This is a genomic window from Roseateles sp. (genome assembly GCF_965262435.1).
Classification (GTDB): domain Bacteria; phylum Pseudomonadota; class Gammaproteobacteria; order Burkholderiales; family Burkholderiaceae_C; genus Paucibacter_A.
The window spans coordinates 5,410,873-5,467,231 of sequence record NZ_OZ253537.1; the positions used below are offsets into that span (position 1 = coordinate 5,410,873).

At 66.1% G+C, this 56,359-nt stretch carries 50 protein-coding genes (1 of these 50 cut by a window edge); 22 read left to right on the top strand and 28 right to left on the bottom strand.

Annotated elements, in window-relative coordinates; all coding sequences use genetic code 11:
* Both ACQY39_RS23235 and ACQY39_RS23240 read left to right on the top strand, forming a co-directional pair.
* Positions 1 to 358, top strand: partial view of a 5'-nucleotidase gene (locus ACQY39_RS23235; protein ID WP_428510331.1) — the 3' end only. 539 nt of this gene lie to the left of the window's left edge; 358 of the gene's 897 nt are visible here — the last part of the coding sequence; the start codon falls outside the window, past its left edge; its stop codon occupies positions 356 to 358.
* Between the two features lie 110 nt (positions 359 to 468).
* Positions 469 to 3,885: a S41 family peptidase gene (locus ACQY39_RS23240; protein ID WP_428510333.1), complete on the top strand. Its 3,417-nt coding sequence runs from the start codon at positions 469 to 471 to the stop codon at positions 3,883 to 3,885.
* A 111-nt stretch (positions 3,886 to 3,996) separates the two neighbouring features.
* Here the strand turns inward: ACQY39_RS23240 and tyrS are convergent, their stop codons facing one another.
* Entirely contained in the window at positions 3,997 to 5,211 is a 1,215-nt protein-coding gene (gene tyrS, locus ACQY39_RS23245; RefSeq protein WP_428510335.1) for a tyrosine--tRNA ligase, read from the bottom strand.
* A gap of 272 nt (positions 5,212 to 5,483) precedes the next feature.
* Between tyrS and ACQY39_RS23250 the strand changes: the two genes are divergently transcribed.
* Entirely contained in the window at positions 5,484 to 6,869 is a 1,386-nt protein-coding gene (locus ACQY39_RS23250) for a peptidoglycan DD-metalloendopeptidase family protein (RefSeq protein WP_428510337.1), read from the top strand.
* A 52-nt stretch (positions 6,870 to 6,921) separates the two neighbouring features.
* Positions 6,922 to 8,037 (top strand): anhydro-N-acetylmuramic acid kinase, encoded by a 1,116-nt coding sequence (locus ACQY39_RS23255; RefSeq protein ID WP_428510339.1) that lies wholly within the window; start codon positions 6,922 to 6,924, stop codon positions 8,035 to 8,037.
* 69 nt (positions 8,038 to 8,106) lie between these two features.
* On the opposite strand, the gene erpA is transcribed toward ACQY39_RS23255, so the two are convergent.
* The 3 genes from erpA to rplM all read right to left on the bottom strand — a co-directional run bounded on the left by erpA (position 8,107) and on the right by rplM (position 9,508).
* Complete coding sequence (erpA, locus tag ACQY39_RS23260) at positions 8,107 to 8,481, bottom strand: iron-sulfur cluster insertion protein ErpA (RefSeq protein WP_263519021.1); 375 nt, start codon at positions 8,479 to 8,481, stop codon at positions 8,107 to 8,109.
* 196 nt (positions 8,482 to 8,677) lie between these two features.
* A complete protein-coding gene (gene rpsI, locus ACQY39_RS23265; RefSeq protein WP_058722358.1) occupies positions 8,678 to 9,070 on the bottom strand; it encodes a 30S ribosomal protein S9 in 393 nt (130 codons plus the stop codon).
* A 9-nt stretch (positions 9,071 to 9,079) separates the two neighbouring features.
* A complete protein-coding gene (rplM, locus tag ACQY39_RS23270; protein ID WP_263519023.1) occupies positions 9,080 to 9,508 on the bottom strand; it encodes a 50S ribosomal protein L13 in 429 nt (142 codons plus the stop codon).
* A gap of 310 nt (positions 9,509 to 9,818) precedes the next feature.
* Between rplM and ACQY39_RS23275 the strand changes: the two genes are divergently transcribed.
* The 3 genes from ACQY39_RS23275 (at position 9,819) to ACQY39_RS23285 (ending at position 12,747) form a co-directional block, all read left to right on the top strand.
* The gene (locus tag ACQY39_RS23275; RefSeq protein ID WP_428510342.1) at positions 9,819 to 10,553 is read left to right on the top strand and encodes an N-acetyltransferase family protein; all 735 of its coding nucleotides are present in this window, start codon (positions 9,819 to 9,821) and stop codon (positions 10,551 to 10,553) included.
* Positions 10,554 to 10,749: 196 nt separating this feature from the next.
* Positions 10,750 to 11,592 (top strand): DUF2726 domain-containing protein, encoded by an 843-nt coding sequence (locus ACQY39_RS23280; protein WP_428510344.1) that lies wholly within the window; start codon positions 10,750 to 10,752, stop codon positions 11,590 to 11,592.
* A gap of 81 nt (positions 11,593 to 11,673) precedes the next feature.
* Positions 11,674 to 12,747, top strand: coding sequence for a serine/threonine protein kinase (locus ACQY39_RS23285; RefSeq protein WP_428510346.1), 1,074 nt, complete (start codon positions 11,674 to 11,676; stop codon positions 12,745 to 12,747).
* An 88-nt stretch (positions 12,748 to 12,835) separates the two neighbouring features.
* Here the strand turns inward: ACQY39_RS23285 and htpG are convergent, their stop codons facing one another.
* On the bottom strand, positions 12,836 to 14,719 hold the full coding sequence (htpG, locus tag ACQY39_RS23290) for a molecular chaperone HtpG (RefSeq protein WP_428510348.1): 1,884 nt from the start codon (positions 14,717 to 14,719) through the stop codon (positions 12,836 to 12,838).
* Positions 14,720 to 14,888: 169 nt separating this feature from the next.
* On the opposite strand from htpG, the gene ACQY39_RS23295 reads away from it, so the two are divergent.
* The gene (locus ACQY39_RS23295; protein ID WP_428510350.1) at positions 14,889 to 15,551 is read left to right on the top strand and encodes a trimeric intracellular cation channel family protein; all 663 of its coding nucleotides are present in this window, start codon (positions 14,889 to 14,891) and stop codon (positions 15,549 to 15,551) included.
* A 10-nt stretch (positions 15,552 to 15,561) separates the two neighbouring features.
* Here ACQY39_RS23295 and ACQY39_RS23300 read toward each other — a convergent pair whose 3' ends face one another.
* From ACQY39_RS23300 to ACQY39_RS23315, 4 genes are all read right to left on the bottom strand, one after another.
* A complete protein-coding gene (locus ACQY39_RS23300; RefSeq protein ID WP_428510352.1) occupies positions 15,562 to 15,873 on the bottom strand; it encodes a hypothetical protein in 312 nt (103 codons plus the stop codon).
* Between the two features lie 44 nt (positions 15,874 to 15,917).
* On the bottom strand, positions 15,918 to 17,045 hold the full coding sequence (locus ACQY39_RS23305; protein WP_428510354.1) for a 3-deoxy-7-phosphoheptulonate synthase: 1,128 nt from the start codon (positions 17,043 to 17,045) through the stop codon (positions 15,918 to 15,920).
* Between the two features lie 277 nt (positions 17,046 to 17,322).
* Positions 17,323 to 18,786: a metalloprotease TldD gene (gene tldD, locus ACQY39_RS23310; RefSeq protein WP_428510356.1), complete on the bottom strand. Its 1,464-nt coding sequence runs from the start codon at positions 18,784 to 18,786 to the stop codon at positions 17,323 to 17,325.
* A gap of 64 nt (positions 18,787 to 18,850) precedes the next feature.
* A complete protein-coding gene (locus tag ACQY39_RS23315; RefSeq protein ID WP_428510358.1) occupies positions 18,851 to 19,726 on the bottom strand; it encodes a LysR family transcriptional regulator in 876 nt (291 codons plus the stop codon).
* 108 nt (positions 19,727 to 19,834) lie between these two features.
* On the opposite strand from ACQY39_RS23315, the gene ACQY39_RS23320 reads away from it, so the two are divergent.
* Both ACQY39_RS23320 and ACQY39_RS23325 read left to right on the top strand, forming a co-directional pair.
* The gene (locus ACQY39_RS23320) at positions 19,835 to 20,305 is read left to right on the top strand and encodes a DUF4188 domain-containing protein (RefSeq protein ID WP_428510360.1); all 471 of its coding nucleotides are present in this window, start codon (positions 19,835 to 19,837) and stop codon (positions 20,303 to 20,305) included.
* 179 nt (positions 20,306 to 20,484) lie between these two features.
* Positions 20,485 to 20,841 carry a hypothetical protein gene (locus tag ACQY39_RS23325; RefSeq protein WP_428510362.1) on the top strand — a complete coding sequence of 119 codons (357 nt, stop codon included), beginning with the start codon at positions 20,485 to 20,487 and terminating at the stop codon, positions 20,839 to 20,841.
* Between the two features lie 35 nt (positions 20,842 to 20,876).
* Here ACQY39_RS23325 and rsmI read toward each other — a convergent pair whose 3' ends face one another.
* A complete protein-coding gene (gene rsmI / locus ACQY39_RS23330) occupies positions 20,877 to 21,794 on the bottom strand; it encodes a 16S rRNA (cytidine(1402)-2'-O)-methyltransferase (RefSeq protein ID WP_428510364.1) in 918 nt (305 codons plus the stop codon).
* Between rsmI and ACQY39_RS23335 the strand changes: the two genes are divergently transcribed.
* The 3 genes from ACQY39_RS23335 to ACQY39_RS23345 all read left to right on the top strand — a co-directional run bounded on the left by ACQY39_RS23335 (position 21,787) and on the right by ACQY39_RS23345 (position 23,594).
* Positions 21,787 to 22,233 carry a YraN family protein gene (locus ACQY39_RS23335; protein WP_428510366.1) on the top strand — a complete coding sequence of 149 codons (447 nt, stop codon included), beginning with the start codon at positions 21,787 to 21,789 and terminating at the stop codon, positions 22,231 to 22,233. The two genes, rsmI and ACQY39_RS23335, sit on opposite strands and share 8 nt — an antisense overlap.
* Positions 22,234 to 22,335: 102 nt before the next feature.
* The gene (locus tag ACQY39_RS23340) at positions 22,336 to 22,908 is read left to right on the top strand and encodes an SIS domain-containing protein (protein ID WP_428510368.1); all 573 of its coding nucleotides are present in this window, start codon (positions 22,336 to 22,338) and stop codon (positions 22,906 to 22,908) included.
* 41 nt (positions 22,909 to 22,949) lie between these two features.
* Entirely contained in the window at positions 22,950 to 23,594 is a 645-nt protein-coding gene (locus tag ACQY39_RS23345; protein ID WP_428510370.1) for a BON domain-containing protein, read from the top strand.
* A 36-nt stretch (positions 23,595 to 23,630) separates the two neighbouring features.
* Here the strand turns inward: ACQY39_RS23345 and ACQY39_RS23350 are convergent, their stop codons facing one another.
* From ACQY39_RS23350 to ACQY39_RS23360, 3 genes are all read right to left on the bottom strand, one after another.
* Positions 23,631 to 24,533 carry an NAD(P)-dependent oxidoreductase gene (locus ACQY39_RS23350; protein WP_428510372.1) on the bottom strand — a complete coding sequence of 301 codons (903 nt, stop codon included), beginning with the start codon at positions 24,531 to 24,533 and terminating at the stop codon, positions 23,631 to 23,633.
* A gap of 44 nt (positions 24,534 to 24,577) precedes the next feature.
* The gene (locus ACQY39_RS23355; protein ID WP_428510374.1) at positions 24,578 to 25,714 is read right to left on the bottom strand and encodes a PilT/PilU family type 4a pilus ATPase; all 1,137 of its coding nucleotides are present in this window, start codon (positions 25,712 to 25,714) and stop codon (positions 24,578 to 24,580) included.
* 144 nt (positions 25,715 to 25,858) lie between these two features.
* Positions 25,859 to 26,902 (bottom strand): type IV pilus twitching motility protein PilT, encoded by a 1,044-nt coding sequence (locus ACQY39_RS23360; RefSeq protein WP_263519049.1) that lies wholly within the window; start codon positions 26,900 to 26,902, stop codon positions 25,859 to 25,861.
* Positions 26,903 to 26,928: 26 nt separating this feature from the next.
* Here ACQY39_RS23360 and ACQY39_RS23365 point away from each other — a divergent pair, with 26 nt between their 5' ends.
* The 7 genes from ACQY39_RS23365 to ACQY39_RS23395 all read left to right on the top strand — a co-directional run bounded on the left by ACQY39_RS23365 (position 26,929) and on the right by ACQY39_RS23395 (position 35,252).
* Positions 26,929 to 27,654, top strand: coding sequence for a YggS family pyridoxal phosphate-dependent enzyme (locus tag ACQY39_RS23365; protein ID WP_428510377.1), 726 nt, complete (start codon positions 26,929 to 26,931; stop codon positions 27,652 to 27,654).
* Complete coding sequence (locus ACQY39_RS23370; protein ID WP_428510379.1) at positions 27,651 to 29,081, top strand: PLP-dependent aminotransferase family protein; 1,431 nt, start codon at positions 27,651 to 27,653, stop codon at positions 29,079 to 29,081. Before ACQY39_RS23365 ends, ACQY39_RS23370 begins: the two co-directional genes overlap by 4 nt.
* A gap of 74 nt (positions 29,082 to 29,155) precedes the next feature.
* The gene (locus ACQY39_RS23375) at positions 29,156 to 29,878 is read left to right on the top strand and encodes a c-type cytochrome (protein ID WP_428510381.1); all 723 of its coding nucleotides are present in this window, start codon (positions 29,156 to 29,158) and stop codon (positions 29,876 to 29,878) included.
* Positions 29,879 to 31,165, top strand: coding sequence for a c-type cytochrome (locus ACQY39_RS23380; RefSeq protein ID WP_428510383.1), 1,287 nt, complete (start codon positions 29,879 to 29,881; stop codon positions 31,163 to 31,165).
* Positions 31,166 to 31,342: 177 nt separating this feature from the next.
* Positions 31,343 to 32,905 (top strand): methyl-accepting chemotaxis protein, encoded by a 1,563-nt coding sequence (locus ACQY39_RS23385; protein WP_428510933.1) that lies wholly within the window; start codon positions 31,343 to 31,345, stop codon positions 32,903 to 32,905.
* A gap of 368 nt (positions 32,906 to 33,273) precedes the next feature.
* Positions 33,274 to 34,827: a methyl-accepting chemotaxis protein gene (locus ACQY39_RS23390; RefSeq protein ID WP_428510385.1), complete on the top strand. Its 1,554-nt coding sequence runs from the start codon at positions 33,274 to 33,276 to the stop codon at positions 34,825 to 34,827.
* A 71-nt stretch (positions 34,828 to 34,898) separates the two neighbouring features.
* Positions 34,899 to 35,252 carry a TonB family protein gene (locus tag ACQY39_RS23395; protein WP_428510387.1) on the top strand — a complete coding sequence of 118 codons (354 nt, stop codon included), beginning with the start codon at positions 34,899 to 34,901 and terminating at the stop codon, positions 35,250 to 35,252.
* 296 nt (positions 35,253 to 35,548) lie between these two features.
* Here the strand turns inward: ACQY39_RS23395 and ACQY39_RS23400 are convergent, their stop codons facing one another.
* Positions 35,549 to 37,165, bottom strand: coding sequence for an amidase (locus ACQY39_RS23400; protein ID WP_428510389.1), 1,617 nt, complete (start codon positions 37,163 to 37,165; stop codon positions 35,549 to 35,551).
* A gap of 219 nt (positions 37,166 to 37,384) precedes the next feature.
* On the opposite strand from ACQY39_RS23400, the gene ACQY39_RS23405 reads away from it, so the two are divergent.
* Entirely contained in the window at positions 37,385 to 37,756 is a 372-nt protein-coding gene (locus ACQY39_RS23405; protein WP_428510391.1) for a hypothetical protein, read from the top strand.
* A gap of 81 nt (positions 37,757 to 37,837) precedes the next feature.
* Positions 37,838 to 39,271: a tyrosine-type recombinase/integrase gene (locus ACQY39_RS23410; protein ID WP_428510393.1), complete on the top strand. Its 1,434-nt coding sequence runs from the start codon at positions 37,838 to 37,840 to the stop codon at positions 39,269 to 39,271.
* A 735-nt stretch (positions 39,272 to 40,006) separates the two neighbouring features.
* On the opposite strand, the gene ACQY39_RS23415 is transcribed toward ACQY39_RS23410, so the two are convergent.
* From ACQY39_RS23415 to ACQY39_RS23480, 14 genes are all read right to left on the bottom strand, one after another.
* A complete protein-coding gene (locus ACQY39_RS23415; RefSeq protein WP_428510395.1) occupies positions 40,007 to 41,002 on the bottom strand; it encodes a hypothetical protein in 996 nt (331 codons plus the stop codon).
* 55 nt (positions 41,003 to 41,057) lie between these two features.
* Positions 41,058 to 43,298, bottom strand: coding sequence for a TonB-dependent receptor plug domain-containing protein (locus tag ACQY39_RS23420; RefSeq protein ID WP_428510397.1), 2,241 nt, complete (start codon positions 43,296 to 43,298; stop codon positions 41,058 to 41,060).
* Positions 43,299 to 43,305: 7 nt separating this feature from the next.
* The gene (locus ACQY39_RS23425; RefSeq protein ID WP_428510399.1) at positions 43,306 to 43,785 is read right to left on the bottom strand and encodes a heme-degrading domain-containing protein; all 480 of its coding nucleotides are present in this window, start codon (positions 43,783 to 43,785) and stop codon (positions 43,306 to 43,308) included.
* The gene (locus ACQY39_RS23430; RefSeq protein ID WP_428510401.1) at positions 43,782 to 44,507 is read right to left on the bottom strand and encodes an alpha/beta fold hydrolase; all 726 of its coding nucleotides are present in this window, start codon (positions 44,505 to 44,507) and stop codon (positions 43,782 to 43,784) included. Before ACQY39_RS23430 ends, ACQY39_RS23425 begins: the two co-directional genes overlap by 4 nt.
* Positions 44,504 to 44,872 carry a VOC family protein gene (locus tag ACQY39_RS23435; protein WP_428510403.1) on the bottom strand — a complete coding sequence of 123 codons (369 nt, stop codon included), beginning with the start codon at positions 44,870 to 44,872 and terminating at the stop codon, positions 44,504 to 44,506. Before ACQY39_RS23435 ends, ACQY39_RS23430 begins: the two co-directional genes overlap by 4 nt.
* Before the next feature lie 3 nt (positions 44,873 to 44,875).
* On the bottom strand, positions 44,876 to 45,772 hold the full coding sequence (locus ACQY39_RS23440; protein WP_428510405.1) for an aldo/keto reductase: 897 nt from the start codon (positions 45,770 to 45,772) through the stop codon (positions 44,876 to 44,878).
* A gap of 9 nt (positions 45,773 to 45,781) precedes the next feature.
* Positions 45,782 to 46,552, bottom strand: a complete 771-nt coding sequence (locus ACQY39_RS23445; protein WP_428510407.1) for a hypothetical protein — start codon at positions 46,550 to 46,552, stop codon at positions 45,782 to 45,784.
* Positions 46,549 to 47,790, bottom strand: a complete 1,242-nt coding sequence (locus tag ACQY39_RS23450; protein ID WP_428510409.1) for an alanine racemase — start codon at positions 47,788 to 47,790, stop codon at positions 46,549 to 46,551. Before ACQY39_RS23450 ends, ACQY39_RS23445 begins: the two co-directional genes overlap by 4 nt.
* 8 nt (positions 47,791 to 47,798) lie before the next feature.
* On the bottom strand, positions 47,799 to 48,992 hold the full coding sequence (locus tag ACQY39_RS23455; protein WP_428510411.1) for a hypothetical protein: 1,194 nt from the start codon (positions 48,990 to 48,992) through the stop codon (positions 47,799 to 47,801).
* An 82-nt stretch (positions 48,993 to 49,074) separates the two neighbouring features.
* Positions 49,075 to 49,596 carry a dCTP deaminase gene (dcd, locus tag ACQY39_RS23460; protein WP_428510413.1) on the bottom strand — a complete coding sequence of 174 codons (522 nt, stop codon included), beginning with the start codon at positions 49,594 to 49,596 and terminating at the stop codon, positions 49,075 to 49,077.
* Positions 49,593 to 50,108 (bottom strand): dCTP deaminase, encoded by a 516-nt coding sequence (locus ACQY39_RS23465; RefSeq protein WP_428510415.1) that lies wholly within the window; start codon positions 50,106 to 50,108, stop codon positions 49,593 to 49,595. Before ACQY39_RS23465 ends, dcd begins: the two co-directional genes overlap by 4 nt.
* Before the next feature lie 61 nt (positions 50,109 to 50,169).
* On the bottom strand, positions 50,170 to 53,100 hold the full coding sequence (locus tag ACQY39_RS23470; RefSeq protein ID WP_428510417.1) for a class I tRNA ligase family protein: 2,931 nt from the start codon (positions 53,098 to 53,100) through the stop codon (positions 50,170 to 50,172).
* Positions 53,101 to 53,114: 14 nt separating this feature from the next.
* Positions 53,115 to 53,924 (bottom strand): class I SAM-dependent methyltransferase, encoded by an 810-nt coding sequence (locus ACQY39_RS23475; RefSeq protein ID WP_428510419.1) that lies wholly within the window; start codon positions 53,922 to 53,924, stop codon positions 53,115 to 53,117.
* A gap of 82 nt (positions 53,925 to 54,006) precedes the next feature.
* Positions 54,007 to 56,034: a hypothetical protein gene (locus tag ACQY39_RS23480; RefSeq protein ID WP_428510421.1), complete on the bottom strand. Its 2,028-nt coding sequence runs from the start codon at positions 56,032 to 56,034 to the stop codon at positions 54,007 to 54,009.
* Positions 56,035 to 56,359: the final 325 nt, after the last annotated feature.

Below are 56,359 nucleotides of genomic sequence, written 5' to 3' on the forward strand. Positions count from 1 at the left end.
CCTGGACGCCTTCCAGAGCCACGAGATCACGCATGCCAACACGCCCTTGCCCGCCGGCCCCTTCAAGCCGGTGCTGCAGGCCCTGCACCGGCTGCAGCAGGAAGGCGGCGGCGGCATGAAGGTGCGCACCGCCCTGGTCACCGCACGCAGCGCGCCGGCCCATGAGCGCGCCATCCGCACCCTGATGGACTGGCGTATCGAGGTGGACGAGGCCATGTTCCTGGGCGGCCTGGCCAAGGGCGAATTCCTGCGCGAGTTCGAACCCGACTTTTTCTTCGACGACCAGGCCGGCCACATCGCCAGCGCCGCCGCTCATGTGCCGGCGGGGCATGTCAGCGCCGGCATCGCCAACCCTTGATCGGGCAAGCGCTCTGCGCACAAAGCGGGGCTTCTACGGGGCCGTAGGTGTGCCAGCGACCGAGATAATCGGCGCTCACTTTCAGCGCTCGCGACCCGAGCCCCACGCGCATGAACCCACGCCTTCCGCTTCGGCTGCACCGCCTGACCCTGGCCGCAGCCCTGAGCTGCGCCGCCTTGAGCACAGGGGCGGCCAGCCCCGGCGCGCCCAACCCCGGCTTCTTCCGCCAGCCGGCCTTGCAGGGTGACTCGCTGGTTTTTGTGGCCGAGGGCGACCTCTGGCGTGTCAACGCCCAGGGCGGCCGCGCCGAGCGCCTGAGCACCCACCCCGGCCAGGAAGGCTCACCCGTGCTCTCGCGCGACGGTCGCTGGCTGGCCTACACCGCCCAGTACGACGGCCCCGGCGATGTCTACCTGATGCCGGTGCAAGGCGGCCTGCCGCAGCGCCTGAGCTGGGAAGGCAATGCCGGCCAGCGGGTCTGGGGCTTCAGCGCACTGGGCGAGGTGATCTACTCCGGCCCCTCGCAAACCGGCCAGCCGGTGACCCAGCTCTATGCCGTGGACCCGGTTACGCAAGTGCGCCGTGCCCTTCCAGTGGCCCAGGCCAGCGACGGCGCTGTGAGCAGCGACGGCCGCCAGCTCTTCTTCACCCGCAACGGCCTGCGCGGCGACAACGCCCGCCAGTACCGCGGTGGCGCGCTGGCACGCCTCTGGACCCTGGACCTGAGCAGCACGGCCGAAGCCCGGCCCCTCGTCGCCGAGGGTGCCAATGACCGCCTGCCCATGCCTTACCGCACGGCGGCGGGCGAGCGCATCGCCTTCCTCTCGGACCGAGACGGCACGGTCAATCTCTGGTCGGTCAACGCCCAGGGCCAGGACCTGCGCCAGCACACCGCACACAAAGGCTGGGACATTCGCCACGCTTCGGTGGACGGCGGCCAGGCGGTCTACGCCCTGGGTGCCGATCTCTACCGCGTGGATCTGAACGCTGCGACAGCCTCCAACGCGGCCAAACCCATCGCCATTCAGCTCAGCGGCGACTTCGAACCGCAGCGCCAGCGCTGGGTCAAGAAGCCGCAAGACTTTCTCACCGCAGTGGCCCTGGCGCCCAATGGCGAGCGCGTGCTGCTGGCCAGCCGCGGCCGCCTGGCCACCCAAGGCCTGGGCCAGCTGCGCCGCGCCGAGCTGCCGCAAGCGCCCGATGGCCGCTGCCTGAAGGGCTTGTTCAGCGCCGACAGCAAGCAGGTGCTGGCGCTCTGCGATTTCAGCGGTGAGCGCGAGGTCTGGCGCTTTGCTGCCAACGGCCTGGGCAAGCCTGAGCAAATCACCCGCGACGCGCGCGCTCAGCGCAAGGACATGGCCCTGTCGCCCGACGGCCGCTATCTGGCCCACAGCGACAAGGAAGGCCATCTGTACTTGAGCGACCTCAAGGGCAACAACAGCCGCCTGATCACGCGCGACACCCGCAGCGCCAGCATCGCCAACCTGACTTGGGCGCCAGATAGCCGCAGCCTGGCCTTCACGCAAGCCCTGGTCGACGGCAACCGCGATCAGCTGCAGCTCTTCAACCTGGCCGACAACAAGATCCACACCGTCAGCAGCGAGCGTTATGACAGCGACTCGCCGGCCTTCTCGCCGGACGGCCGCTGGCTGTACTTCGTCTCCAACCGCCAGTTCGCCGTCACCGGACGCGGCTCGCCCTGGGGCGACCGCAATATGGGCCCCTACTTCGACCGCAGCAGCAAGCTCTTTGCCCTGGCCTTGCAGCCGGGCCTGCGCTTCCCCTTCGCGCCCAAGGACGAGCTGGAGCCGCCGGAGCCCAAACCCGAAGTCAAGCCCGAGCTGAAGCCTGAGCTGCGCGCTGACGCCAGCAAGGCCGATGGCAAGCCAGATCCCGCCAAGCCCGAGCTGAAGGCAGACGCCAAACCGGAAGTCAAACCCAAGCCACCCATCCATTTCGCCGGCCTGCGCGAGCGCCTCTACGAACTGCCCCTGCCCGCCGGCAACTACAGCGGCCTGACGACCGACGGCAAGCGCCTCTGGTTCCTCGATGCCGAAATCAATGGCGGCGAGCGCAAATCGATACTCAAGACCGCGGCCATCGACAACCAAGGCGGCAACATCGAAACCGTGGCCAGCGATGTGCGCAGCGTCGAGCTCAGCGCCGATGGCAAGAAGATGCTGGTGGTGCGCAATGGCGCGCCCGGCGCGGCGCCCGAGCTGATCCTCAGCGATGCCGGTGCCAAGCTGCCGACGGAGCTCGCCAAGTTCCAGGTGCGCTGGAGCGATTGGCAGATCGCCACCGACCCGCGCGCCGAGTGGCGCCAGATGTTTGCCGACGGCTGGCGCATGCACCGCGACTACTTCTACGACAAGGCCATGCACGGCGTGGATTGGCCCGCCATGCGCGCCAAGTACGAGCCCCTGGTCGAACGCGTCAGCGACCGCGCCGAGCTGGCCGAGCTGATGGCGCAAATGATCGGTGAGCTGGGCGCCCTGCACAGCCAGGTCAATGCCGGCGATTTGCGCCAGGCGCCCGAAGAGCCCGGCCTGGCCGGACTCGGCGCGCAGCTGAACCGAACCTCTGACGGACTGCGCATCGAGCGCATCTACCGCGCCGACCCCGAGCTGCCCAGCGAGCTGGGCCCCTTGGCACGCGCCGAGCTGGGCCTGAAAGACGGCGACCTGATCACCCACATCAACGGCCGCAAGGCCAACGAGGTGGCGCATGAGGTGGAGCTGCTGCGCGGCCAGGCCGGCAAGCAAGTGCTGCTGCAGATCAAGCCGGCCAGCGGCGGGCCGGAACTGCAGCGCATCGTCACGCCGGTGGCCCGCCAGCGCGAGCAACAGCTGCGTTATGCCGACTGGCGCTTTGGCCGCGCACAAGCGGTCGAGAAGGCCTCCAACGGCCGCATCGGCTATGTGCATCTGCGCGCCATGGGCCCAGCCGACATCGCCGATTTCGCGCGTGAGTTCTACACCCATGTGGACCGCGAAGGCCTGATCATTGACGTGCGTTTCAACGGCGGCGGCAGCATCGACAGCTGGATTCTGGAGAAGCTGCTGCGCCGCGCCTGGGCCTACTGGCAGCCGCGCTCGCCGGCCGGCGCACCGGTGCGCTCGAACATGCAGCAGACCTTCCGCGGCCAGGTCGTGGTGCTGCAGAACGAGAACACATACTCGGACGGCGAGACCTTTGCCGAAGGCTTCAAACGCCTGGGCCTGGGCCCGCTGATCGGCACCACCACCTCGGGTGCGGGCGTGTGGCTGTCGGACCAGAACCGCCTGATCGACAACGGCATGATGCGTGCGGCCGAGACCGGCCAAATCGCACCCGATGGCCGCTTCCTGGTGGAAGGCATCGGCGTCAAGCCGGACCTGGAGGTGGACAACCTGCCACGCGCCAGCTTCCTGGGCGGCGATGCCCAGCTGGACGCGGCGATTGCCACGCTCAACAAGGCCATGGCCGAGAAGCCGCGCGCCGAGCCCAAGCCCGGCGCCTATCCGCGGCCGGTGAGCCTGAAGTAAGGAAAGATGCGGCCGGCGCGCTTGACGCGCCGCTGGAAGACAAACGGGAGGCCCGGTGATGAACCGGGTCTCCCGTTTTTGCTTGGGGCTTAGGGCGCAGAGCCCAAAGGCTCAGGTCAATGTGACGCGTGCGAACTTGCGCTTGCCCACCTGCACGACCACCGTGCCGGCCTCCAGCTTCAAGCCCTTGTCGCTGACCACGGCGCCGTCGATGCGCACGCCGCCTTGCTCGATCATGCGCATGCCTTCGCTGTTCGAAGCCACCAGGCCAGCCGACTTCAACACATTGGCCAGGCCCAAAGGCGCACCGCTGAGGCTGACCTCGGGGATCTCGTCCGGAATGCCGCCCTTGGCGCGGTTGTTGAAATCGGCTTCGGCCGCTTCGGCCGCCGCCGCGCTGTGAAAGCGCGCCGTCAGCTCCTTGGCCAGCAGCACTTTCGCCTCCTTGGGGTTGCGGCCACCGTTAACCTCGCCCTGCAAGGCGGCAATCTCGGCCAGGCTCTTGAAGCTCAGCAGCTTGAACCACTTCCACATCTGCTCGTCGCTGATGGACAGGATCTTGGCGAACATGGTGTTGGCCGGCTCGCTGATGCCCACATAGTTGTTCTTGGACTTGGACATCTTCTCGACGCCGTCCAGGCCTTCGAGCAGCGGCATGGTCAGGATGCACTGCGGCTCCTGGCCATATTCCTGCTGCAGGTGGCGGCCCATCAGCAAGTTGAACTTCTGGTCGGTGCCGCCGAGTTCCAGATCGCTCTTCAGTGCCACCGAGTCGTAACCCTGCATCAGCGGATAGAGGAACTCGTGCACCGAGATCGGCGTCTGCGCTGCGAAACGCTTGGTGAAATCGTCGCGCTCCATCATGCGGGCCACGGTGTACTTGGCGGCCAGCTGGATCATGCCGCGCGCGCCCAGCGGGTCGCTCCACTCGGAGTTGTAGCGGATCTCGGTCTTGCTTTCGTCCAGCACCAGCTTGGCCTGGGCATAGTAGGTTTCGGCATTGGCCTTGATCTGCTCGGCCGTCAGCGGCGGGCGGGTGGCGTTGCGGCCGGACGGATCGCCGATCATGGAGGTGAAGTCGCCGATCAGGAAAATCACCTGGTGACCCAGATCCTGCAGCTGGCGCATCTTGTTCAGCACCACGGTGTGGCCGATGTGGATGTCGGGCGCCGTCGGATCCAGGCCCAGCTTGATGCGCAGCGGCACGCCGGTGGCCTCGGAGCGGGCCAGCTTTTGCACCCAGTCGGACTCGGGCAGCAGCTCATCGCAGCCACGCTGGGAGACCACCAAGGCCTCGCGCACGCGATCGGTGACGGGGAACTGCATTTTTGCGGCAGGCGTAGCGTTTGTTCGCGGATCGGACATGGGAGCGAGTGGGGCCTGGGTAAAGCCCTGATTTATCGGGTTTTCGTGGCGTTGACGCAAGGATGGCTCGCTATACTCGCGCCTGGTTTTGTGACGGCACACCCTTGAGGAGGGGGCGACACAGCGGCTGATTCTAGTGGACGGGCCCACAGGCGCCTGGCACCACATTCTTTCGGCAGCACCGTGAATCTGCGGCGCTGACCCCAACAAGAAGACCCTGGGAACCGTACAGCGTGAAACTCCGGACAAATGACGTGAAGCTGGCTCTGGCGCGAGCCGAGGCTTTTGCCGCGCGGCATCCGCGAGCCCTGACCGGTGCCGTGGTCACCTTGCTCAGCGGTTTTGCAATCACCGCCTTTGGTATCGCCCCGCTGGCGCCCAATGCGGCCGACCTGCCGCAACGCACCCTGACCGAATCCGTCCAGATCGACGATCTGGAAAGCCAACTCAACGCCCTGGCCAGCCACTCGATCGCGCTCAGCCGCAATGAGTTGACCCGCAGCAGCGACACGGTCGAGAGCCTGTTCAAGCGCCTGGGCGCCTTCGACCCAGCCGCCGCCGAATTTCTGCGCAAAGACCCTGTGGCCAAGCGCCTGCTGCAAGGCCGTGCTGGCAAGATGGTGCAGTTGACCGCCGACGCCTCGGGCGTGGTCCAGACCCTGGTGGCGCGCTTCCCGGCCGAATCCGCGGATCAGCAAATCAGCCACTTCAGCCGCCTGAGCATCAGCCGCAATGCTGAAGGCCAGTTCAGCGCCAAGATCGAAACCGCGCCGCTGCAAGCGCAAGTCCGTCTCGGCAGCGGCACTATCAACAGCTCGCTGTTTGCCGCCACCGACGAAGCCCGCATCCCCGACGCCATCGCCACCCAGATGGCTGATATGTTCTCGGGCGAAATCGACTTCCACCGCGAACTGCGCAAGGGCGACCGGTTTTCCATCGTCTACGAGAGCCTGACCGCCGATGGCGAGCCCATCACCTGGAATGGCGCCGCGGGTCGCGTCATCGCTGGTGAGTTCGTCAACAACGGCCGCAGCCACACCGCGGTCTGGTTCAAGGACAGCGCCACCGGCAAGGGCAATTTCTACGCCTTTGACGGCCAGAGTAAGCGCCGCTCCTTCCTGGCCAGCCCCATGGAGTTCTCGCGCGTGACTTCCGGTTTCGCGATGCGCTTCCACCCGATTCACCAAACTTGGCGGCGCCACCTCGGCGTCGACTATGGTGCGCCGACCGGAACGCCAGTGCGCACCGTCGGCGATGGCCAGGTCGAATTTGCCGGTTGGCAGAATGGCTTCGGCAACGTGGTCCACATCCGCCATAACGGCGATCGCACCACGGTCTATGCACACCTGAGTCGCATCGATGTGAAGAAAGGCCAGCGCATCGAGCAAGGCCAGCGCATCGGCGCCGTAGGCGCGACCGGCTGGGCGACCGGCCCTCATCTGCACTTTGAGTTCCGAGTCAAGGGCGCGCACCAGGACCCGCGTGTCATCGCCCGCGCCTCCGAAGCCGTGACCTTGCCCAATTACGCGCGCAACCAGTTCCAGCAAACCGTGGCCAGCGTGAAGACTCAGCTGACCGTGGCACAAAGCATGGAATCCGGCGTGCTGGGCGCCGACTGAGCCCACGTTTCGTCCGCACCACTCTCCGCAGGCCGCGCGCGCGCCTCACCCCATGAGTGAGCTCTTCATTGGCCTGATGTCCGGCACCTCGCTGGACGGGGTCGATGCGGTTCTGGCTCGGTTTCCCGAAGCCGGCGCCATGCAGGTGCTGGGTCATGCCCACCAGCCCTTTGCCAAGGCCTTGCGCGAGGAGCTGCTGAGCCTGAACCAGAGCGGTCCCGACGAACTCCATCGTGCTGCCCTAGCAGCCAATGGCCTCGCCCGCAGCTACGCCGACCTGGTGGCCCAGCTGCTGGAGCAATGTGGGCTTTGCGCGAGCGACATCCAGGCAATCGGCGCACATGGCCAGACCGTGCGCCACCGCCCCGGCGAGTTCGATGGCATCGGCTACACCAGCCAGTTGCTCAACGGCGCCCTGCTGGCCGAGCAAAGCGGCATCGCCGTGGTCTGCGATCTGCGCAGCCGCGATGTGGCGGCCGGCGGCCAGGGCGCGCCCCTGGTGCCCGCCTTTCATCGCGCTGTATTCGGGCGCGCGGGCGAAAGCCTCGGCGTACTCAATGTCGGCGGCTTCAGCAATATCAGCCTGTTGCTGGCCGACGAGCAGACGCTCGGCTTTGACTGCGGACCCGGCAACTGCCTGATGGATGCATGGATCAGCGAGCAGCGCGGAATGGACTACGACGCCAATGGCGCCTGGGCCGCCGAGGGTCAGGTCTTGCCAGAGCTGCTACAGGCTTTGCTGGCCGAGCCATTCTTTGCCAAGCCACCGCCGCGCAGCACCGGGCGCGACCTGTTTCACCGCGCTTGGCTGCAGCATCACCTGGCTCGCTTGGTGACCACGCCTCGAGCCGAGGATGTGCAAGCGACCTTGCTGGAACTGAGTGCGCGGGCCGTCGCTGACAGCCTTCGTGGTCAGAAGCAAGTCTTGAGCCGCCTGCTGGTCTGCGGCGGCGGTGCACTGAACAGCGAACTGATGCGGCGCCTGCAAGCACTGTTGCCCGAGTCCGAGGTGGCGAGCAGCGACGCGGCCGGCCTGCCGGTCATGCAGGTCGAGGCCGCCGCGTTCGCATGGCTGGCCATGCGCTTTGTGCGCGGCCTGCCCGGCAATCTGCCCGCCGTCACCGGTGCGGCCGGGCCGCGTATTCTGGGCGCGCTGCACCCCGCCTGAAGACAGGCATGCGCCCATGAAAAAGCCGCCTCAAGGGCGGCTTCTCTACGCAGCGCGCGTGAGCGTCGGTCAGACCGAGAAGCTCGAGCCGCAGCCGCAGGTGGTGGTCGCGTTCGGGTTCTTGATCACGAACTGCGCACCTTGCAGGTCTTCCTTGTAGTCGATCTCGGCGCCGGCCAGGTACTGCAAGCTCATGGCGTCGATCAACAGCGTCACGCCGTTCTTGTTCATCTGGGTGTCGTCTTCATTGACGGCTTCATCAAAGGTGAAACCGTACTGGAAGCCCGAGCAGCCACCGCCTTGCACAAACACGCGCAGCTTCAGCTCGGGATTGCCTTCTTCTGCCACCAGATCGCGCACCTTGTCGGCCGCGCTGTCGGTGAAGACCAGCGGCACGGGCATCTCGTCGGCACCGATGGCGGGATTTTCAAGCACTGCGCTCATGTGTATTCCTGATGTTGGCGTTATGCCTGCATTGTCCATGCAAATGCAGGCGAGACCACCTACCTTGCGGCAAGACCCCATGCCAGGTGCTGACAATGCCAGAACCGAGTCGGGGCATACAAACAAACAAGGCCGCTGAGAAGCGGCCTTGTGTGGTGGCGAGCGGCCCGTGAAGACCACCCACCAGGAAGATCGATCAGCGCTTGCTGAACTGCTTCCGACGACGCGCGCCGTGCAGACCGACCTTCTTACGCTCGACTTCACGCGCATCACGCGTGACAAAGCCGGCGCGGCTCAGTTCGGGCTTCAGAGTCGCGTCATAGTCGATCAGAGCGCGGGTGATGCCGTGGCGCAGAGCACCGGCTTGACCCGACTCACCGCCACCATGGACGTTGACCTTGATGTCGAAGGTCTCGCCATGGTTCGTCAGCAGCAGGGGCTGCTTGGCGATCATGATCGAGGTTTGACGGCCGAAATAATCGCCGATGGCCTTGCCATTGACGACGATCTGGCCCGTGCCCTTCTTGATGAAGACACGTGCGACCGACGACTTGCGGCGGCCTGTACCGTAGTTCCAGTTTCCGATCATCACCGCTCCTTAGATTTCGAGAGGCTTAGGCTGCTGAGCGGCATGCGGGTGGGTGTCACCGGCATAGACCTTCAGCTTCTTCACCATGGCGTAGCCCAGAGGACCCTTGGGCAGCATGCCCTTGACAGCCTTTTCCAGGGCGCGGCCCGGGTGCTTGGCTTGCATGTCCTTGAACTTGGTGGCGTAGATGCCGCCCGGGAAACCCGAGTGACGGTAGTACACCTTGTCATTGGCCTTGTTGCCAGTGACGCGCAGCTTTTCTGCGTTGATGATGACGATGAAATCGCCGGTGTCCACGTGAGGCGTGTAAATGGCCTTGTGCTTGCCGCGCAAACGGAGTGCCACTTCGCTGGCAACACGTCCGAGCACCTTGTCGGTGGCGTCAATCACAAACCACTCGTGCGTCACTTCTGCCGGCTTGGCGCTGAAGGTCTTCATGAGTTTCTTTCGAATGCCCGGCAGAACATCTGCCCGGCGGTCGGATGGCTGATTCATACCCACACTCGCCGCATTCGGTGCCGCTTATCGGGACAAGGCCTGCGCATCGGTTTGCACCGCTCGCTGCCCCATCTCGCGACCTCTCACACAAGGCGCATGGGTTTCTTCCCCACAGCCAAATCAGGGGAAGCCCGCGAGTGTAGCAGGAAGTCATCTGATTTGAAAAGGAAGATCGGCCGCCCCAGACGCAACGCCGCGCCAGATCCCGGGTTACCATCCGGGTTATTACGTACGATCCCAGGGTCCCGCCATGAAGCCCGATGTTGAAAGCAGCGCCAAGGATCTGAAAACCGCACCGGCCGCCGAGGAAGCATCGGCGTGGAATCCAGTGGCGGCCTTCCGACGCATGTCCAACTGGGTGCCGATTCGCTCCTTGGCGCGCCGCCACCGCCACCGTATCGCGCAACACCTGCTGACCCTGGCAGAGCGTGACCGTTATTTGCGTTTCGGCTACCCGGCTGCCGACGAGCAGATCAGCCGCTACGCCATGTCCCTGGATTTCGAACGCGACGAGGTGCTGGGCATCTTCAACCGCCGCCTTGAGTTGGTCGCCATGGCACACCTGGCCTACGCACCGCAGCCGCAGCGCCCGGGCAAGGCCGCGATGGCCGAGTTTGGGGTCTCAGTGTTGGGAAAGGTGCGCGGTCGCGGCTTCGGCGCCCGCCTCTTCGAGTGTGCAGCCCTGCATGCGCGCAACCGTGGCATTGACACCTTGTTCATCCACGCCTTGAGCGAGAACGCCGCCATGCTCAAGATCGCCCGCAATGCCGGCGCCACGGTCGAACGCGACGGCTCCGAATCGGAAGCCTGGCTGCGCCTGCCGCCCGACACCGTGTCTTCGCATGTGGATGAGGCCATCGAGCGCCATTTGGCCGAACTCGACTTTCAGTTCAAACGCCATGTCCGCGTCATCGGCGACATCATCGATGGCGTGGCCGAGGTCAAGTCCAAGCTCGGCGAGGCAGGCAAGAGCGCCAAGCTCTGAATTCGGCCGCAGCGGCCGTGAGAGAAGCAAGGAAAGCCGCTAGCGCGCCTTGCATCCGCCCCCAAACACCCCGGCTCAGGCCCCCCCCCGGAACCAGGGGATACACCCAGTTACATGTCATGGTCTTGCGCTACATTTGGGTAATAAGCACCTGAACACAGGCGCAAATTCAAACCCATCTGGGCTGTCGAGGGCCATGCAAAGCACCATTCCGTGGATCATCGCGATCGCCTCGGGCTTCGGCCTGCTGGCCGTAGCGCTCTTGTGGGTGCTGAGGCGCTCCGCCCCTCCAACCAAGCCGCTACCGACCGAATGGTCGCTGACCGCGCGCCCGGTGTTCAGCAGCGATGAGCGGCGTGTCTACCGCCTGCTCAAGGAAGCTTTGCCCCACCATGTGATCCTGTCCAAGTTGCCGCTGGTGCGTTTTTGCCAGCCAACTGAAGCCCAGGAAGTGCGCTACTGGTTCGACCTGCTGGGCGCCATCAACGTCACCTTTGCGATTTGCAGCCCCAACGGCCGCGTGCTCGCTGCCGTGGATCTGGACAGCGAGCGCGGCATATCCGGCCGAGGCCTGCAGATCAAGCAATCGGTGCTGGGCGCCTGCCGCGTGCGCTATCTGCGCTGCGCCATCGACAACCTGCCCAGCGCGGCAGAGTTGCAGTTGCTGGTGCCCTTCAGCAACAGCAACTCGCGCGGCCCCCAAGCAGCACCCATGCCTGGCCATGTCTCTCCCTCGCGCCCCGGCTTGCAGGGCGGCACGGCGCGTCGCTCCAGCCGCCAAGGTTTGTGGCAGGACTCGGCCGTCTTCCACGACTCCTTCTTCGCCCCGGACAGCCGTTTCGACAGCAACGGCATGGTCGACACCCCGCCGCGCCACGGCGCGCCGCAAGGCCACCGCAGCGGGGCAAACGCGTTCCAGAATTCAGTCCCGTTCGGCGAGCCCCTGAACGCCGACGCACAGTATCCAGACGAAGCCCCCAACGACATCGTCGGCCACGTGGTCGACTCGCCGCGCTACGGCGGCCGCCTGCCGCGCTGAAGCAGGACCCGCTCACCCGCCCAGGCGATACTGCGGCGCCGGACCGAACAAGGTCCGGCGCCGTTTTTCTTTCTCTCGCCCATGAACCCAGACCTGGACCGCAGCTTCGGCTCCCTGACCCCCGAATTCATGCTGGATGCGCTGGACGCCGCCGGCCTGTACGGCGACGGCCGCATGCTGCAGCTGAACTCCTACGAGAACCGGGTGCTGCAACTGCATCTGGAGGACGGCCGCATTGCCGTGGCCAAGTTCTACCGGCCGGGCCGCTGGAGCGACGCGCAAATCCTGGAGGAACACCAGTTCGCTCGCGAGCTGGCCGAGGCGGAAGTGCCGGTGGCCGCGCCCTGGGCGCTGCAGGACGTCAAGGCGCAGCTGCAACTGGCGGGCGAGCCGCCCACCTTGGCCCATTTTGGCGACCAGCGCTTTGCCGTCACACCGCGCCAGGGCGGGCGCGCACCCGAGCTGGAAGACCCGGAGGTGCTGCGCTGGATCGGCCGCCTGCTGGCGCGGCTGCACACCGTTGGCCGCCAACGTCCGTTCGAGCATCGCCTGCGCTGGGCCGGCGCTGAACCAGGCCGCATGGCACGTGATCTGCTGGTGGCGCTGGACTGCGTGCCCATCGAAGTCTTCCCCGCCTGGGACGCCGTGGTGCAAGCCTGCCTGAACCGCATTCAGACCACCTTCGACAGCATCCCTGACTTGGAACTGCTGCGCCTGCACGGCGACTGCCACCCCGGCAACATCCTCTGGACACCCGACCACGGCCCACATTTCGTGGACCTCGACGACGCCGTCACCGGCCCGGCCGTGCAGGACCTGTGGATGCTCTTGTCCGGCGACGAGGTGGCGGCGCGCCAGCAGCTGTCCTGGGTGTTGGAAGGTTATGAGACGGTGGCCGAATTCGACCGCCGCGAGCTGCGCCTGATCGAACCCTTGCGCACCTTGCGCATGATCCACCACAGCGCCTGGCTGGCCAAACGCTGGAACGACCCGGCCTTCCCACTGGCCTTCCCCTGGTTCGGCACGTCCAACTACTGGCACGACCAGGTCGCCAAGCTCGGCGAGCAACTGGAAGCGATGACGCCCAAGGACGAGCGGCCGTTGGACGACTTCCGCGACGAAGGCGATGTGTCATTCGACGAGGGCTTCCGCTGAAGACCTGCTCGACCCAGCCAGAAGAACAAAGCCCCCGAAGGCTTGATACCTGCGGGGGCTTTTTGCTTTTCTACAGCCTGCTGGGATCTCAGCCCAAGAGCATGGCGTTGACGCGTTTCACATAGGCCGCCGGGTCTTCCAGATGACCGCCTTCAGCCAACACCGCTTGGTCGAAGATCACCTGGGCCAGATCGTCGAACTGAGCGGCGCCGTCCAGCTTCTTGATCAGGGCATGGTCGGCATTGATCTCCAGGGTCGGCAGCGAGCTCGGCGCGGCCTGGCCGGCTTGCTTGAGCAAGCGGGCCAGATGGCCGCTCATATCGCCCTCTTCCACCACGATACAGGCGGGCGAGTCGACCAGACGGGTGGAGATGCGCACGTCCTTGGCGCGCTCCTTCAGCGCTTCCTTCAGGCGGTCCAGCAGGGGCTTGAAGGTTTCGGCCGCTTCCTCGGCCTTCTTCTTCTCGTCCTCGTCCTGTAGCTTGCCCAGGTCGATAGCGCCCTTGGCCACCGATTGCAGCGGCTTGCCTTCGAACTCGAACAGGTGGGAGAGCATCCACTCGTCCACGCGGTCGGTCAGCAGCAGCACCTCGATGCCCTTCTTGCGGAAGATCTCCAGCTGCGGGCTGTTCTTGGCAGCGCTGAGCGAATCGGCGGTGATGTAGTAGATCGCGTCCTGGTCTTCCTTGGCGCGCTTCAGGTAGTCGACCAAGGACACGCCCTCGTCGGCCTGGGTGGAGGCGAAGCGCAAGAGCTTGGCCAGACGTTCCTGGTTTTGATGGTCTTCGCCGATGCCTTCCTTGAGCACCTGGCCGAAGTCCTTCCAGAAGTCGGCGTACTTGGCGCGATCGGCGGCGTCCTCGCTGTCGGCCAGCGATTCCAGCATACCCAGCACGCGCTTGGTCGAGCCCTCGCGGATGGCCTTCACATCGCGGCTTTCCTGCAGCAACTCACGGCTGACGTTGAGCGGCAGGTCGGCCGAGTCGATCACGCCCTTGACGAAGCGCAGGTAGACCGGCATCAGCGCCTCGGCATCGTCCATGATGAAAACGCGCTTGACGTAGAGCTTGACGCCACCGCGCTTGTCGCGGTTCCACAGATCAAACGGCGCCTTCTTGGGGATGTAGAGCAGCTGGGTGTACTCGCTGCGGCCTTCCACGCGGTTGTGGGTGTGGGCCAGCGGCGCTTCGGTGTCGTAGCTGATCTGCTTGTAGAACTCCTCGTACTGCTCCTGCGTGACTTCGCTCTTGGAGCGCGACCACAGGGCCGAGGCCTTGTTGACCGACTCCCACTCATCCTTGAGCACCTGCTTGGCGTTCTCAGCGTCCCACTCTTCCTTCTTCATCAGGATGGGCAGGGAGATGTGGTCGGAATACTTGCTGATGACGGACTTCAAGCGCCAGGTCTTGAGGAACTCGTCCTCGCCCTCGCGCAGGTGCAGGACGACATCGGTGCCGCGGCCAGGCTTGGTGATGGTCTCGACTTCGTAGTCGCCGGTGCCTTCGGAGGTCCAGCGCACGCCTTCATCGGCGGACAAACCGGCGCGGCGAGTTTCCACCGTGATGCGGTCGGCGACGATGAAGCCCGAGTAAAAGCCGACGCCGAACTGGCCGATCAGGTTGGCATCCTTCTTCTGCTCGCCTTCGAGCTTGGCCATGAACTCGCGTGTGCCGCTCTTGGCGATGGTGCCGAGGTGGGCGATGGCTTCCTCGGCGCTCATGCCGATGCCGTTGTCGCTGATGGTGACGGTACGGGCGGTTTCGTCAAACGAGACCCGAACTTCCAGGTTCGGCGTGTCCTCGAACAACTCGGCCTTGTCCAAGGCTTCGAAACGCAGCTTGTCGCAGGCGTCCGAGGCGTTGGACACCAGCTCGCGCAAGAAGATTTCCTTGTTGGAATACAGCGAATGGGTGACGAGGTGCAGGATTTGCTTGACCTCGGCCTGGAAGGCATGGGTTTGCTTTTGTGTCATGGCGTTGCGCGTGTCCTGAATAACAAGAATCAAGGGCGCGGGCGATCGCTCGCCGCGCGCGGGTGAGCCGGATGTGGGGCCAGCGGTGGGCGCTTCAAGAGCTGGCAACCAAGATTTGGCCGGCGCGGCTTTGGTCGGCCGCTGCTGCGCAGGCTGAGAGAATCCCGCCATGAGCGCAGCCGACCCTGAAACCTTGACCCCAAGAGCCCGCGCCATCCTCTACTGGATGGACCTGGCCGGCGTGGCCGTGTTCGCCAGCAGCGGCGCCCTGGCCGCCATGCAGGCGGGGCTGGATCTGTTCGGCGTGCTGGTGTTGGCCGCCATCACCGCCATCGGCGGCGGCACGTTGCGCGACCTGCTGCTGGGCCGCCACCCGATCTTCTGGATGACGGACACGCGCTACATCAAGGTGATCGGCCTCACCGCCCTGCTGACCGCCCTGGCCGCCAGCCGCTGGAGCCATGCCCTGGCCAGCGGCCATGTCGCCCTGGTGCTGGCCGACACCCTGGGACTCGCCCTATTTGCCTTGTGCGGCGCCGAGATTGCCGAAGAGGCCGGCAAGCCACGCCTGGTGGTCGTGCTGCTGGGCACCATCACTGCCAGCGGCGGCGGCGTGCTGCGCGATCTGCTGACCGGCCAGGTCCCCCTGCTGCTGCGCCGGGACATCTACGCCAGCGCGGCCATCGGCGGCATTGCGGCCTATCTGCTGCTGCGGGCGCTGGGCCTGCCTCGCCAGATTGCCTTCTTCAGCGGCATGCTGGTCGTGGCGGCGCTGCGCCTGGCTTCGCTGCAGCTGGGCTGGCAGCTGCCCGCCCCTCAGCTTCAGGCCTGAAACTCCTGGTTCAGTAAGACAAGGTCCGCTTGGCCACGTCGACCCTGAGCAAGGCCTTGCTCAGGGCGCCGCTGGTGGCGCGCGCGTAGTCCAGCGCCCAGGCCGGGTCACCGAAAGCGGCCGGCCCCACGGCGGCCGCCACGCCCAGAATCTTGTCGGCCAGCAAGACCTTGCCCGAGCCGCGCATGGGCTCGCACTCGTTCTTGACGTACTGCTCGTCCAGCCACTTGCGGGCGGCATCAAAGCTCAAAACTTCATCCGCATCGACCACCAAGTCGAACTGCTGGAGCGGGCTGAACACGACCTTCACTTCACTGCGCATCGCGGGCCTTTCGGGGCTGGTACCGCCCGATTCTGGCTCAGAACTCAGGTCCGCGCCGCTTTCACGGCCGCGCTGAGCACCTCCAAGACCTCGATCGAATCGTCCCAACCCAGGCAGGCGTCGGTGATGCTCTTGCCGTACGCCAGCTTGCGGGCATCGTCCTTGCCAGGCGTGAACTTCTGGGCGCCGTCGTGCAGATGGCTTTCGACCATCACGCCGAAGATGCTCTGGCTGCCGGCGCGGATCTGTGCCGCCACATCGCGAGCCACCTCAAGCTGGCGCAGGTGCTGCTTGGAGCTGTTGGCGTGCGAGCAGTCCACCATCAAGGTGGTGTCCAGCTTGGAGGCGGCCAGGTCCTTGCAGGCGGCGGCCACGTTCTCGGCGTCGTAGTTGGGCGCCTTGCCGCCGCGCAAGATCACATGGCAGTCCTTGTTGCCCTTGGTCTCGACGATGGCGACCTGGCCGTTCTTGTGTACCGAGAGGAAATGGTGGCCGCGGGCGGCCGCCTGAATGGCGTCGGTGGCGATCTTGATATTGCCGTCGGTGCCGTTCTTGAAGCCGATCGGGGCTGAAAGACCCGAGGCCAGCTCGCGGTGCACCTGGCTCTCGGTCGTGCGCGCGCCGATGGCGCCCCAGGAGATCAGGTCGCCGATGTACTGGGGCGAGATCACGTCCAGGAACTCCGAGCCGGCCGGCACACCCAGGCGGTTGATCTCCAGCAGCAACTGGCGGGCGATGCGCAGGCCTTCGTCGATGCGGTAGCTCTCGTCGAGGTAGGGGTCGTTGATCAAGCCCTTCCAGCCCACCGTGGTGCGCGGCTTCTCGAAGTAGACGCGCATCACGATCTCCAGCGTGTCGGCGTACTTCTCGCGCTCGACCAGCAGGCGGCGCGCGTACTCCAGCGCCGCGGCCGGGTCGTGGATGGAGCAGGGGCCGATGATGACCAGCAGGCGGTCGTCCTTGCGCTGCATGATCTTGCGGATGCTCTGGCGCGTGCCGGCGATCAGCTGTTCCATCGGCGTGCCGCGGATGGGGAAGAAACGGATCAAGTGCTCCGGCGGCGGCAGCGGCGTGATGTCGACGATGCGCTCGTCATCGGTCGCGCTGGTCTTGTCCTCTTGCGAGTACCAGCGTTCAGCCTGAATTTCCGGTTTGGCGGACTTGGCATTCATGGGCGTGACTCTCACTTTCCGTGCTTTTGAAATCGGTGCAGCGCGCCAAGGACGAAAAAAAACCGCCGGGTGGTGGACCCGGCGGTTTCTAGAGATTTGTGCGCTGTGCTTGGTGTTGCTTGCTTACGCTCTCGCCTCTCGGCCGCCGGTGCGGTTGGAGAACCAAAAAAAGCTAAAGAAATAAGTCTTCGGCGAGTGCATTAGCTGGAATGTAGCACGCAGTTTTTGACAAGCGTTCAGCGCAGATTCAAGCATTGAGGCCTGCGCACAACAGCGCTCAGGCCGTTCCGCCCACCGTCATGCCCTCGATGCGCAGGGTCGGCTGGCCGACGCCGACCGGCACGCTCTGCCCTTCCTTGCCACAGACGCCAACGCCCGTATCCAGCTGCATATCGTTGCCGATCATGGTGACGCGGGTCAGTGCATCTGGACCGTTACCAATGATGGTCGCGCCCTTGACCGGGTACTGGATCTGACCGTCTTCCACCCAGAAGGCTTCGCTGGCCGAGAAGACAAACTTGCCCGATGTGATATCCACCTGGCCGCCGCCGAAGTTGCTGGCGTACAGGCCCTTCTTGATGCTGGCGATGATTTCCTTGGGATCCTTGTCGCCGCCCAACATATAGGTGTTGGTCATGCGCGGCATGGGCACATGGGCGTAGCTTTCGCGGCGACCATTGCCAGTGGCCGCGACCTTGGTCAGGCGGGCGCTCATGGCGTCGTGGATATAGCCCTTGAGGATGCCGTCCTCGATCAGCACATTGCGCTGCGAAGCACAGCCCTCATCGTCGACATTGAGCGAACCGCGGCGGTCGGGGATGGTGCCATCGTCCAGCACCGTCACGCCCTTGGCGGCGACGCGCTGGCCGATGCGTCCAGCAAAAGCGCTGGAGCCCTTGCGGTTGAAGTCACCTTCCAGGCCGTGGCCGATGGCCTCGTGCAGCAGCACGCCAGGCCAACCGGGGCCCAGCACCACGGTCATCTCGCCGGCCGGAGCGGGGCGCGATTCCAGATTCGTCAGGGCGGCATTGACCGCCTGGTCGACATAGCTGGCGATCATCTCGTCGGTGAAATAGGCCAGGCCGAAACGCCCGCCACCACCGCCGCTGCCGACCTCGCGACGGCCATTGCTTTCGGCGATCACGGTGACCGACAGCCGCACCAGCGGGCGCACATCGGCGGCCAGAGTGCCGTCGGCGCGCGCCACCAGCACGACATCATGCTCGGCCGCCAGACCGGCCATGACCTGGGCCACGCGCGGGTCCTTGGCCCGGGCCATGCGCTCGGCGCGCTCCAGCAGAGCGACCTTCTCGGTGCTGTCCAGGCTGGCAATCGGGTCGGCCGCGCCGTAAAGCGAGCGACTCGGCGCCACCGTGCCGACGCTGGGCACCTTGACGCGGCGGCTCTGGCCGGCGGCTGCAATGCTTCGCACGGTCAGGGCGGCGTCCATCAGGGCCGCTTCGGAGATATCGTCAGAGTAGGCAAACGCCGTCTTCTCGCCGGCAACGGCGCGCACGCCCACGCCTTGGTCGATGCTGAAGGAGCCGCTCTTGACGATGCCCTCCTCCAGGCTCCAGCCCTCGGCACGGGTGGTCTGGAAATACAGGTCGGCATCGTCAACCCGGTGTTCCGTGATCAGGCGCAAGGCCTTGCTCAGAACATGTTCGCTGAGGCCGTAAGGCTCCAGCAATTGGCTGCGGGCTGCTACCAGGCGGGCAAGAGTGGGTTCGCGCGAGATCATGCTAACCATTGTAGGAGCCGGAGCGGACGCACAGGGCCGACAGCGGAGAAGCCCTGCGCCGGGCTCAATCGGGCCGTGCGAAAGCCGTCGCCAAGGCGTCGTAGATCACCCGCAGGCGCGGCGTGTCGCGCAGCTCGCGGTGGGCGGTCAGCCAGAGGTGCAGGGGCTCGATCGGCAGTTCGTGCAGCACCTGTTGCACCTCGGAGTCACGCTCGCCCAAGGCCACGGCGCCGACCGCCAGGCCCATGCCGGCGCGCATGGCCTCCCAGATCACCACCTGGTTGTCGCAGCGCAGACCGAAAAAACTCACTGGCACCGGCGTGCCGGCCGCAGCAAAGCCGCGCAGCATGCGGTCGGAGCGGTCGTAGCCCAGCCAGTCGTGCTCCAGGATCGTGCTCATTTGCGGCAGGCCGCGGCGGGCGATGTAGTCGCGGTGGGCAAACACGCCGACCCGCCACTCGCTGAGCTTGCGCGCCACCAGCATCTCCTGCTCGGGCCGCACCATGCGCAGCGCGATGTCGGCGCTGCGCTGCTGCAAATCCTCTTGCTCGTTGCTGACCACCAGCTCGATCTGCACCTCCGGGTAGCGCTGGCGCAGCGCGTGCAGGACCGGCGGCAGGAAATAGGTGCTGACGATGTCGCTGGCGGTCAGGCGCACCGTACCGGCCAGCGATTGATCGCGCGCGGCCAGGGCCAGAGCCAGCTCCTGCGCGCCCTCGCGCATGCGGCGCGCGGCCGGCAGCAAGGCATGGCCGGCCTCGGTCAGGCTCAAACCGCGGCTGTGGCGCTCGAACAGCAGCTGGCCCAGCGACTCCTCCAGCGCCACCAGCTGCCGGCCCAAGGTGGGCTGACTCAGGCCCAGCTGCGGCGCGGCGCGGTTGAGCGAGCCGGCCTCGGCCAGGGCGAGAAATATCTGCACGTGCGACCAGTCCAGTGCCATGCCGCCTCCAATTCAAAACTGAATATCAGACCCGCAATATAGCCAGTTCCGAAATGCGAGCCTGCCGCCGACACTGCAGCTCAGACGACTTCCCTGGCACCGCCTTTCATGATCCACGCCCAAAGAATGACAGCCCAGCTCGACGGCGACTTCGTCGTTTTTCTGATCGGCATGCGCATCAACAAGCCCTGGCTGCTGCACAAATGGTGGCCAGTGGCCGCGGCCATGCCGCGCATGCTGGCCGAGCTGAAGAGCCAGCCGGAGCGGGGCCTGCTGCATGCGGAGATGTGGTTCGGGCGAACGGTGATCGGCGTGCAGTACTGGCGCTCGATGGAGCAACTGCTGGCCTATGCGAAAGACCGCCAGGCGGCCCATCTGCCCGCCTGGGCGGCCTTCAACAAGGCCATCGGCAAGGACGGCACCGTCGGCGTCTGGCACGAGACCTACTCGGTGCGCGCGGGCGAGCACGAGAGCATTTACCTGAACATGCCGGCCTTTGGCCTGGCCCGGGCCGGCGCCTTGCAGCCGGTGCAGGCACATCGCGACAGCGCGGCCCAGCGACTGCGGCGTGAGGCTTGATGCCGGCCGCCACAGTCCCTCACCGAGCTTCACGGATCTTTACCGCCGGGTGGTCACCGCAGCCAGCCAAGCCGGCGTTGTGGACTTAATCAAGCACGCAAACCCGCGGCTTGATCCTTCCCCTCCACACCTCGCCATACCCCGCCTTAGGGTTGGACAGACACAAGGACCTCAACGTCATGAACGCTGCCGCCACGATGACTCGCAAACTCCATCTGTCACTGATCGGTGCTGCCCTGCTGGGCCTGATCGCCAGCGCCGCCCAGGCACAAACGCCAGCCACACCGCGGGTGGACCATCGCCAGGCCCATCAGCAAGTTCGCATCGCCCAAGGAGCCGCCTCGGGCACCCTGAGCGCCCAGGAAACTCAGCGCCTGGAGCGCGGCCAGGCCGCCGTGCAGAACGCCGAAGCCCAGGCCAAGGCCGATGGCACAGTCACCCAGCAGGAACGCCGTCATCTGCACCGCATGCAGGAGCGCAAGAGCGCGGCCATCCACCGCGCCAAGCACAATAACAAGACCGCGGCCGGTCAGTGAGCGCCTGCGCCTGATTTCAGCCCGGGACGCACCACTCAGTCCTGGGCTTTGTTCTTCTTTTCCAAGGCCAGATCGTAGAGACGGTTGCGCGAGGCACCGCTGAGCTCGGCCGCCAGGCTGACCGCTTGTTTGAGCGGCAGCTCGCGCAGGAGCAAGTCCAGGGTGCGCAAGGTCTCGGCCGGCAGCTCATCGGCGGCGGCCTGGCTGGCACGCACGGCATGCAGCACCAACACGAACTCGCCGCGCTCGCGCTGCGCATCGGCGGCCAACCAGGCCGGCAGGCTGGCCGCCGGCGCCGTGTGCACAGTCTCGAACTGCTTGGTCAGCTCGCGACAAACGGTCACGGTCTGCTCGGGGCAGAGCTCGGCCAACAAGGCCAGCAGCGCCTCGATGCGATGCGGCGCCTCAAACAAGACCTGGCTGTGCCGGCTGCCGGTCAAGGCCTGCAGGGCGCTGCGCCGCTCGGCGGTCTTAGTCGGCAGAAAGCCCGCAAACTCGAAACCCTCGGCCGCCGTGTCACCGGCCACACTGAGTGCGGTCACCGTGCTGCTGGCCCCGGGCAAGGGCAGCACGCGCAGGCCCGCAGCGGCCACCGCCGCGACCAGCACAGCGCCAGGGTCAGAGATGGCCGGCGTGCCAGCGTCGCTGATGTAAGCGATGCGTTCGCCCTGCTGCAGCCGCGTCAGCAGCTCGGCGCTGGCCTCATGCTCGTTGTGCTGGTGCAGCTTGATCAGCGGCTTGTGCAGGCCCAGATGGCGCAGCAGGCCAGCGCTGACCCGCGTGTCCTCGCAGGCCACCGCATCGACCAGGCCCAGCACATGCACGGCGCGCAGGCTGATGTCCGCCAGATTGCCGATGGGTGTGGCCACCACATAGAGTGTGGCTGCAGGATACTGCTGGCCACCCGCGGCGGCAGCAGCCGCCTGCAGGAGCAGGGAGGCATCGATGTTCAAGTGGGCTTCTCCGAAAAAGGCAGTCTCGCCGGCGACCGGCGGAACGCAAGAAACAAGCGGCCGGCCAACGGCGCGCCAACGCCTGGGCCAGGCCGGCGAAGATGCGGCCCTGCGCCATCTGCAGGCCCAAGGCCTGCAACTGCTGGAGCGCAATTATCGGGTCGCCGCGGGGCGCGGTGCCCGCGCCGGCGAGGTCGACCTGATTCTGCGCGCCCGCGACGGTACCCTGGTCTTCGTGGAAGTGCGCGCCCGAGCCGGCCTCGGGCATGGCGGCGCAGCCGCCAGCGTCGGCAGCCGCAAGCAGGCCCGGCTCATCTACGCAGCCCAGCACTACCTGCTGCGCCATGCCAGCTCGCCGCCCTGCCGCTTTGATGTGGTGGCGATCGACGGCGATCAGATCGAATGGCTGGTGGCCGCCTTCGATGGCGGTTCCGACTGAACCTGAACCTCCGCTGCTGCCGCCGGGTGCAGACGGCAGCACCTGAGGAGCCGGCGGCCCCTGGAACCAGGGTTTGCCTGCACTCGCTTATGATCCCGCCACATGCTAGAGCAAAGAATCCAAACCCAGTTCTTCGAAAGTGCCGACCTGCTGTATCAGGTGGCCGAGAATCTGTCGCGCCCCCTGGCCGACGCCGCACAGATGCTGATCGAAGGCATCACCAGCGGTGGCCGCGTGCTCTGCTGCGGCCAAGGACTGTCCGCCCTGGATGCCAGTTATATGGCGGCCCTGCTGGTCGGCCGCTTCGAGCAGGAACGCCCCGGACTGGCCGCTTGGGCCCTCGATGCCCAAGCCCACGGCAGCAATGCCGAAGAAGCGCTGACCCGGCAGGTACAGACCCACGGCCACCCTGGTGACCTGCTGCTGCTGTTCGAAGCACAAGCCGAATTGCAGAACCGCTGGGCCCCCGTACTGGAGGCCGCCCATGCGCAGGAGATGAGCGTGATCGCCCTCACCGGCGGAGGCAATGACCCCATGCGAGCGCTGCTTCAAGACACCGATGTGCAGATCCGCGTGCCCCACAGCCGCGCCGCGCGCGTTGCCGAAGCGCAGCGCCTGCTCGCGCATTGCCTGTGTGACGCCGTCGACCTGCAACTGCTGGGTGCGGGCGAGTGATCAGCCCAGCACCCCTTCACACATCACCGGACCCCCACGCCATGAAACTGCTTCCAATTCGCTCTGCCCGCACCCGCGTCTTGCTGCTCGCATTGAGCGCCGCCTTTGTCAGCTCGGCCTGCGCCCCCTTGGTGTTGGGGGGTGCCATGATGGGCGGCGCCTTCGTCGCCACCGACCGCCGCACCTCGGGCACCCAGGTCGAGGATGAAGGCATCGAGTTCAAGACCGCGGCGCGCATCCGCGAGCAGGTCGGAGACAAGGGCCATGTCAACGTCAACGCCTACAACCGCATGGTGCTGCTGACCGGCGAGGTGGCCAGCGAGGCCGAGCGCGCCCGCATCGAAAAGATCGCCGGCGAGGTCGAGAACGTGCGCCATGTGCTCAATGAAACCGCCGTGCTGGGCAACAGCTCGCTGAGCAGCCGGGCCAGCGACGTCACCCTGGCCAGCAAGATCAAGATCAGCCTCGTTGATGCACGCGACCTGATCTCGAATGCCTTCTATGTGGTGGTCGAGCGCGGCAGCGTCTACATGATGGGTCGCGTCTCCGAGCGCGAGGCCAAGCGCGCTGTCGAGATCGCCCGTGGCGTCAGCGGCGTGCAGAAAGTGGTGCGCGCCTTCGAAATCATCAGCGAGGAAGAGCTGGCTCGCCTGACGCCCAAGCGCGTCGAGCAGCCCTCCAAGTAAAGCCTCAGCCTGGCGGCGCGCCTGCGCCGCGCGCGCTCAGGTCAAGCGTTGGATCAGGCTGGACGTGTCCAGCCGGCCACCACCATCGGCCTGCACATCGGCATAGAACTGGTCGACCACGGCCGTCACCGGCAGGCGGGCGCCATTGCGGCGCGCCTCGTCGAGCACCAGGCCCAGGTCCTTGCGCATCCAGTCGACGGCAAAGCCGAAGTCAAACTTGCCGTCGACCATGGTCTTGCCGCGGTTGTCCATCTGCCAGCTTTGGGCTGCGCCCTTGCCGATGACCTCAAGCACCTGCTTCATGTCCAGGCCGGCCTTGTCACCGAAGGCAATCGCCTCGGCCAGGCCTTGCACCAGGCCGGCGATGCAGATCTGGTTGACCATCTTGGCCAACTGACCAGCGCCCGACTCACCGACCCGCGTGACCGCCTTGGCAAAAGCCAGGGCCACCGGCCGCATCTGTTCAAAGGGCTGAGCGTCACCGCCGCACATCACGGTCAAAGCGCCATTGACCGCGCCAGCTTGGCCGCCGGAGACCGGCGCGTCAACGAAGTGCAGGCCTCGCTTCAAAGCCTCTGCGTGAAGCTCGCGCGCCACCTCGGCCGAGGCCGTGGTGTGATCGACAAAGACACTGCCCGGCGCCATGCCGGCAAACGCGCCCTGTTCTCCGAGCACCACCGAGCGCAAGTCATCGTCATTGCCGACGCAGGCAAACACCAGACTGGCACCTTGTGCGGCCAAGGCCGGGGTCGGCGCCATCTGCCCTCCGAACTCGGCGACCCAGGCCTGCGCCTTGGCCGACGTGCGGTTGTAGACACGGAGCTCATGTCCGGCGCGAGCCAGGTGGCCGGCCATCGGATGGCCCATGACGCCGAGGCCCAGGAAGGCCAGGCGAAGCGGGGGGGTGCTGTCGTAGCTGCGGGGGTTGATCGTGCTCATGGCCGGACTCTAAACCAAGCCCGGCACCGGGCCGATCGCAGGACTCAGAGAATCGAGAAATGCTCGGTGCCCGAGCTCAGATCGCCAGAGCGGGCACGCTCGCTGTTGAGCTTGATCTGCAGGCGCAGGTCATTGACCGAATCGGCGTTGCGCAGCGCGTCTTCGTAAGTGACCTTGCCGCTCTCGTAGAGGTCGAACAAGGCCTGGTCAAAGGTCTGCATGCCTTGCTCGCGCGAGCGCTTCATGATCTCCTTGATCTCACCGACCTCACCCTTGAAGATCAGGTCGGACACCAAGGGTGTGTTGAGCAGGATCTCGACCGCCGCCACCCGACCCTTGCCCTCACGGCGCGGCAGCAGCCGCTGCGACACCAAGGCGCGCAGATTGAGCGAGAGGTCCATCAGCAGTTGGTTGCGGCGCTCTTCAGGGAAGAAGTTGATGATGCGGTCCAGGGCCTGATTGGCGCTGTTGGCGTGCAAGGTGGCCATGCAAAGGTGGCCGGTTTCGGCGAAGGCCACGGCATGCTCCATGGTCTCGCGGTCGCGCAACTCGCCCATCAAGATGACATCGGGCGCCTGGCGCAGCGAGTTTTTCAGCGCCGACTCCCAGGTGTCGGTGTCGATGCCGACCTCACGCTGGGTGACGATGCAGTTCTTGTGCGGATGCACGAACTCGATCGGGTCTTCGATGGTGATGATGTGACCGTAGGTGGTCTGGTTGCGCTCATCGATCATGGCCGCCAGCGAGGTGCTCTTGCCAGAACCGGTGGCACCGACCACGATCACCAGACCGCGCTTGAACTGCACCACCTCGCGCAAGACCTTGGGCAGATCGAGCGAGGCGATGGTCGGCAGCTCGGCCGGAATCGTGCGCAACACCAGGCCCACCGAGCCTTGCTGCAAAAAGGCATTGGCCCGGAAACGGCCGATGCCCTGCGGCGAGATGGCGAAATTGCACTCCTTGCTGCGCTCGAACTCGGCCGCCTGCTTGTCGTTCATGATGGAACGCGCCAGCTGCAGAGTGTGCTGGCCGCTCAGGGGCTGGGGCGAAACCTTGGTGACCTTGCCATCGACCTTGATGGCGGGCGGGAAGTCGGCCGTCAGGAAGAGGTCCGAGCCCTTGCGCGAGACCATCAGGCGCAACAGATCGTTGATGAATTTCGAGGCCTGATCGCGTTCCATGAATGAGTCGTCCTAACCGTCTGCTTGAATTGACCGCCGGCAATGTAGCAGGCTGGTGCGCCGCCGGTGCCGAGATCAGCCAGGGAAGTTTTGCCGTCACTCACGTAGCGGCAGCCACATGAGTCACGTCGAGCTTTCCGGGCTTTAGCCCGGAAAGTTCTCCGGGAACTTGGCCTTGGCCCGCGCCTCGGCAGGCGCAATGATGTTGCGGCGGACCAGGTCGGTCAGGTTCTGGTCCAGCGTTTGCATGCCAACCGCATTGCCGGTCTGGATGGCCGAGTACATCTGCGCGACCTTGTTCTCGCGGATCAGATTGCGAATGGCCGAGGTGCCCAACATGATCTCGTGCGCCGCCACCCGGCCCGAGCCGTCCTTCAGCTTGCACAGGCTTTGCGAGATCACGGCCACCAGGGACTCGGACACCATGGCCCGCACCATTTCTTTTTCGGCCGCGGGGAAGACGTCGACGATACGGTCCACGGTCTTGGCGGCAGACGAGGTGTGCAGGGTACCGAAGACCAAGTGGCCGGTTTCCGCGGCGGTCAGGGCCAGACGAATCGTTTCCAGGTCACGCATTTCACCGACCAGCACGGCGTCCGGGTCCTCGCGCAGCGCTGACTTCAGCGCGTTGGCAAAGCTCATGGTGTGCGGGCCGACCTCGCGCTGGTTGATCAGGCTCTTCTTGGACTCGTGGACAAACTCGATCGGGTCCTCGATGGTCAGGATGTGGCCGTACTCGTTCTCGTTGAGGTGATTGACCATGCCGGCCAAGGTGGTGGACTTGCCCGAACCCGTGGGGCCAGTCACCAGCACCAGGCCGCGCGGGCGCAGGGCCAGCTCGGCAAAGATCTTGGGTGCGTTGAGCTGTTCCAGCGAGAGGATCTTGCTCGGAATGGTCCGGAACACGGCGCCAGCGCCGCGGTTCTGATTGAAGGCATTGACCCGGAAGCGCGCCAGGCCTTGGATCTCAAACGAGAAGTCCACTTCCAGCGACTCTTCGTAGATCTTGCGCTGGGAGTCGTTCATGATGTCGTAGACCATGTCGTGCACCTGGCGGTGTTCCAGGGCTTCGACATTGATGCGACGCACATCCCCATGCACGCGGATCATCGGGGGCAGGCCGGCCGAAAGGTGCAAGTCAGAGGCCTTGTTCTTGACCGAAAATGCGAGCAGTTGAGTGATGTCCATGATTGTGAGAAAGAGCCTGGGCCATTATGGCGACGATAGCGAACAACATACAAGAACAGCACCGTCGCATCGCAGCAGCCTGCGAGCGTGCAGGGCGCGCGCAGCATAGCGTGAGCCTCCTGGTCGTCAGCAAGACCTTCCCCGGCGCAGCGGTGCGCGAGGCCCACGCGGCGGGCGAGCGCGCCTTCGGTGAAAACTATGTGCAAGAGGGCCTGGACAAAATCGCCGAGCTCGCAGACCTCCGGTCACAGCTGGCCTGGCACCTGATCGGCCCCTTGCAAAGCAACAAGACCCGGCCGGTGGCCGAGGCCTTCGACTGGGTGCACAGCGTGGACCGGCTCAAGACGGCACAACGCCTCTCCGAACAGCGCCCGGCCACGCTGCCGCCGCTGAACATTTGCTTGCAAATCAATATCAGCGGCGAGGCCAGCAAGAGCGGCATCGCCCCAGCCGAGCTGCCCGCGCTGGCGCGCACGGTCGCCGCCCTGCCGCGCCTGCGCCTGCGCGGCCTGATGGCCGTGCCGGAGGCGGCTGCTGACTTTGAAGCGCAGCGCCAGCCGCACCGCGCCCTGGCCGAGCTGCTGGCCGACCTGAAGCGGCAAGACCTGACCCTGTTCAGCGACCTGGACACCTTGTCCATGGGCATGAGCGCCGATCTGGAAGCAGCCGTGCTGGAAGGCGCGACGATGGTGCGCATTGGCTCGGCCATCTTCGGCGCACGCAGCTATCCAAGCAACAGCACGCCCGCGTGACCCCTCGCTACCAGCAGCTGGCCGATGAATTGGCCGGCATGATCGCGCAAGGCGCCCTGCGCGCCGGCGACCGCCTGCCCTCGGTGCGCCAGACCTGCCGAAGCCGCGGCCTCAGCGCCGCCACGGTGTTCCAGGCCTACCACCAGCTGGAAGCGCGCGGCCTGGTCCAGGCCGCGGCCCGCTCGGGCTACTTTGTCAGCGCCCATGCCGGAGCGGCGCCAAGCCCGTCGCGGCAAGCGCCCGCCGCTCAAGCCGCTGAAGCAGCGCCACCGACCATCAGCGAGCAGATCTTCGAACTGCTGCAGAGCAGCCGCGAACGCGGCCTGCTGCCACTCGGTTCAGCCTTCCCCGCCACCGAGCTGTTTCCACTGGAGCGCCTACGCCTGGCCCTGGGCGCCGGCATGCGCAAGTTGGAACCCTGGCAGATCAGCGCCGAGCTGCCCCTGGGCCTGGAAACCCTGCGGCGTCAGATCGCCCTGCGCTATCTGCGCCTGGGCCTGAGCGTGGCACCGGACGACATCGTCATCACCAACGGCGCACTCGAAGCCTTGCAGCTCTGCCTGCAGACGGTGACCCGGCCGGGCGATGCTGTGCTGGTGGAGTCTCCCTGCTTCTATGCCGCGCTGCAGGCGCTGGAGCGCTTCGGCCTCAAGGCCATCGAAGTGCCCACCGACCGTGCCGAGGGCGCCGATCTGCGGGCCATGGCCCGACTGATCGCGCAGCACCGGCCGCGTGCCTGTTGGTTGATGAGCAGCTTCCAGAACCCGCTGGGCTGCACCCTGCCGCCCGACAAGAAGCGCGCCTTGGTGGCCTTGCTGGAAGCTGAAGGCGTGGCCTTGATCGAAGACGATGTCTACGCCGAGCTGCACCACGGCGCCGAACCGGTCTTGCCCGCCAAGGCGTATGAGCAGCGCGGCGGCGTTCTGCACTGCGGCTCGTTTTCCAAATGCCTGGCGCCGGGCTATCGCATCGGCTGGGCCCTGGGCGGGCGCTGGGCGCCACAGCTGCAGCGCAGCAAGCTGATGAGCAGCCTGAGCAGCTCGCTGCCGGCGCAAGCTGCCCTAGCCGAGTATCTGCAGGACGGCAGCTTCGATGCCCATCTGCGTCGTTTGCGCGAAGCCCTGGCGCGGCAGATGCGCAGCATGACCGCTGCTTTGGCCCGCCACATGCCGGCCGGCAGCCGCGTCAGCCAACCGGCGGGCGGCTACTTCCTCTGGCTGGAGCTGCCCGCCGGCTGCGACAGCTTGGCCCTGCTTCCGCTCGCACGCGAACAAGGCTTCAGCCTGGCACCGGGGCCGCTGTTCTCGGCTCAGGGTGAGTTTGCCGCCTGCCTGCGCCTGAACTGTGGCCACCCCTGGAGCCCGACCTGGGAAGCGGCTATCGCCGCGCTGGGCGAGATGGCCCGAGCGCAGTTGGCGCAGCGCTGAGCGCCCTCTGCTCCATATGTTTTGCGGCAGTTCTGCGCCTGTGCCCGGCCGGAGGTGACGGGGATAATCCCGCCATGCCTTCCCTTCTTCCTTTTGCCCGTGCGCGTCTGGCCGCAGCGAGCCTGCTGCTGAGCCTGTTCTGCGCCGCATCAACCAACGCGGCCCCAGCCGCCGCCGTCGAGGACACGATCGCCCAGCGCGCCCTGGCCTGCACCCAGTGCCACGGCCAGCAAGGCCGCGCCGCCGCCGACGGCTACTACCCGCGCCTGGCAGGCAAGCCGCAGGGCTACCTCTACAAGCAATTGCTCAACTTCCGCGATGGCCGGCGCCATTACGGCTTGATGAGCGATCTGGTCGACCCCTTGAGCGATGCCTACCTGAACGAGCTGGCCGGCTACTTCGCCGGCCTTCACCTGCCCTACCCGCCGCCCCAAACCCCGGCCCTGCCCGCTGCGGCGCTGAGCCGTGGACAAGAGCTGGTGCTCAAGGGTGACCCAGCGCGCAAGCTGCCGGCCTGTGTGCAGTGCCACGGTCAGCAGCTGACCGGCGTCCAGCCCTTCATCCCAGGCCTGCTGAGCCTGCCGCGCGACTATCTCAACGGCCAGCTCGGCGCCTGGCGTAGCGGCCAGCGCCGCGCCGTGGCGCCCGACTGCATGGCCTGGATCGCCAAGCAGCTCAAAGAAGAAGAGATCAACGCCATCTCGCACTGGCTGGCCGGCCAGCCCATGCCCGCCGGCGCCCGCCCGGCCGACAGCCTGCCCGCGCCCCTGCCCATGGAATGCGGGGGGCTCAAGTAAATGAAGCTCCGATACAAGATCCTCGGCGTGCTCGGCGCCGGCCTGCTGCTCGCCGCCCTGGCGGTGCAGCGCCTCAACCACCTGGACGAGAGCGCGCCGCGCGCCACGCCGTTTCAATCGAGCCCAGCCCTGATCGAGCGCGGCGCCTACCTGGCCCGCGCAGGCAACTGCATGGGCTGCCACACCGCCCGTGGCGGTGCCGAGTACGCCGGCGGCCGCGCCATCCCCACGCCTTTCGGCAGTGTCTTCACCTCCAACCTCACACCCGATGCCGAGACCGGCCTGGGCCGCTGGAGTGCCGATGAATTCTGGGCCGCCCTGCACAACGGCCGTGGCCGCGACGGCCGCTTGCTGACGCCCGCCTTCCCCTACGACAACTACGCCCTGGTCACGCGCGAAGACTCTGATGCGCTGTTCGCCTACCTGCAAAGCCTGCCCGCCGTGGCCCAGCCGCGGCGCGAGCATGAGCTGCGTTTTCCCTACAACACGCAGGCCGCGTTGGCGGTCTGGCGGGCGCTCTACTTCCGGCCGGCCGTGTTCCAGCCCGATGCGCAACGCTCGGCCGAATGGAACCGTGGCGCCTACCTGAGCCAGGGTCTGGGCCACTGCAATGCCTGCCATGCCAGCCGCAACAGCCTGGGCGCCACCTCTGGCCTGAACGACTTCTCCGGCGGCATGCTCGATGCGCTGGGCTGGTACGCCCCCTCGCTGCACGACCCGGCCGAAGCCAGCGTTGCTGGCTGGAGCCCGCAAGCCCTGCAGCAATGGCTGAAGAGCGGCCGCAACGATCAGGCCAGCGCGCTTGGCCCCATGAGCGAGGTGATACGCGGCAGCACCCAGCACCTCAGTGATGCCGATCTGGCCGCCATGACCGTGTACCTGCAGGCCTTGCCCCAGCACAGCAAGCCCGCAGCCGTGCCCGAACGCCGCGCAGAATTGAAGTTACGCGAGCAAGGCGCGCAGCTCTATGCCGACCACTGCGCCAGCTGCCACGGCGAGCAAGGCCGCGGCGTGGCTGGAATCTACCCGGCCCTGGCCGGCAACCGCGCCGTGCTGATGGCCAACCCAGCCAATTTGCTGCGCATCATTCAGCGCGGCGGCTTTGCACCTTCGACCGAAGGCAACCCCCGCCCCTTCGGCATGCCGCCCTTTGCGGGCCTGCTCAATGACAGCGAGCAAGCGGCACTGGCCAGCTTCGTGCGCAATGCCTGGGGCAACCAGCCACGAGGCGCGCCCGATGTGCGGCCGGTCGACGTGCTGCAGAGCAAAGACCAACGCGTGGATTGATTGGAATTGAAGCGGCAATTGTTCACGCAGCCGCGCTGCACGCGCCGCCCAGGCCGAGCCGGGTAACGCCCTGGTCACACAGCAAGCACAAACTGCCGGCCCATCGTTCCTGCAGTTTTTGGAGTTGGCATGTTTTCTCGACGGGCTCTGGCCCAGTTCCCACCCTTGGCAAGCCGGATGTTCCGGGCCGAGTGGTCTATTGCACGCAGGCTGAGCTTGTCCTTTGGCTTGCTGGCCGCGGCCCTGGCGTTTCTGGGGGCGTTCTCGATCGTGCGCCAGCAGCAGATCGACACCAGCGCACAGAACATCAACGCCGTCCACCTGCAAGGCGTTTCCGACAGCTTGCGCCTGGCGGAACTGGCAACCCGACGCCATTCGCTGGACTACCTGATGGCCATGAGCGAGCGCGATCAGGTGGCGGCCGTGGCGAGCCAGATCGACGCTGTCGATCTGGAGCTGAAACAGATCAGCAGCGCCTACGAGGCCCAGCTGCGCAGCCCGGAAGAGCAGGCGCTGTTCAAGGACACCGTCCAGGCAATTCGTCACTACAGCACCCTGCGCCAGGGCGTGCAAGCCTTTGTTCAAGTGGGCGCCGGCCCAGCAGCCATCGATCTGATCACCAGCGAAGGCGCGCGCCGCTTTGCTGATGCGCGCGGCCTGATGCTGCAGCTGGCCGACCTCAGCCTGAAGGCCGCACAAGCCGAAGCCCGGCTGGCCAATGAAACCTATCTGAAAAGCCGGCGCCAGCTGCTGGTCCTGATCGCGGCACTCGTGCTGGCCGCAGGCCTGCTGGGCTGGCGGGTGACGCGATCCATCACCGGCCCGCTGGGCGAGGTGGTCCATCTCGCCTCGGCCGTGGCGCGCGGTGACCTGAGCAGCCCGGCACGCCTCGGGGCCGAAGAGCGCACTGAACAAGACACCGAGCTGGGCCGCATGAACGCCGCCTTGAGCACCATGACCGAGCGCCTGCGCGATATGGTGGAGGCCGTGCGCCAGGGCGTGGACAGCGTCAGCATCACCTCCACGCAGATCTCCAGCGGCAATCAGGACCTGTCCCGCCGCACCGAAAGTTCAGCCGCGCGCCTGCAGGCCACCAGCCAGCGCATGAGCGCCATGGTTGCCAGCCTGCGGCAAACCCAAGGCAGCGCCGCCCAGGCCGCACGCCTGAGTGCAACCACAGCCGAGCAGGCTTCGGCCGGCGGCAGCGCGGTGCAGCAGATGGTCCAGGACATGGCCGAGATCCGCAGTGCCGCCCAACAGATCGGCGAGATCACCGGCGTGATCGACGGCATCGCCCGCCAGACCAACATCCTGGCCTTGAATGCCGCCATCGAGGCCGCGCGCGCTGGCGAACAGGGCAAGGGTTTCGCCGTCGTGGCCGCCGAGGTGCGGCATTTGGCCCAGAGCAGCAGCGATGCCGCCCATCAAATCAACAGCCTGATCTCGGCCTCGGTGCGCAAGGCTGAGGCCGGCTCGACCCGCGCCCAGGGCGCCGGTCAGCAGATGAACGAGATCATTGCCGGCGTCTACCAGGTCCGCGACCTGATGGAGCAGCTGCAAGCCAGCGCCATGGAACAGGGCGGCCATCTGGACCATGTCGAGCACGCCATGCAGGCGCTGGAGGAGATGACCAGCCAGAACGCTGCGCTGGTGGAGCAGTCCACCGCGGCTTCTGCGGCTCTGCACGGCCAGGCCCATGGCCTGGCTGCCAATATGAGGCAGTTCCGCACCGCCGCCTGAGGCTGGCGCACAGCCCCGGCGCCAACAGCAAGCCCCTGAACCGGGGATGCCATCGAGCTGTGGCGCGAAATCGTTCACGCGATCGGTCTTTGCCTCCGCCCCACAAGCGCGCGGCGAAGGCAGACTGGCGTCCGCAGTTTGCCGTGCGGCCCGCCCCAAATCGTCCTGTTTCTGGACTCCGAGCCGCCACTGCGACATATGTCACAGGCCACTCAGGAATCCATGGAATCCCGCATCAAGAACTCAGTGTGTGGCGCCGATAGCGTCCCAGGCATCGCAAGCGCCCCGCCGGGGTGCCCGGCCGCAGCAGCACGCCACATCGGCGCCGCCGCCACCACAACAAGCAGTTCTTGACGAGGGATTCATCGATGAATTTTCTGACCCAGCTGCGCATCAGCCAGCGTCTGGCCGTGAGCTACGGCCTCCTGATTCTTCTGCTGATCGCGATCGGGAGCTATGGCGCCAACACGGCCAGCCGCCTCGCCAAGGACTTGGACCTGACGGCCAACTCCAGCCTGGTCAAGATCGCCTCGGCCAATGCACTTGAGGAACAGGTCAATGTGATCGCTCGCGCCTCGCGCGACCTGCTGCTGCTCGACGAAGCACGCCAGATCAAGAAGCAGAAGGCCGCCATCGAAGCCGCCCTGGCCGAGAGCGACAAGCAGATCAACGACGTCGAGGCCAGCCTGGTCGGCGACAAGGAAAAAGACCTGGTGCGCCAGGTGCGTGAGCGCAAGACCGCCTTTGTTGGCGCTGTGGCCAAGTTCCAGAAGATCCAGAAGGACGGCAGCCCGGACGAGGCGCGTGAAAGCCTGATCACCGATGTGCGCCCGGCTCAGCAGGCATACCAAGAAGGCCTCAAGGGTCTGGTCGAGCTGCAGTTCGAGAGTGCCCGTGACCTGGCCATCTCCGGTGGCGAGATGGCCCGCAATGCTGTGCTGCTGACCGGCGTCTTGGTGTTGGTGGCGGTGGTGATCGGCGTCGGTGGCGGCCTGGTGATTGCCCGCTCCATCGTGCTGCCGGCGCGCCGTGCCCAAGCTGCAGCCGAGGCCATCAGCGCAGGAGACCTGACCCTGGCCATCCACGCGGAAGGCCATGACGAACTGGCGCAGATGCTGCGTGCCATGCAGGACATGCAGGCGGCGCTGACCGGCGTGGTCAGCAGCGTCAGCGACGCCGCCGGCGAGGTGGCGCAGAACTCCTCCGACATCGCCGACAACAACGTCAATCTGTCGGACCGCAACGCCCGCTCGGCCGCCAGCCTGCAGAACACCGCCGCCTCGGTGGAGCAGATTGCCGCCAACCTGAACGGCGCCAGCGACCTGACCCGCCGCGCCGCCGGCATCGCCACCAAGGCGCGCCAGTCGGCATCGGCCGGCGGCGCGGTGGTGGCCAAGGTGGTCGACACCATGGAAGAGATCAGCGCCAGCTCGCGCAAGATCGGCGACATCATCGGCGTCATCGATGGCATCGCCTTCCAGACCAACATCCTGGCCCTGAACGCGGCCGTGGAAGCGGCGCGCGCCGGCGAGCATGGCCGCGGCTTCGCGGTCGTGGCCTCCGAAGTGCGCGCCCTGGCTTCGCGCTCGGCCGCCGCGGCCAAGGAAATCAAGGTGCTGATCCAGGAATCGTCCGTCAAGGTCGAGAACGGCACCGCCCTGGTCAACAACGCCGGCGTCACCATCCGCAGCGTCGTCGACGAAGTCAACAATATGGGCCAGCTGATCGAGGAAATCTCGCACTCGGCCCAGGAGCAGGCAGCCGGTGTCGGCGTGGTCAACAACGCCATGAACGAGCTGGACCGCACCACACAGCAGAACACCACCTTGGTCGATGAGCTCGGTCGTTCGACCGACGCCCTCAAGACCAGCTCCTCGCGCCTGCTCGACGCCGTAGGCTTCTTCCGCGCCGTGCCGGCCTGAGCGCCCTTCAGTTTCCCGTCCCTCTTTTCTTTGTTTCACATCCCTCTATTTCTGCAGTCGAGACCCGCACCATGAAGTACACAAGCACCCCCGCCGCCGCCCCCTTCTCCCTGCTGCGCGCTGCAGGCCTGTTCGCCGCCACCGTGGCGCTGGCCCTGAGCGCCCACGCCGCGCCCAAGATCGTCAAGAAGGTGCCGCCCGAGTTCCCGCGTGAAGCCGAGAAGCAATCCATCACCCGCGGCACCGTGACCGCCAAGATGGCCATCGACGGCGACGGCAAGGTCACCGGCGTGGACATCCTGGAAGCGCAGCCGCGCAAGGTCTTCGACCGCTCGGTCACCAACGCCCTGATGGACTGGCGCTTCGAAGCCAGCGGCGAAAAGCAGCACCACGAAGTCAAACTCGTCTTCAACAACGAGGACTGAACGTGGACACAGGATGCTGCCTGCGCAGCATCCTGTGCCTCGTTCAGGCCTGAGCGCATGCTTGCGCGAAGGCTGATGTGGACAGAGCACCCTCCCTGCGCAGCATGCTGTGCCTCGTTCAGTGCCGGAGCGCATGCTTGCGCGATGGCCGATAGCGATCAGTCTCACCTGCCTGCGCAGCATCCTGTGCCTCGTTCAGGCCTGAGCGCATGCTTGCGCGAAGGCTGAACCTGCGAACAAGCGCAAAAAAAGCCCGGTCATGCCGGGCTTTTCCTATGGTGCCGGTCGGCCCGAGCTCAGACCTTGCTCAAGAACTTCGGCGCCGCCCGCTTGAGGCTGGCTTGCTCATAGGCATAGCTGTAGGCCAGCAGCTTGGCTTCCTGCCAGGCCAGGCCACCGAAAGAAATGCCGGCAGGGAGTTCGCCCACCAAGCCCATGGGCACCGTCAGATGCGGGTAGCCAGCCACGGCAAAGGGCGAGGTGAAGCCGCCCGCGGTGAAGTGGTCGCCCAGTAACGGGTCGGTGAGCCAGGCCAGATTGCCCGAGGGCGCCACCACGGCGTCGAGCTGATGCTCGGCGAACAAGGCGTCCAGGCCTTCCTTGCGGGCGTAGCGCTGGTTGTTCTCGATCGCCTTGCGGTAGTCCTCACTGTCCAGGCCCTGTGTGGCCTGGGACATCTCGAACAACTCCTGATCGAAGAAGGGCATGACGGTCTTGGCATGGGCCTGGTTCCAGGCGATCAGGCCGGCCAGATCCTTGACCGGCGCATCGGGCTGATAGGCGGCCAGGTACTCGGCCAGGCCGACCTTCAACTCGTGCATGAGCACGGTCATTTCGCTGTCGCCGTACTTTTCCTGGTGCGGAATCTTGAGGTCCTGATCGATCAGCACCGCCCCTTGGGCCTTGAGCACGGCCAGGGCCTGCTCGAACAAGGCATTGACCTGGGGCTGGGGCGGCTGGGCGCCGCGCAGCACGCCGATGCGGGCACCGCGCAGGGCGTCCTTGCGCAGGCCAGTGAGGTAATCGGCTGGCTTGGGTGCGGCGGCGGTGGCGCGGTCCTCAGTGTCGGGAGCGGCCAACACCTGCAGCAAGGCAGCGGCATCGCGGACGTGGCGGGTCATGGGGCCAGCCGTGTCCTGACTGGCCGAGATCGGGATGACGCCGCTGCGACTGACCAGGCCGACCGTGGGCTTGAGACCGACGATGCCGCAGATGCTGGCGGGAGAAATGATTGAGCCGTCGGTCTCGGTGCCGACCGCCAAGGCGCACAGGCCGGCCGCCACGGCCACGGCCGAGCCGGAGCTGGAGCCGCTGGGATTGCGCGCCAGCAGATGGGGGTGGCGGGTCTGGCCGCCGCGGCTGCTCCAGCCACTGGTCGAGCGGCTCGAACGGATATTGGCCCATTCGCTGAGATTGGTTTTGCCCAGGATGACGGCACCGGCGGCGCGCAGGCGCGTGACCAGAAAGGCATCGCGGCTGGCGTGCAGGCCGGCCAGCGCCAGCGAGCCGGCCGTGGTGCTCATGGCATCTTCGGTGGCGATATTGTCTTTGAGCAGCACCGGCACGCCGTGCAGCGGACCGCGCGGGCCACGGCGCTTGTCGCGGCGTTCGCGGTCCAGCTCGATCGCTTGAGCCAGGGCCTGCGGATTGAGCTCGATGACCGAGCGCAGCTGCGGCCCCTGGCGATCCAGCGCATTGATGCGACGCAGGTAATGGCGGGTCAGGCTTTCAGCGCTCAGCTGACCGCTGGCCAGACCTTGCTGGACACCTTGCAGGTCGAGGGCATCGAGGCGGCCGGGCGGCAAGGGCGTCGCAGACGCGGCCGGTTCAGCGGCTTGGGCCAAGGCAGCCCCCAGGCTCAGCGATCCCGCGACAAAGCCGCGCCGGTTCAGGAAACTGTCTTGAGTGCTCATACGGGGTCCGTGTCGTGTGCAGTGTGGCAAAGCAGGCTGGCTTGTGGAGGGACTGCATGACAAGACAGGGCCGGGCATTGTGACCAGCCCGGCCGCGCCTTGCACCCTAGGACAAGCCCAGGCGGGTGGGTCGAAAAACCGTCACCGACTGGCCCAAGCCTCAAGTTCTGCGGGCCGCGGTCGAAACACTGGCTTCGTGCCGCTTTCTCAGGTCTCGCCATGGCTGAAGCCCCTGCCCCCACCTTGCCCGAGCTTGAGGCAGCGCTCGCGCGCATGGTGCAAGAGCGCTACCCCCACGCCGAAAGCGACGACGAGGCGGAGCTGCAGGCCATGGCCGCGCGCGACTGCGAATACCTGCTGACCCGCATCCGCATCCTCGAAGCCGAGTTGGTCGAGGCCAACGACGAGGTGAAGTGGATCGCCCCCGGCCATCGCAGCTCGCCAGCCCAGGCGCTCAAGCGCATCAAGGCCTTGTGCGCGCGCTTCCCCGACCTCTTCCAAGCCATCCTATTAAACGCGAAATTCCCCGAATTTTCAGGGACACCACTGGACGACAAATCCCCTGGAAAATCAATTAGTTATAGCCGATAGTTCATTTTACGACGTGCAACGCGATTCGCCAAAATCCGCGTTCCGGTTTACACATGGGTTTACCCATTGGAGGCTATCGAAATGACTCGCTACCCCCGCCAAGGCAAAGGTCGCCGCTGGACGGCAAAAGAACTCCAGGCTGTTCCCGCCGCATGGAAAGGTGACACGTTGAGCGACGGAGATGGTCTCAGCGGCGAAGTAAGAACGTCCTTGGACGGGGACGTGTCTGTCGCATTCCGCTTTGCCTTCAAGTGGCAGGGAAAGGTGAGTTGGCACTATTGCGGCACCTGGCCGATGAACACGTTAGAGGCCATACGAACGGAGCGCGATCACGCCCGGTCTCTTGTGAGATCCGGCGTTAGACCCACTGATGCCAAACGAGCGTCAAAGATTGAAGCGCAAGCGCAGGTCGAAGCTGTGATCGCGGAAGTGGCGCGCAAAGACGCAGAAGACCAGCCTGTGCGTGCCATGTATGAGTCATGGCTGCGCGATGGCGTTGCGCGCGCGGACGGTAACGCTGAGATACGCCGCAGCTTCGAGAAAGATGTCCTGCCAAGCATTGGTGCCAGCCCCGTTCGCGAGGTCACTGAGCACGACCTGCGCGCCTTGCTTCGTCAAATGGTGAAACGTGGCGTACATCGCCAGACCGTTCGCACCTACAACGACATCGTCCAGATGTTCGCCTGGGCCGAAAAACGCAAACCGTGGCGCGGCCTGATGGCCGACGGCAACCCAGCTGAACTGCTGGAAATCGAGAAAATTCTCCCTCCCGGATCTGCCGTCGACAAACCGCGCGAGCGGGTTCTATCCGCAGAGGAACTGAGGGAGTTGCGTGACATCCTTGAAAGCATGGAGGCCGTCTATGCAGCCCTGCCGGCAGGCCAGAAATACGGTACCGCCCGCCCGCTCAAGAAAGAGAGCCAGCTCGCACTTTGGATCTGCGTCAGCACAGCATGCCGCATTGGCGAACTGCTGATGGCCCGCTGGGAGCATGTCAACCTGGATACCCGCGAATGGTTTGTGCCAGCAGACAACACCAAGACTAGTGTCGACTGGCGCGTCTACCTCTCCGACTTCGCGAGCCGTCATTTCAAGGCACTGAAAGCACTGACGGGCGACACGCCGTACTGCTTTCCTGCACGGACCGCCAAAGGAGAGGCGCCGGCTCAACATGTCTGCGTCAAGAGCGTCTCCAAGCAGATTGGAGACAGACAGACTCAGTTCAAGAACCGCAGTGGCCCATTGAAGAACAGGCGGAATGACAACAGCCTCGTACTCGCCCAGGGAACCAAAGGCGAATGGACGCCACATGACCTTCGCCGTACAGCCGCGACCATGATGCAGGCCCTAGGCGTTCTTCCCGACATCATTGATCGCTGCCAAAACCATGTGCTGGCCGGCAGCAGGGTACGCCGACACTACATGCATCACGACTACGCGGAAGAGAAACGTGCGGCCTGGGTCAAACTCGGAGACCAACTCGAAACCATCATTAACAATCGGCTTGGCGGGTGACTGTTGGCTGGGGCGGAATCCAAAGATCCGCGGAACGGTGCGCCAACTCTCGCCTTCGCAATCGCTAGTCGTAACGGGTACAGGTTGGGTACACCGGACTGTCCTTCAGACGGCCATCCAAGGAATCGAACCGAGGACGTTCCGCCTGAGCGCGGATTGTCTCAGATTCACCGCAATGCAGTAATCAACGGTGCCAGGTTTGGAGCGATGCAGAACCAAGAGAACCGCCCGCAAGGCGCATGAACACTGCGTTCTGGGATGTGCACGTACACCACATGGACACACTCTTGGTCTTGGTTGACTCTGGTTGCCGTAGGTCGACGAAATGGCCTCGCTGACGAGCCGGCGCGATGCCCTCCGAAGGCAGGGGTTGTTGGTTCGATCCCAACCGGGCGCACCAGATATGGCCATGCAAGTCTCTGATTTGCATGGCATTTTTCATTGGATTGCTAGTTCGATCACGATCCGGCAACGGCAAGTGGGCCAAAAGTGGGCCAAAGGCATCCCCGTGAGCCGTGATGCGAAGGAGTTAAGCGAGCCGCCGCGTATGGACGTTTGCGTGATCGTTTCCAGCGGCCGGTTCACGCCGGATGCCGTGGCCGCCATCGAGAAGCACAACCAGTCCGACACCGGGCTCGAGGTCGAGATGTGGCCCGAGAGCCATCTCGAACGCGTGCTGGCGACCCGGCCTGACCTCATCGGAGCGTTCGGCCCCTACCCTGCAGGGAAGCAGCGTCACGACACGGCGAGCAGGTCGGCGATCTCGTTCAGGTCGCCAATGAGGCCGTCAAACATTGCATCGACTGCATCGCTCCACCCCGCGGCGTGGGCGGCAGGGTCGATTCCAAAGGCCTTCAGGTCTTTGGCCAGCGACTCCGCAAAGCCGTCGCCTGTACGGTGAGCGTCTTTCTGCCTCAACTGGTTGAGGGAGTAGAGGCGCGCCATTGCGCCGAGCCGAAGATCCTTATCCCAGCCCGCCACCACCTGGTCCACGTCGGCCGGCCAATGGTGGCCCGACTTCTTGCAGGTCGTCGCCAGCTGGGACAGCGTGCCCAGCAGCTTGATGGTCCCTGTCTCGCCGAGCTGCTTCTTGGTAAGGCCCGTAGTCAGAACGACGTTGCGCATCGGGGCCTCCTGGAGCAATTCCAGCATCACCGCAATGTCCTTGGCACGTTCAAGGAACTCGCCGACCGGGATGTTCAGAGAAACCACGTCGCTGAGGCGCCCCAGCTCTGGGAACGTCCACCATCCTCTGTACTCAACCGCAGCGGTGTCAAAGGCGCCGACATCCCGCTGCGAAAAACTGAGGCCAAGCGCGTCGCCGAGCTGTGCGACCGCCCAGGTCAAGCGCAGGAAGGCCTGCACCAGCGCCTTCGCGCGCTCGGCGATGTTCGCGTTGCCGTTGCGATCACGGTCCTCCTGGGCGACTTTCCCAGACACTGCATAGCGATGCCAATGCTCGATAACCGCCGGCGGATTGCCCTCGTACAGCTTTTTGAGCTCCAACGCGATGTGGCCTCGGCCCATCCGGTGGCAAAAGCTCACGGCCCACTGCCCGCGGTAGGACACCGCGCCCGACATCGGGTGGATCTCGAAGATCGGCCGGCCCTGATAGTCGCGTAGGACCTCGTCGCGCACGTAGCCCATCAGGTGATCACGGCTGGCGCGTTGCAGTGTTATGGAGCCTTCATGCCCGGGCCAGACCAACTCCGGGTCGTCGACATCAAGCACGTGCTTCTTACCACGGGCCACCACGAGGCTCCGGCCCCACACCTGGGAATACTCACTACAGCTTCATTTCCACGGCTACTCGCAGCACACTGGATGGGGACTGTCGCAACACCTGACCCTGGGACAGTGCGTCGGTCACATACTGGGTTTCGGTGACCGTCTGTGGCTTCAGCACGTTAAGCCAAGACACACGCACTCGCATCTCCTTGCTGACCGTCCACAACCCGTAGACGTCCAGCGCCCGCTTGTTGGAACGGCGGGTCCATTGCTCCTGCGAGATGCGGGCACGGCCGACATTCTCGAAGGCGAATTGCAGCCCGGTCGCCCATCGGCTGCCTGTGGGCTGCCAATCTGCACCTGCGGTCGCGGTCCAGGCGGGCAACTGGGACAGGCGGTTGTTAGGACCCGGTACCTCATCAATGGTCGACCACTGCCGCGAGGCACTCAAGCGGACATCCAGCTTCGGCCAGGTCGACGCCAACCTCTGGAGCTTCTGCTTGACCTCCATTTCCAGCCCCCGCACTTCGGCACGGCCACTGTTCACCGGCGTAGAGATCCACGTGCCGCCTTCGTCCCGTGTCCGCTGCAAAATGACGTTGGCGATCCGTCGCGCATAGGCGTTGAGCCCGAGAAATCCTCCGTCGGACAGATAGCGTTCGTATCCTGCGTCGAGTCCCCAGGACAGTTCAGGCACGAGCGTCGGATTGCCCTGGAAGTTAGGGCGGGTCGCGGAGTTGTCGTTCACGATCCAGCGGCGTGGAAGCAGGTCGCGGGCGGTAGGGGCCTTGTAGGTGCGCGCCAGCGCCACTCGAAGCTGATCCGCCTTGGTTGATGGGATCTTCCACACCATCTGCAAGGTCGGACTCAGCACGCTGGATCGGTGCTTGATCGCGCCCAGTTCCTCGCCGGAGGTGCGGGTCTCCAGCCCTTCCCATCGCGCGCCGGCGTAGATCGACAGGCGCTCGGTCACCGCCCATTCGTCCTGCGCGTAGAGGGCCAGTCTGGCGATCGTCGCGCGGTAGTTGTCGTCCATGTCCTCAGTGGGGAAGGCGACCGGACTCGATTCCCGCTGCGTGCGAGTCTCCGCGCGACGCGTCAACTGACTGTCCCACCCCAGTCCGATCGTATGGGCTTCGTCCAGCAACAGCTGGTACTTGCCGACCAGCGCGCCAGCGCTGTCGGACAGGACTGAATCGACGCTCCGGAACACAAGCGGTGACGCCTCCGCATCCAGACGGTCCAAGGTGCCGTCCGACGTCCGCCGCAGATGGGTGACCGTGAGCTTGGTCTCAAGACGTCCGTCGCTGCCCACGGGCTGCTTGAGCTGCACCGTCGATCGCAGTTGCCAGCTCTCGTTGACAATGTGCATCAGGTCGTTGCGGATCGGCGATCCGGTACCCAGCGTCGTACTGCGCCGCTCATCCCCGCCAATTTCCACCCGTTGCCCCTGCACTGAAACGTCGGCGTTCAGAGAGCGTTGATCGTCCACCTTCCAGGTTAGACGCGGAGACAGACCGAGCGTCCACTGCCGGGCCTGTTCAAGCGTCTCGGTGTGTTGCCGGAAGCGCGGCGGCCCGCCGGGCGTCGATGCCTCCGTGTCGATGCGGGCGGGATACTGGTTGTTGTCAAACGCAAGACTGCCCGTCAGGCCGTACTGCCATCCTGGTGCGAGACTACCGCCGGTCTGGGCCGACATATTGACGTTTCCGCGCCCGCCGCTGATGCCCCCGGACATCTTGAGGTCGCGCTGTCCGGGCTTGGCGGTGCGACGCAGGATGATGTTGATCGTGCCGGCAATGGCCTGGGTCCCTAGGTCGGCCGTGGCCGTCCTGAGTACTTCGATGCGATCGACCAGCTCCGGCGACAAGGCGTCGATCGAGAATCCGGCGGGCGCCGGTTCGCCGTTGATCAGGATCTGCGTGTAGCCGTTGCCCATCCCGCGCAGGCGGATATCGCGCGGCTGGGTACCGCTCCCGGTGACCGTGATGCCCGGCACGCGGCGTAAAGTGTCGATGAGCGATGCGTCGCCGAAACGGGCCAGATCCTCGCGGGTCACGATGGACTTTGCGGCGGAGGCATCGCGACGTGAAGCGCCGCTGGACTCCCCGTCCACGACGACGCGGTCGATCTGGCTGGCCGGCGGCGCAGAGGACGCTTCCGCGGGGACCGCCCGTGCGCTGCTCGCCGCAAGGGCGCACGCGATGAGCATGCCGGTCGATACGGCCGGGACCGGGAGCGGCGGCCGCTTGCCGAGGGGGAGATTCCGGCGATGCCGGACGTCAGGAAATGGCGTCATGATGGTGTCAGGGAGACAGGTGAAGTCGAAGGGCCTCGACGATGAGGTCGTGGTCCTCCACGTGCGACATGCCGGATACCGTGATGGCGCCGACGACGCCCGCGCCATGGACGTTGAGGGGGAATCCGCCGCCCCAGGCGGCGTGATCAGCGGGCACGAGACCGGACAACGCGTCGAAGGACACTCCTTCCAGCGCATGCTGCGTATGGACGTGGAGCGAACTGCGGCCAAACAGCTTTACCACGTTCTCCTTGCGGCGGACCCAGTTCATCGCCTGCGGCGCGGTGCCCTCCATAGCGTGTTGGAACAGCTCGTGATCGTTCCTGCGGATGCGCAGGGCGATCCGGGCCGAGCGCGCTGTCGCCAACGCCACCAGCCGCAGCCCCAGGGCAAGCGCCTCGGCATTGGAGAAAGCGCGGAAGACCAACTCCCGTTCCTGCCGCTCCAGCGCTTCCAGGCGCTGCTTCAGCTCGGCGTTCGTGCTCATGGCGCCGCTCCGGAGGGGCGCGTGTCGAGTCCACCGAGGAACCCGTCGGCGATCGCGAAGGTGGAGTCCGGATCCTCGACGAACAGATAGTGCGATGCGCCCGTCACCGCATGGGCCTGGGCGTTCCTCAGCAACCCGGTGACCTCCCGTTGCTGCGCTTCGGAACAGATGTCGTGCTCTCCGCGCAGCAGCAGCACGGGAACATCGATCGCGCGGACGACGTCGTCATAGTCGTCGGCCAACGGCACGTCGCCGTGCGGCACCGCGCGCATCGATCGCGCGAAGGCCTCGGGCCAGGGATCCGCGCGGCAGAGGTGGCGCCGGTCGAACTCCGCCTTGGACAGTCGCAGTCGCGACTCGTTGTAGTCGAGGAACTCGCGACGGCGCGGACAGAAGCCGGACAGGACGGCTGCGGCCACCGGACGCGCGAGGGCCGACGGCCGCCGTCCCAGCAAGTGCGCGCAGAGCATCGCGCCGAACGAATGTCCCCACAACACCACCTCGGACTGCGGCGCGACGCGCCCGACCACGTCGGCCAGCTCGGCCACCAGATGGTCCAGCAGCGTGTCGTCCGGAATCCTCTGACAGTCGGGACGGTTGACGCCGTACTGGTCGTAGGTCAGGAAGCCATCGCCACGACCGGCCGCCCATCGCCCGATGTCGTCGAGCGAGCGGGCATTGCCTGGACGGCCATGCACACCCACGATGATGCGGGCGCTCACTGGAAGCTCCCGTCATTGATCTCGATGGGCATGCCATCCGGTGCCGCGATGTAGCACTGCCGCCGGCCTCCGGGCAGCAGGTTCTCCTCCAGCACTGGCGCGCCGTGGTCGCGCGCCAGCCGGAGGATCTCGTCGTACCGGCCGGTGTAGAAGCCGAAATGGGACAGGGTGCGGCCGGGCTGCACCACGGATTCCTGCCAGTTGTGGATCAGCTCGATGCTGCCGGCCTCCGGCCCCGTCATGAACACCAGGGTGAAGGCGCCCTCCTCGGACACCACGCGTTCGTGCTCCCGGTAGCCGAAGACGGCGGCGAGGAAGGCCACATAGTCCTCCAGGGCGGCGACGCGCAACGCGATGTGGTTCATCCGTCACCCCCACATGGACAGTTGGCCGTCCACCTGCGCCAGCAGGGGTGCGCCCCACGCGTCGATGCGGGCGACCTCCTCCTCACTCAGTGTCACTGTCCGGGCGCGCTGCGGCAGATCCAGGTGTTCCGGCCGGTGGATGCCGACGATGGGCGACAACCCCTTCGCGCGCACCCAGGCCAGCACGACCGCGGAGAAGTCCTGCTCGCCGTAGGCCTCGATCAGGGTGGTGCGGAACGCCTGGCACTGCGCTAGCAGGTCGCCCTTGAACAGACGGACCCAGTTGCGGTGATCGCCCTCGCCGATCGGCGCGCGTGGTCCCGGCGCCAGCAGACCCTGGGCGAGCGGCGAGTAGGCCTGCGGGGTCACGCCCAGGCCGCGCAGGTAGGGCAGGACATCCGCTTCGATCACGCGATACAGCGGCGAGTAGGCGTACTGCGCCGCCTCGACCGGCGCGAAGCGCTCGAAATCTTGGATCTCGGCGAGCGAATGGTTGCTCAGTCCGATGCGGCGCGTCAGGCCCTGCGCCTTGGCCTCCAGCATCGCATGGGCGATCTCCTCGGTCGGGACCGGCTCGCAGCCCATGGTGCCCGCGGGCCAATGCACCAGCAGCGCCTCGACCGGCCGGCCCAGGCGCTCCACCGATTCCCGCGCCGTCGCCAGCAACTGGTCCCGGCGCAGGCGGTCCGGCGGGATCTTGGTGAACACCCGCGCGTCACTGACGCCGGCTTCGCGAAGCAGGCGGCCAAGCGCGGCCTCCGCGACGCCATCACCGTAGCTCGGCGCGGTGTCGAAGTCGCGATGGCCGGTTTCGATCGCGTGTCGAAGGGCGGCGTGCGCAGTATCGGTCGAGACGGTCTTCCAGCTCGATCCGCCGGATTGCCAAGTGCCAATGATCATAGGTATTCCTCAGAAAGCGTGGGTGTTCCAGGAGCTGGCCGTGAAGACCAGCCGGCGCGGTGCGCGGCGGAAGTAGCCGCCCTTGTGGATAAAGCCGGCACCCTTGAAGACGTCCTTGAACGACGCGCCCTTGCCGAGCACGTAGTCGAAGAGTTCCTGGCTGCGGCTGTCGATGCCCTGCCACATCTCGCCCTTGAGCAGGACCCAGGTGTCGTCGGGCACTTCGTGCTCGATGCCGGTATCGAAGACCGCCAGCGCGTCGTCCGGCGCGATCGAGGCGCCGGCGAAAAAGTCGCGGCGGATGTTGGCCTCGTCGGTGTAGACGATGGAGTCGCCGAAGAAGCATTTCGTGATCGTGAGCGCGGTGGAGTCGCGGTGGTACTTCTCGGACACCGACGGGAACTCGCGCCGCAGGTAGTCTTCGGTGACCACGCGCAACGAGGCCAGCGGCGCCGTTTCGCCGGACAGTTCGGCAAACAGGCTCAGGGCCTCGCCGATCTCCCGCGCGATCAGATCGCAGGCCTCGTCGTCGCCGCCGTGGTCGCGGAGATGGCTGGCGACGACCGGCGCGTAGTCGCCGTGGAAGGCGCCCTGCTCGCGTTGGTATTTCTGCGGCAGGTAGAGCTGGTAGTTCGCCGGCAGCCGTGACACCAGCGCCGCCGCCTGGTCCTGCGAGCAGGAACTCGCGAAGTCGCGAATGAAAACGGCCGGGTCGAGCGCGCCCGGGAAACGCGCGATCTCGGAAAGATCGGCGCGCGCGGAAAACAGGGGAACGGTCATGTCGACCTTTCGGAAGACGCGGCCTGCGCCGCGGATGGAAGAAGGACGGCATCCGCGAGGCCCCGTCCGAGGAACTGGCTGAGCGAGGTCATGCGCCCGTACGCTCCGGCATTGAAGACCGCCAGCAGGTCGCCGGGCGCCAGGGCGGGCAGCGGCACCGAGCGGCCGACGACGTCGCTGCCGGTCGGTGCGTTGCCGTAGAGGTCCCACGGCCGGTCCTGCCCGGGCGCCGCGGACTTGCCGAGCACCGCCATCAGGAAGTTGCGGTTGGGTTTGTCCTGCGACATCGCCGCGTGATCCGAGAGCAGGTAGAAGCTGCACAGGCCGCCGTCCAGGACGGCGATGTCCCGGCCGCCGCGCTGCTTCGTGTAGAGAACCCGGCAGAGGTAGACGGCCGAGGAGGCGGCGATGAAGCGCCCCGACTCGACCAGGACGCGCCGGAACGGCGACAGGTCTAGCGAGGCCAATTCAGCGCGCAACAGCGTGAGGTCGAGCGGCGCCTCCCAGTCGTAGTACGGCACGCCGAAACCGCCGCCCAGGTCGAGCGTGTCGAGCGCGCCCTCGAACCAGCCGTTGACCGTCTGGAAGATCTCGCGAAAGGCATGGAACGAGCGCGCGATGTCCGCAGCGTCCAGGTTGCGGCTGCCTACGTAGAAGTGGAGGCCGCAGACCCGGACATGCCCCATCGCGCGGATCGCGCCGACTTCGACCTGCAGCTCGTCAAGGTCGATGCCGAAGTGCGAGCGGACGCCCGAGAACGGTCGCTCCAGTCCGGCAGCGGTGGACGCCGGGTTGATGCGCAACAGGCATTGCGCGGGCTGCCCGCGCTCCGCGGCGAGGGCGTCGAGCAGGCGCAGTTCCTCGATCGACTCGCAGACGATCAAGGTCACGCCGGCCCGCACCGCGCGGCGCAGTTCCGCCGCCGTCTTGCCCGGGCCGGTGAAGACGATGTTCGAGGGCGCCACGCCCAGTTCCAGCACCAGCTCGAGCTCGAAGAGGCTGCAGACGTCGACCACCAGGTCGGTGCGACGCGCCATCAGCCCGGCGACGAAGTCGGGCTCGCAGTTGGCCTTCAGCGAGTACGCTACCTCGATCTGCGGCGGCAGGCCGGCACGCAGGCGATCGACGTTCTCGGCGGCGATGTCCAGGTCGTAGAAATAGGTCGGGGGCAGGCTGTCGCGTGCGTCGTCGGGCAGTTGCCCGGCGATTCGCGATAGGAAGGAGGTCCGGAGATCCATGGAAGCGCTCATGAGCGTTGGGCCGGAGAGGTCCGTCCGGCATGTGGAAGCTGGTGGAGATTGAGGCGGCGCTGGTAGTCGCGGAGCCGGTCTTCGAGGCGGTCTGCGGACAGCGCGCCCTGCGCGGCGAGATGGCGTTGATTGCGTTCGAACGCGTCCCACAGGGCAACATCGGCGTCGTACTTCGCGCGCAGGACACGCCAGGCGTCGAGCACTGCGGCCGGGTTCACCGCCTCGATCAGGCGGGCTGCACCGTTCAGGTCCGCTTCCACGCGGGTCGCGTCGAGGCCCAGGCGCCGGACCGTCGCCGCCAGGCGGCGGCCCGCGGACCTGGCGATGGACCGATGCCGGCCCCTTCCCGGCGAGATACCGCAGACCTGGGTCTGCGCGAACAGGTACAAAAGGTCGACGTAGTGATACGCCTCGGGGGCCTCGAGTCCGCCCGCCGCCTGCACCACGGGCCACAGCGCGCTGGCCTCGAAGGGGCTCGGCAGTCCGTCCAGGATGGCCAGGAAGGTCTCCTCGCCGAAGCCGAACTCGACGCCGATGGGACGGCCGCCGCGCAGCAGCGTGACGATCTGGCCGAACTCCCGCGTCGTGCCGTCCTCGCCGGTCAGCGACAACGGCAGGCCGCGGCCGCTCAGGCCGGGCTCCCCGTAGGTCCAGTCGTACTGCTTGTCCGGCACGTCGATCCGCACGGCGACGTCGCCCAGCGCATCGAGGAAGGGCCGGTGCAGCGCGAGGTCCTCTCGCCGGACATGGACGCACAGCCGTGACGCCAGGCCCAGGGTGTCGCGCAGGCAGCGCGCCGCTAGGCGCTGGGTCGGCGCCGTGTCCTCGGACGTGTCGATGAGGCCCAGCATGTGGAAGCCGCTCATGAACCGCGGACGGAACGACGCCTCGCCCAGTTGCGGCAGGTTGTGCGTGCGCAGGCAGGGCTGGCGGACGACGCGCCGGTGCCCGGGCTCGACCAGCAAGGCGCGGAAGACGTTGATCGTCGCCGACGTGAACAGCACCGAGCCGTCCTGCGTGGACAGCACGTCGATCGGGCGGGACACGGCGAAACCACCGGCCTCGAACAGCGACAGGAAGCTCGACGCGATCCAGCGGCGTCGCGGGAGCAGCGGGTCCGCCGCGTCCCGGCCGGTCGTGGGCGGCGAGGTGTTCTTCGCGGTCGGGACAACAGGCAGGTCTGGGTGCATGAAGAGGCCGAGGCGTCCGCGCGGCCGCGCCCGGAGCGAAGCTCCAGACGACGGAAGTCGTCGCGGCGATGGGAAAGGGGGATCAGCAGCCGTCGCGGAACGCCATCGAAGAGCGCGGTCCGGTGCTGTTCTTGTACTTGCCGTCGTAGAGCGTGATCTCGCCCTTGGGCACCCAGAACGAGACCTGTCCAAGCTTCATGCCGCGCCGCAGGATGATCGGCAGCGTGGCGTAGAGCTGAAACGTGATCTGTCCCTTGGAACCGATGTCGATGAGGTCGGCGGTGACGTGCACGAACAGACCCAGGCGTGCGATCGAGGAGCGCGCGTGGATGATCGGCACGAAGAAGTCGCTGCCGACGATCTCCCTGCTGTGCCCCAGCACGAAGTCGCCTCGCTCCAGGCGGCAGGTGCCGTCCTCGTTGAACAGGACCGGTCGCGTCTGCGGCGCGCGGCGCGGATCGAGGACCGGGTCGACGTAGGCGATGAGGTCGTCCCCCAAGGTCAGGTCGTACGAGTTGGTCGTGATGCTCTCGTGATCGAAGGGCGACAGGAGGATGCGTCCGCTGGCGCGCTCGGAGGCGATTTGGGTGCCGGTGAGGATCATGCGAAACCTGCGCTTTCCTTGGAACACTGCGGCCGGTTGAAGCGGCTGTAGCCATGGCGGTAGAGGTCGGCCTCTCCGGAGGCGGTCCAGAAGGAGATCTGGCCGATGCGCATGCCCGGATACAGGATGATGGGCCGCGCGGCGACGAGCTCCAGGGTCCAGGCGTGGCAGGACCCGATATGGCCCAGGTTGGCCGACACCTGCAGGAACAAGCCCAGCCGTCCGATCGAGCTGCGCCCGATGAGCGACATGGCGAACTCGTCGCTTCCCAGCACCTCGACCGTGTGGCCGAGATAGGTCTTTCCCGGCGCCAGTTCGTAGCCGCCCTCGGGGATCAGGTGCTCGACATAGTCGTAGCACCCCGGATCGTCCGGCCGGTCCACGGGCGCGAGCAAGGTCGCGCCGAGGCGGTAGTTGTAGCTGTTCGGGTTGAGCTGATCCAGGCGGAACGGATCGATGGTGATCCGTCCGCTCTCGACCTGCCTCCTGATCTCTTGTCCTGTCAGAATCACAAGTCTTCTCCCTGATTTCTCTCCTCCGGGGCCGGGCCGCGTCTGGCGCGGCCGGCTGCCGTCAGAGCACGATGTTGAGCATCTTCGGCGGGTCTCCGACGAGGATGGCCTTGCGCACGGCCCGGCCGGCCGCGAGATGGCGCAGGCGTTCATTGCCCTCCAGCAGCCTCTGCGCGATCTCCTCGCCGCTCATTCCGGCGAACGCTTCGGACGACTCGAGCACCAACGCCTTCTTCCCGTTGAAGGAGACGACCAGCGGCACGGTCTCCTCGGGGATGTCGTCGGGGGGCACCGGCCAGGCGCTGCTGAAGATCCCGGCCCCGGTGCCGCCCAGGCGCTCGAAGAGCTCCTCGGCCATGTGCGGAGCGAACGGCGCGAGCAGGTGCACGAGATTCATTAGCGCGGCGCGCGGCACGGCCGGGAATTTCTTCAGCGCGGCAACCGCCTTGATCAGCGCGGCGACGGCGGTGTTGAATCGCATGCCGGCGATATCGTCGGTGACCTTCACGATGGTCCGGGCCACCACCGCCTCGATGTCCTTGCCCGACGCCGGGTCGACGGTCGCGTCCGGCAAGCTCGAAACGCAGAGTTCCCAGAAGCTGGCAAGGAACCGGTACATGCCCACCAAACCCGCCGAGGACCATTCTTTGTGCGCCTCCAGAGGGCCTAGGTAAAGGATGTGTAGGCGGAAGGCGTCGACGCTGAAGTCCGCGAAGACTTCCTCTGGCGCGATGCCGTTCTTGTAGCGCTTACCCATCTTGCCGCCGACGATTTCCAGTTCGGCGCCAGTGTCCTTGTGCCGAGCCACGCGTGTCGCGCCCTGCTGCTCGACAACCACGTCGTGGTAATCGACATAGAACCCGCGGTCGTCCTTGTAGGCGTCGGCGGTGATCATGCCCTGGTTGAATAGGCGCTTGAACGGCTCGCAAGATGACACCTCACCGATGTCGTACAGGAACTTGTGCCAGAAGCGGGCGTACAGCAGATGCAGCACCGCGTGCTCGGTGCCGCCGACATACATGTCCACGAATCCGCGAGCGGCGTGTTCGCCTTCGCGCCCGCCCCAGTAGGCCTGCGCCTGATCGCCGATCGCCGCGGCTGGGTTCGCCGGGTCGGCGTAGCGCAGGTAATACCAGCAGGAACCTGCCCAGTTCGGCATCGTGTTCGACTCGCGCCGGAAGCGGCGCACCGGCCGGTCTCTGCCGTCCTGCGACACAGTCGTCCCGACCGGCGCCTCCACCGGCAGGACGCGGCCGTCGTCCAGCACGACGCCGTTCAGGTGCAGCCACTCCGAGGCCCGCGCCAGAGGCGGCTGGGGTTCGGACTCGGGCGGCTGGTTGGTCTCCGGCTCGAAGTTGACGAGGTCTGGCAGACGCACCGGCAGCACCGATTCATGAAGGGCGTGCACGCGGCCATCCTCGCCGTGCACGAGAGGGAACGGCTCGCCCCAGTAGCGTTGACGGCTGAAGAGCCAGTCCCGCAGCCGGAAATGGACCTGCCCGGTGCCGGCGCCGACCCGTTCGACTTCGCGGATTGCCGCCGCGTGCGCCTCGCCCAGCATCTGGCCGGGCGTCGCGCGCAACAGTGTCGCGCTGGCATCGAGCAGGGGGACGTTCTCCTCGGTGAAGGCGGCGTTGAAACCGAGGCAGTGCTCGAGGTAAGCGGCGGCGAGGGCGTCGTCCGGGAGCGTCGCCAGATGCGGCGCATGCTCGCGTAGCCAGGCCTGGGGCGGAACGACCACCGGGCGCGCGTCGAGATCGTATTTGCGGGCGAAGGCGAAGTCGCGTTCGTCATGCGCAGGCACGCACATGACGGCGCCGTCGCCATAGTCGGCTAGCACGAAGTTGCCGGTCCAGACGGAAAGCTCCTCGCCGGTAAGCGGATGCAGGGCGACCAGATCGGTCTTCGCGCCCACCATCTCGTCCGCGTCGACGCCGGACGTTGCGGCGAGCTTGCTCGCATCCGGGGCCAGCGGATGATCCGGGGCAATCACGATCGCGCGCACGCCGGGCAGCGTCGCAGGTTTGGTCGTGTAGATGGACAGGGTGTCGGCGCGGCCCCGGAGCGCGAAACGGATGGTAGCGCCTTCCGAGCGGCCGATCCAGTTGCGCTGCATTTGCACGACGCCCTCCGGCCATTCGACGTGCCGCAGGTCCGCGAGTAGGCGCTCGGCGTAGGCGGTAATTTTCAGCACGACCTGCTTGAGCGGACGTCTATGCACGGGGAAGTCACCGCGCTCGCTGCGCCCGTCCTTGGTCACCTCCTCATTGGCGAGGACGGTGCCCAGTCCGGGGCACCAATTGACGGGCTCCTGGGCGATCTGAGCCAGTCGGGCCGCGTCCAGCGCCCGGGTCATCGCGGCCTCGTCGGGTCCGGCGCCTCCTTCGGACGCCGGCACGGGCGCCGCCTTGCCGTCCGCGTCGAGCGACCAGGCGCCGCTTTCGAGCAGGCTTCGCAACTCGCCCAGGGGGCGGGCCCGGCCGAGATTGTGCACGCCGTCAGGGCCGGTCCACTCGACGGTGGGGTCGTAGAAGCTGTCGTATAGCTTCAGGAAGATCCATTGTGTCCAGTGGTAATACTCAGGGTCGGTCGTGCTGAACTCGCGCCGCGGGTCCAGTGCGAGGCCCATCAGCCCCAGTTGCTTCTTGATCTGCGCGATGTTGTCTGCCGTGGTCTTGGCCGGATGCGTGCCGGTCTGCAGTGCGTACTGCTCGGCCGGCAGGCCGAAGGCGTCGTAACCCATCGCATGCAGCACGTTATATCCCTGCAGCCGGCGCGTGCGCGCCAGGACGTCCGTAGCGATATAACCGACGGGATGCCCCACATGCAGTCCAGCGCCGCTCGGGAACGGGAAGAAGTCGAGTACGACGTATTTCGGCTTGGACGGATCGAAACCCGCTTCACCGGGGTTCGGCGTCGCATACGTGCCGGCGGCAAGCCATCGATCGCGCCACTTGGCTTCGAATTCGTGGCAAATGGACTGGTAATGCATGGGGGCAGTTCGATTCAAAAGAGCTCGACGTATCGGTTGGGATATTGCTCCGCGGAGTAGCGCAGCACCAGTGTCGAATAGTTCTGGTACGGCCGGAGCAGGTTGGACACCCGCCGCACGTCGCGCAACCGGTTCATCATCGCGTCGATGACGGCTCCGTCCGTGACGCCGCGGATCTCGCAGGCGCGGGCGATTGTCGCCTCACAATAACGCTCCACCTCGTCCTCGGGTTCCACGTTGATCTCGAAGCGTTGCTCGTACATGAGGTCGAGCCCGCGATACAGCGCCATGACTTCGTCGTAACCCGTGTTGGTCGGGTCGATTCCGAAGACGTCGCGCGCCTGCCGCATCAGCGACTGCGGCACCGGGCGGGTGACCCAGAACGGGGAGGCGAGCACGTAGCCGCCATCCTTCAGCTGCCCCAGAAGGCTGCGTAGCGCCGAAGGAGGATCGCGGAAGAATTTCAGTCCGCCGCCGACGGCGATGTGGGTGAAACGTTCGTCGGACGCGTATTCGACGGCGTCCATGTTTACGTACGTGAGGTCGGCTTGCGGCGCGTAGCGCTCGGCATTCCAGCGCGCCATCTCGATCGCCGTGGGCGACAGGTCGACGCCGACAGCCGCGCAGCCAGTCAGCCGGGCGAGTTCGCGGGACTGGAAGCCGGTGGTGCAAGCGGCCTGCAGCACGCGGGAACGGTCGTCCACGCGGCCGTAGATGGCCCAGCGGCTGATGGTGTCGTGCGCCCCCGGCAACACGTTCCACTGGTTGATGAAGCCGACGAAGTCGGGATAGTTGAGGGCGTCGATGTAGGCCTTGGTGATCATGCGATGTTTCTCCCTTTGCTTTCGTTGCGACCCTGGGGGTCGTCTGGTGGTCGATGGTGTGCGCGTGCCAGTCGCGTAACCCTCACGGCAGCACGCGGATCGGACGCGTTGCGACGGCGACCTCCGATCCCACGAAATATATCAGGACAAGGTAATAGGTGCCCGGGGCGCTGGCCTTCGGGATTTCTAGCGTGAAGGCCCGCTTGACGCTCGCCGCAGCGCCCGGGCCGATCACGACATGGCCCGGTTCGCAGCGCGCGTCGACCCAGGGGATGCGGCCCTCGATCGCCAGCGACGCAATCAGCGGGCGTCCCGGCGGCAGGTCTCCCATCTGCTCGATCCCCACGACGATGGCGCGGCCGCGCGGCACCTCGTCGGGACAGAGGATGCGCAGCGTCGGCATGTCCGCGGGCGCGTCCTGCACGATGGAGCAACGCGGGCAGTACAGGTGCGCGCGGCGCATGTCTGGCCGCTCGACCGCTTCGACGATCACCTCCTCGGACGCCGTCCTGCAGTTGGGACACACGCAGCCGTCGCGACGCCCGACCGACTTGAACGCGGCGCCGTAAGTTTCCGCGAAGTAGAAGCGCATGCCCCACTTCGGGAATGTGTCGAGCGCCTTCACGATCGCCTTGCTCGCTAAGCTGTGCGCGCCGGCCAGCATCGCCGCCCGGCTGCCGTAGGGCCGCTGGAGCTGGTTGGCCGCGGCGGGGATGTCGAAGGCGCTCTTCAGCAGTTCGGCGCCCTTGGACACACCCTCGAGCAAGGTCCGGAGTGCCTCGTCAAAGTGGTCGACGCGGCCAGCATCCAAGCGCCGGGACCGGGACGTCTGATGGATGGCGCCCATCCACTGCAGCAGTTGTTTGCCGCGCCCGAAAGCCAGGATCTCCTGGCGCAGCCGCCGGGTGGTGTGCGGCGAGGCCTTGACCGCGAGTTCGACCGTGCGGCCTTCGAGCGAGGCCGTCGAGAACACCGCGCAGCGCAGATCCCGGCCGTCGGCGTAGACGCGTGCCAGGACCTCGCCGGTGAAGGCATCGGCCAGCTCTTGCGCGCCGTTCTCCCCCGGACCGAGCACCCGAAGATCAAGCACGAGGTCCGTGTCTCCCGCCAGGTAGCCTGCGGCCAGTGTCGGCATCAGCGCGGACAGCTCGATGTCTACGGCATGGGCGGACCAGTCCCGCAGGTGGACGACGCGTCGCGCCTCGTCGCCAGAGATATCGATGCACGCCTCTGCCGGACGCGGCGCGGCCAGCCGCAGCGCCGGATCGCCCAGCAGCACGAAAGTCGGCGTCGACCCCGTCAGGCCGACATGCAGGGCCGACAGGCGCCGGGTCGCCTCACCCAGCGGCACGCCTGACAGTGCGGTCGCGCCGTAGAACGCCGGGATCCAGTCCGGCGTAGCGGTGACCTTGGTGGTCGAGAGATAGCTCGTCGCGAGCGCCCCAAGCGCCCCGCGCGCGAGGGACAGGTCCGCCGAGTAGATGCCGTCCGAGGCCGCGATCCCGCCGCAGGTCACCACGAACAGCAGATCGGCATTGATCCGGTCCACCGGCACCCTCAGCTTCTGACCGATCTGCTCACGCGAGCAATGGCCGGCCGACTGGCAGAAGTGAGGTCCGCGGCCGCGTGCCGGCGCGTCCTCGGTCAGCCCGCACAATACGGCGCCGACGTTGAGCGTGACATCGATGTTGCCGCCGTGTCCCTTGATCGCGAGAAAGCGGTGGCGGTCGCGGACCTGCCGCGCCAAGGCGTCCGGGTCGAGGTCCGCGCCGTCGAGTACCTGCAATGCGTCCGAGGTGTTCTCGGAGGAGAAGCTCGCGCCTTCCACCACGCAGCGGAACGGATGCGCGATGCCGACTTCCCGATGCGCGGCCACGATCTTGGCGATTGCTCGCGACAGGCCCGCCGCGTCGTCCGCGCAGATCAGGCCGAGCGCGCCCTCGCGCGCCCGGCGTGCCCACCGGTCGAGCGCCGCGGCGTCCATCCGGTCCCAGGTCTGGAGTACACACAGCGAGGCGCCCCCGGAGGAGGTAGCCAACGCGTCGACCGCCGCCTCGTCGGCGCCGTGCACCAGTTCGCGACCTGTCAGCGCCGCCAGCAGGCTTGCCATCGGGGCGTGGGCGGGGTCGAGAAAAACCACGATCCCGAGTGCAGCAACCTCGGCCGACCTCGTCGCTGGCCCTCCGTCGCATCGACAGACGTCCTCGATACTCGTATCGATTCGCCTATCGAAAACCCCATGGATTGATTTCCAGGCCGCCCAAGAAGAGCTTTTCACCAACTCCACATAGGGAATTGGAAATTTATCGAGGCAAACCCTGCAGGTCGTCTGTCGCAATAACCAGGCAACGACGCCACGATATTCGGTGACGTCAGCCAATCCGCTCATGAACATATCAATCGGCGCTCAAAAGTTCTTTGTAATCAATACGATA

Bases quoted from the DNA above. Each gene is read 5' to 3' on its own strand.
- ACQY39_RS23365 (WP_428510377.1), top strand. From the start codon at position 26,929: ATGGCGACGATAGCGAACAACATACAAGAACAGCACCGTCGCATCGCA.
- ACQY39_RS23275 (WP_428510342.1), top strand. From the start codon at position 9,819: ATGAAGCCCGATGTTGAAAGCAGCGCCAAGGATCTGAAAACCGCACCG.
- ACQY39_RS23315 (WP_428510358.1), bottom strand. From the start codon at position 19,726: ATGGCACTGGACTGGTCGCACGTGCAGATATTTCTCGCCCTGGCCGAG.
- ACQY39_RS23320 (WP_428510360.1), top strand. From the start codon at position 19,835: ATGATCCACGCCCAAAGAATGACAGCCCAGCTCGACGGCGACTTCGTC.
- tyrS (WP_428510335.1), bottom strand. From the start codon at position 5,211: ATGCAGTTCCCCGTCACCGATCGCGTGCGCGAGGCCTTGGTGGTCTCC.
- ACQY39_RS23395 (WP_428510387.1), top strand. From the start codon at position 34,899: ATGAAGTACACAAGCACCCCCGCCGCCGCCCCCTTCTCCCTGCTGCGC.
- ACQY39_RS23400 (WP_428510389.1), bottom strand. From the start codon at position 37,165: ATGAGCACTCAAGACAGTTTCCTGAACCGGCGCGGCTTTGTCGCGGGA.
- ACQY39_RS23280 (WP_428510344.1), top strand. From the start codon at position 10,750: ATGCAAAGCACCATTCCGTGGATCATCGCGATCGCCTCGGGCTTCGGC.
- ACQY39_RS23255 (WP_428510339.1), top strand. From the start codon at position 6,922: ATGAGTGAGCTCTTCATTGGCCTGATGTCCGGCACCTCGCTGGACGGG.
- ACQY39_RS23375 (WP_428510381.1), top strand. From the start codon at position 29,156: ATGCCTTCCCTTCTTCCTTTTGCCCGTGCGCGTCTGGCCGCAGCGAGC.
- ACQY39_RS23325 (WP_428510362.1), top strand. From the start codon at position 20,485: ATGAACGCTGCCGCCACGATGACTCGCAAACTCCATCTGTCACTGATC.
- ACQY39_RS23355 (WP_428510374.1), bottom strand. From the start codon at position 25,714: ATGGAACGCGATCAGGCCTCGAAATTCATCAACGATCTGTTGCGCCTG.
- ACQY39_RS23475 (WP_428510419.1), bottom strand. From the start codon at position 53,924: ATGATCACCAAGGCCTACATCGACGCCCTCAACTATCCCGACTTCGTC.
- ACQY39_RS23410 (WP_428510393.1), top strand. From the start codon at position 37,838: ATGACTCGCTACCCCCGCCAAGGCAAAGGTCGCCGCTGGACGGCAAAA.
- ACQY39_RS23385 (WP_428510933.1), top strand. From the start codon at position 31,343: ATGTTCCGGGCCGAGTGGTCTATTGCACGCAGGCTGAGCTTGTCCTTT.
- ACQY39_RS23380 (WP_428510383.1), top strand. From the start codon at position 29,879: ATGAAGCTCCGATACAAGATCCTCGGCGTGCTCGGCGCCGGCCTGCTG.
- ACQY39_RS23440 (WP_428510405.1), bottom strand. From the start codon at position 45,772: ATGATCATTGGCACTTGGCAATCCGGCGGATCGAGCTGGAAGACCGTC.
- ACQY39_RS23305 (WP_428510354.1), bottom strand. From the start codon at position 17,045: ATGAATGCCAAGTCCGCCAAACCGGAAATTCAGGCTGAACGCTGGTAC.
- ACQY39_RS23405 (WP_428510391.1), top strand. From the start codon at position 37,385: ATGGCTGAAGCCCCTGCCCCCACCTTGCCCGAGCTTGAGGCAGCGCTC.
- htpG (WP_428510348.1), bottom strand. From the start codon at position 14,719: ATGACACAAAAGCAAACCCATGCCTTCCAGGCCGAGGTCAAGCAAATC.
- ACQY39_RS23300 (WP_428510352.1), bottom strand. From the start codon at position 15,873: ATGCGCAGTGAAGTGAAGGTCGTGTTCAGCCCGCTCCAGCAGTTCGAC.
- erpA (WP_263519021.1), bottom strand. From the start codon at position 8,481: ATGAGCGCAGTGCTTGAAAATCCCGCCATCGGTGCCGACGAGATGCCC.
- ACQY39_RS23435 (WP_428510403.1), bottom strand. From the start codon at position 44,872: ATGAACCACATCGCGTTGCGCGTCGCCGCCCTGGAGGACTATGTGGCC.
- ACQY39_RS23335 (WP_428510366.1), top strand. From the start codon at position 21,787: ATGTTCAAGTGGGCTTCTCCGAAAAAGGCAGTCTCGCCGGCGACCGGC.
- rplM (WP_263519023.1), bottom strand. From the start codon at position 9,508: ATGAAGACCTTCAGCGCCAAGCCGGCAGAAGTGACGCACGAGTGGTTT.
- ACQY39_RS23470 (WP_428510417.1), bottom strand. From the start codon at position 53,100: ATGCATTACCAGTCCATTTGCCACGAATTCGAAGCCAAGTGGCGCGAT.
- ACQY39_RS23345 (WP_428510370.1), top strand. From the start codon at position 22,950: ATGAAACTGCTTCCAATTCGCTCTGCCCGCACCCGCGTCTTGCTGCTC.
- ACQY39_RS23350 (WP_428510372.1), bottom strand. From the start codon at position 24,533: ATGAGCACGATCAACCCCCGCAGCTACGACAGCACCCCCCCGCTTCGC.
- ACQY39_RS23480 (WP_428510421.1), bottom strand. From the start codon at position 56,034: ATGGCAAGCCTGCTGGCGGCGCTGACAGGTCGCGAACTGGTGCACGGC.
- ACQY39_RS23240 (WP_428510333.1), top strand. From the start codon at position 469: ATGAACCCACGCCTTCCGCTTCGGCTGCACCGCCTGACCCTGGCCGCA.
- ACQY39_RS23340 (WP_428510368.1), top strand. From the start codon at position 22,336: ATGCTAGAGCAAAGAATCCAAACCCAGTTCTTCGAAAGTGCCGACCTG.
- rpsI (WP_058722358.1), bottom strand. From the start codon at position 9,070: ATGATCGGAAACTGGAACTACGGTACAGGCCGCCGCAAGTCGTCGGTC.
- tldD (WP_428510356.1), bottom strand. From the start codon at position 18,786: ATGATCTCGCGCGAACCCACTCTTGCCCGCCTGGTAGCAGCCCGCAGC.
- ACQY39_RS23425 (WP_428510399.1), bottom strand. From the start codon at position 43,785: ATGAGCACGAACGCCGAGCTGAAGCAGCGCCTGGAAGCGCTGGAGCGG.
- dcd (WP_428510413.1), bottom strand. From the start codon at position 49,596: ATGATCCTCACCGGCACCCAAATCGCCTCCGAGCGCGCCAGCGGACGC.
- ACQY39_RS23390 (WP_428510385.1), top strand. From the start codon at position 33,274: ATGAATTTTCTGACCCAGCTGCGCATCAGCCAGCGTCTGGCCGTGAGC.
- ACQY39_RS23295 (WP_428510350.1), top strand. From the start codon at position 14,889: ATGAGCGCAGCCGACCCTGAAACCTTGACCCCAAGAGCCCGCGCCATC.
- ACQY39_RS23285 (WP_428510346.1), top strand. From the start codon at position 11,674: ATGAACCCAGACCTGGACCGCAGCTTCGGCTCCCTGACCCCCGAATTC.
- ACQY39_RS23455 (WP_428510411.1), bottom strand. From the start codon at position 48,992: ATGCACCCAGACCTGCCTGTTGTCCCGACCGCGAAGAACACCTCGCCG.
- ACQY39_RS23445 (WP_428510407.1), bottom strand. From the start codon at position 46,552: ATGACCGTTCCCCTGTTTTCCGCGCGCGCCGATCTTTCCGAGATCGCG.
- ACQY39_RS23450 (WP_428510409.1), bottom strand. From the start codon at position 47,790: ATGGATCTCCGGACCTCCTTCCTATCGCGAATCGCCGGGCAACTGCCC.
- ACQY39_RS23360 (WP_263519049.1), bottom strand. From the start codon at position 26,902: ATGGACATCACTCAACTGCTCGCATTTTCGGTCAAGAACAAGGCCTCT.
- ACQY39_RS23420 (WP_428510397.1), bottom strand. From the start codon at position 43,298: ATGACGCCATTTCCTGACGTCCGGCATCGCCGGAATCTCCCCCTCGGC.